We start from the raw sequence: 46,931 nt of genomic DNA on the forward strand, positions 1-46,931 counted from the left end.
AAGACACAGTAGAGCCATTAATTATTTTCTTTTGCCTATGAAAAAATATCGCGCTGTAGTGACAATACAAACTATTTTGTTACTACGGCACACTGTATGAAAATCACTAGGTGGTATAGATATGAAGGACTTTACAACAGAAGTTAAAGAAACTTCAAATTGGCTGTCTCAACACGGTGCTGTAGAAAATAATGGCATGACACGCCTACTTTATACCCAAGAATGGGTTAATGCGCAAAAAGCGTTAAAAAGTGCATTTGAGCGTTCAGGGCTATATGCCTATTATGATGATATTGGTAATCTATTTGGTCAACTCAAAGGGAGTAAATTTCCAGAGCAAGTGATTTTATCAGGCTCACATATAGATACCGTTGTAAATGGCGGAAATCTAGATGGACAATTTGGAATTGAAGCGGCTTATATCGCATTAGACTATCTGCATAAAACTTATGGTCAGCCGCTAAGAACATTAGAAGTTGTTTCCTTGGCAGAGGAAGAAGGTAGCCGCTTCCCTTACGTGTATTGGGGCAGTAAGAACATTGTTGGTATCGCTAAACAAGAAGATGTCGAACAGATTTCAGATGCTAATGGGATCAATTTTGTCGACGCGATGTCGCAAGCCGGCTTTAAATTCCGTCCCTCAACCCAAAAGCCTCGCAGTGATATTAAAACCTTTGTTGAATTACATATTGAACAAGGTAACGTGCTTGAACGTGAGCATATTACCATTGGCGTTGTGAACAGCATCGTCGGTCAACGTCGCTACAGTATCACCTTAAAAGGTGAAGCCAATCATGCAGGCACAACACCAATGGGGTATCGCAAAGATACCCTATGTGCATTTAGTCGAATTTGTTATGAATCCACAGAAAAAGCCAAACAGTATGGTGACCCATTAGTGCTCACATTTGGTCGAGTAGTTCCCCACCCAAATACAGTGAATGTGGTTCCAGGTCAAACGGACTTTACCATTGATTGTCGCCATACCGATAAAGCTACACTTGTCGAATTTACCACAATGATAGAGAGCGACATTCAACGAATTTGTGTTGAAATGGGTATTGAAGTAAAAATCGATCTCTGGATGGATGAGAAACCCATTCCAATGGATGGGCAGCTTGTTACTCTCGTAAAAGAGATTTGTGAAAAAAATCAATATAGTTATAAAGTAATGCATAGTGGTGCTGGCCACGACTCACAAATATTTGCCCCTATTGTTCCAACCGTCATGATGTTCGTTCCCAGTATTAAAGGGATCAGCCATAATCCTGCAGAAGCCACTAAATTAAGCGACCTTGCTGAAGGTGTGAAACTACTGACGGAAGTTTTATATAAATTGGCCTATATGGAATAGATTTCCTGCAATATATGACCAAAACAACAAATAATGAAATTACTTAGGAGAGTATTAAATGGGTTATTTAGATAATCAAATTGGCTACCCAAATGATATTTTGGCATCACGTGCAATTATCAAAAAGGATAATTATGCCATCATCCCACCTAACGGGGTTGTTTGTAATATCATTCCTGGTTTTACTGACTGTAATATGACAATTTTATCCACACCAAAATTAGGTGCGAGCTTTGTTGATTACGTAGGGACCTTATTCAATGAAGGTGGAAATTTAGCTGGCTTTGGTGGTGGTAAAATTGAATGTATCATTTATGTCATTGAAGGTGAGCTCATCACTTTTGCTGATAAAGATGAACATAAATTAACTCAAGGTGGTTACTTATATTGCCCTGCTGGTGTCACAATGCGCTTTAAAAATAACAATAAGGGGAATCCTTCAAAAATATTCTTGTACAAACGTGTTTATGAACCAACAGAAGGCCATAAAGCACACGTCGTTTGTGGTAACGTGAATAAACTTCCTAAAATTGATTATGAAGGAATGCACAACGTTCATTTACAAGACTTATTACCTAAAGATCTAGGTTTTGATATGAATATCCATATCCTCACTTTCCAACCTGGCGCGAGCCACGGTTATATTGAAACCCATTATCAAGAACATGGCGCATTAATATTATCAGGTAAAGGTATGTACAACCTCGATAACGATTGGGTTCCAGTCAAAAAAGGCGACTATATTTTTATGGCATCATATGCACTACAAGCAGGTTATGCTGTTGGTGACGAAGAATTTAGCTATATTTATTCTAAAGATTGTAATCGTGATATTGAGCTATAATCTAAAATAATTATTTTACAATTCACTATCTATATTCTAAGTAACATGAATTGTAATCACGTTAAATCCCTCTGCAAAAAAGGCATTACTTATTAATGCCTTTTCTTTCATCAAAATTCATTTAGCCATGATATAAAGGAATAAACATGAGGTTAATTAAATATACGCTAATTTTTTTATCTTTATTATTTTCTGTAAACTATGCAACGGCAAACCCAATTTATAATATTGATGAAATAAATAAAATGAGTGCTGAAAATTACGAAAAAGCATTCTCAAATATTTTTGAAGATACAACATGGCCCATTGTCGAGAGCGCTGCTAAACGCCCTTTTTCTGGGTTTGTTAATATGTATATGAATATTATTGATGTCGTTGAAAAATCAAGTGAAGAAAAACAATTAGAGCTAATTAAGTCCCATCCCCAATTGGCGTGCAAAAATTTACGCAATGATAACGCTGCAGCATTATCACAAGGAGAACAATCAGGTGCGGGACTTAATGAATGTACAGATAAAGAGGCCAAAGAACTGGCAAAGTTAAATAAAGAATACAATGAAAAATTTGGTTTTCCTTTTTTATTAGCAGTAAAAAAAGCAACTAAACAACAGATTTTCTCGGCACTTAAAACTAGAATCAATAATACTAGAGATCAAGAGTTTAAAATTGCCTTACAGCAAGAATATAAAATTGTTCTATTTCGCTTATTAGATACCGTTCAATAATCACTGCTATATACAATAACCACTGCTATATAGTTAATAAGGATAGCTGAAAATGAATAATAGCCGTAGAAATTTTATACTAGGTGCATCGGCCTTAGCCACCGCTGCGGTCACTCAAAAAGCCATAGCATCTAGCGACACACCGACCAATAATACAATGAAAAAAATCCGCTTACTTGTGCTTAATCCAAATACTTCTGACAAATTTACTCAACTCATCGTCTCTGAAACGCGCAAAGCCGCAGGAGATAATGTCGAGGTTGTAGGGCTAACATCCCATTTTGGGCCTGACTATATTGGTAGTGAAGTTGCTATTGGTATTGCCATGCACTCACTCATTGATATGATGGCGAAACAACTTAAAAAAGATGCCCAATTTGATGCTGCTATTATTGCCGGCTTCGGCTGTGGCGAAGCCGCTATCTTACAAGAAATGACGCCTTTCCCCGTCATCGGATTACTCGAAGCCTCTCTTTCTACTGCCTTATTATTTGGGCGTAAATTCTCCATTCTATCGGGTGGCGAAAAATGGAAACCTATCTTAGAAAAACAAGTTGAAAATTTTGGTTTAGCAAACCGGTTAGCTTCCGTCAGAACAGTGTCAATGACAGGAGCAGAAATTGTTGAAAACCCAGATAAAGCTTATGACATGATAGTGAAGCTCAGCGAAACTTGCGCGCAAAAAGACGGAGCATCCTGTGTCATTTTGGGCGGCGCTGCGCTCGCAGGCTTCCCTGCAATCATTCATGACCGTGTAAGTATCCCACTGATTGATAATCTAGCAGTAACCATTTCGACGGCGCTCACTCTCGCAAAATATGTTCCCCAACCAAACCGCCAGCAGCAAACTCCATCACCTAAGATGGGTAGCCAAAATTTATCACCTGAGTTAGCTGACTTTTTAATGAATAAATAATTAGGTGAAAATTAAATGAATCGCCAATCACATACACTTGTATGTGATTGGTGCGAATACACGCAGCCACCAACGCTGCGACTTGATGAATAACGAGTATATGTTTTACCAAAACAGTGCATACAATACACACAAGATAATCATGATAGCGTAAGAGGCAATATTAAAGCCCTTCGATGTTTTGAACGTCTCTGAAGTTAAGATAATCGCCCCATCGCTGTCATCTTCTTTCGCTGTTGTTAAGCTAATCAAACCAATCACTACTGCCGTAAAAAAGAAGGTGTACATCATTTGGTCTAAAAATGGCATTCCTAACGGCATTAGTTTTAAGAACAAGGCGAATGGGATAGAAAGCAGCACACCAATAATTGCGCCTTTCGCATTGGTTTTTTTCCAGAATAAGCCTAATAAGAACACCGCCAAGATCCCAGGACTAACTAATCCTGTATATTCTTGAATATATTGGAAAGCTTGCCCAATATTCCCTAATAATGGTGCGATGAAGCAGGCAATGATAAGTGCGACGACAGCACTGATACGTCCTACATTGACTAATTTCTGATCCGCTGTTGTTGGCGCAATGTATTCTTTATAAATATCCATCGTGAAAATAGTTGCCACAGAGTTCAACATGGATGCTAAAGAAGAGACAATCGCCGCAGTCAAAGCAGCAAATACAACACCTTTTGCACCAACAGGTAAGAACTGTGTCAGCCACGGATATGCTTTATCTGCTTGTGCAAGCGTTGGCATATGCTCTTGAGCCATTGAACCAAGCCCTGATAACAAAGCAGGATCAGACACAATGACGAACGCAGCAATACCAGGCACTACGACTAAAATTGGCACAATCAGTTTTAAGAAAGCCGCAAAAACCAGCCCTTTTTGTGCTTCGTTAATTGATTTAGCGGCTAATGCACGCTGAATAATATATTGGTTAAAACCCCAATAATATAAGTTGGCAACCCATAAGCCACCAATCAGTACTGCAATACCCGGTAAATTACTAAATTGCGGATTATCTTGGCTTAAAATCATTTCAAAATGCGCAGGAGCCTCACTGGCCATACGGCTCATACCTGCAAATAGCCCGGCATCACCGCCAATATAACTCACCGCCATAATCGTCGTTAAGAAGCCACCTAAGATCAGGAAAAATACTTGTACCACATCCGTCCATGCAACCGCAGATAAACCGCCATACAGGGAATAAATCACAGCAAATAAGGCCAAGCCGAAAATGGCATAATACATTGGAATACCTAGGATTGTTTGTAATGCTAACGCCCCTAAATAAAGTACTGAGGTTAAATTAACAAAAATAAATAATGCTAACCAGAATACTGCTAAAATCGTTTTTAACGTTTTATTAAAACGTTTTTCGACAAATTCAGGAATAGTGAAAATGCCTTTATCAATAAAAACTGGCATAAAATATTTAGCAACGATAATCAGCGTTAATGCTGCCATCCATTCGTAGGATGCTATTGCCAAACCAATAGAAAAACCAGAGCCGGACATTCCAATGAATTGTTCCGCGGAGATATTTGCTGCGATTAATGAAGAACCAATCGCCCACCAAGGTAATGTTTTACCGGCTAAAAAGTAATCTTCTGTCCCTTTTTTCTGTCCATTTTTATTACGAGATACCCAAAGCCCGACACTAATAATGATCAGCACATATAGAATAAATATTCCGTAGTCTAATGTGCTTAACCCGACCCCTTCAGTTTGCATAATGAAATTCCTTCGCCAAATGGTAACGATGGCAGTGTAAACGTTACCACAAAAAATCACCGTTAATTAACTCACATATTTTCATAATGGTCTTAGAAGCATTATAAGAATAATCTAACTGACGGATAATAAAGAAAAAACATGCATGCTAAAAATATAAAAAGTCAGATAACAAGAAAGCCAAGGCCATAAAAGGGCACTAAAATGTGATGTGCCCAACAATAAATGATAACGTTTACATTTCAACTATCGACAATAAATTGAGAAAGGATAGAAAACTCAGGATGACAATGGTCGTACCGAATTGCGTTGAACTAATGTTGGCGAATAAATTAAGTTATCTCCCACTATTTTCTCGCCTCGAGCTAAAGATAGCGCTAATTGTGTCGCTTTTTCCGCCATCATTTGAATAGGGTAACGAACTGTGGTTAGACGTGGATGAATATATCGTGCAATCAATACGTCATCAAAACCAATAACAGAAACTTGTTCAGGAGAGCGGATTTCGTTTTCATCCAATACCGCAATGGCGCCTGCTGCCATAAAATCGTTATAACCAACAACAGCTGTAATATCCAATGACTTAGTTAACAAATTGGTCATGGCTTGCTCCCCCCCCTCTCCATATGGCACCCCATATTCAATATAGCTATCAGAGAGTGCAATTCCGTTATTTTTTAAGGCATCTTGATAACCGAGTAACCGTTGCACAGCATCTTCAATTTGATGATTTGAGGATATGTATGCGATTTTAGTATGACCGTGCCGGATAAGATGTTCCGTCGCTAAATAAGCCCCTTTGTAGTTGTTCAAGGAAATACAGCGATTAGCTATTTCACTAATATGTCGATTTATCAATACCATACTAGGTACTTCCTTCGCATATTTAATCAACTCGTCATCCTCAAGAGCTTTAGAATGGATAACCAGCGCATCACAGCGGTTATTAATTAACAATTCGATGGATTGGCGTTCTTCTTTTGCATTATGATAACCATTACAAATCAAAATATGTTTACCATTTTTATGAGCGATGCCATCCACGGCTTTAACCATAACGCCAAAGAATGGATCAGAGACATCGTTAACTAATACACCTATTGTATTGGAACTTTGGTTAACAAGTGCGCGAGCGGCAGCATTTGGGCGATATCCTAGCTTATTCATTGCATTTTTTACTGACGCGATAGAAGCTTGGCTCGCTTTTGGTGACTGATTGATCACCCGTGAAACTGTCGCAACGGAAACTCCAGCTTCTTTTGCCACATCTTTGATTGTCGCCATTGTGCACCTCTATAATTAAGATAGCTTATTAAACAATGAGCTAGGATTAAAAACAATGCTATAGCGCATATTAAAATCATTTAAGTTCAACCAATGGATTCACTCCGTGTTAAAAAAGAAAAAACACCGCGATAAAGCGATGTTCATAGTCAAAACTTATTCTCTATGGCAATTAATTCAGAAACAAAATTGATAGCAAGTCTCGCTACTGTAGACTTGATTTGCTTGTGAAATAGGACTGTACTGTTCCCCCCACTCAGGCCGGTTGACCGCATCAGGTGGAAATTGAGTTTCAAAAGCAACACCTGAATATGAGAGATAGTCTTGCGATTTTCCCGCCACAGATAACAAGTAATTTCCTGTATATAATTGCATAGTAGGCATAGTCGTGAAGATATTCATCCGCACATCCCCCTGCGGCGCAATCAGTGACGCTACAGCCTGTCGAGTATTAATCCTTTGATTATCAAGAATAAAGGTATGGTCATATCCTTTTGCCAATCGCTGTTCTTCATCTTGCAAGAAGTCACGCCCAATTCGTTTGCTTTGGCGAAAATCAAAAAAACTGTTAGTGACATCCCGCCATTCGCCTAGCGGGATACCTTCTTTGTCCGTAGGTAAATAATGATCAGCATAAATTTCAAGATAATGCTCTAATACGGTGCTATCACTATCTTCCCCAGCCAAATTAAAATAGGTGTGATTCGTTAAACTAACTGGGCACGTTTTTGTCGTTTGATGCTTATAGCGAATAATGACTTGGTTTTCATCAGTTAAGAGGTAACTCACATCAACTGACAATTGACCTGGAAAGCCTTGATCCCCATCAGGTGAGAGCAATGAAAAAACAGCTTGTTGTTCATCTAATTGCGAAACATGCCAAATTCGATAACTAAAGTTATCTTTCCCGCCGTGTAAGCAATGAATGCCTTGATTGTTTGATACAATATAATGTTCACTACCGATGGAAAATTGAGCCTTCGCAATACGGTTGGCAACACGACCGACTGTCGCCCCCAAATAAACGTTTTGTTCCCTCTGTTTCGCCATGTTTGGTGAGCCTAAAACGACATCTCGTTGGCCGCTAGCCAAGGGCAAGATACAACTTAACCAGCTAGCGCCTAAGCTAGTTAAAACCACTTTCATGCCATTTTTATTCGATAACTCAATGAGCTGCAGTTCTTGTAGCTGTTGAGCATTTCCTTGAGTAAATTGCATTTTTGCCTCAGTTTCCAATATATTTTATTGACTCAAGCTATTGTGCTTGCACCCGCACTCGGTTGGCATACATAAATATCAGCCTGTAACCCTGTCGCTTTTGAGTATTGTTCATCTACTGCTGCCATAACAGGCTGGACAAATTTCTGCTGCATCAACGCGACGACACACCCGCCAAAACCCCCCCCTGTCATCCGTACTCCACCTTGGCTACCTAATACAGATTTAACAATATCAACTAAAACATCAATTTCTTTTACTGTTATTTCAAAATCATCACGCATAGAAATATGTGATTGTTCCATTAATTGGCTAAGCATAAATAAATTATTTTCTGTCAGTGCTTTTGCCGCTGCTAAAGTACGCTCGTTTTCGCTAATCACGTGCTTCGCCCGCTTAGCAACCAATGGCGCTAATAAATGCTGTTTTTGCAAGAATTCATCATAGCTCACATCGCGTAAAGCCTTTACACCAAAGCGCAGTGCTGCTGCTTCACATTGCTGACGTCGTGTATTGTATTCGCTTCCCACTAATCCACGTTGTTTATTCGAATTTATTATCATCACGACTAAATCATCAGGGATAGAAATAGGAAATAAATCTAAACTACGGCAATCGATGAGTAGCGCATGCCCTTCATCTCCACAGGCAGAAATGAGCTGATCCATAATACCGCAGTTACAACCCACAAATTGGTTTTCGGCTTGTTGACCATTTAACGCTATCTCTTGCTGACTAATGTCTAATTGATACAACGCTTTAACTGTCTGAGCTATAACAACTTCTAATGATGCAGAGGAGCTCAACCCCGCACCTTGAGGAACATTACCACTCACCGCAATATCACAGCCACTAAATGAAAAACCACGTTGTAATAAGAATTTGATAACACCTCGAATATAATTCGCCCACATTTTTTCAGGTAAAAAGGTGATGTCTTGGTCTAAACTAAATTCATCGCAATCATGGTTATAATCAGCAGCTACCACTCTGATAATACGGTCTTTACGCTTCGCCGCCGCTGTCATGGTTTGATAATTAATCGCACAAGGCAGAACAAAGCCATCGTTGTAGTCGGTATGCTCACCAATCAAATTAACTCGACCTGGCGCTTGAACATAAATATCTGGTTGATAACCAAATGTTTTTATAAATGACTGACTCACTATTTGTTTCAACATTTCCATTTATGCCTTCCTTAATGGTCACAGTTAACTTACTTGGATAATAAAAACCAAACAGGTAATAATTTTAAAAATGATCCAACGGGCTAAATTAAAATTAGTGCTGCTTATAATGAATATCGCTAACATCTCTTAACCTCTGAGCTGCCTGCTCCGGCGTCAAATCACGTTGAGTTTCTGCTAACATTTCATAGCCCACCATAAATTTTTTTACCGTTGCAGAACGCAATAGCGGTGGATAAAACAGCGCATGTAATTGCCAATGAGCAATATCTTTAGGCTGTTTAAAATAAGGTGCAAAGTGCCATCCCATTGAATAAGGGAAAGAACATTGAAATAAATTGTCATAACGGCAAGTCAATTTTTTCATCGCAACACAGAGATCTGCCCGAACCGCCGCACTCATCTCATCAATTCGTTTAATGTGTTGTTTAGGTAATAGCATCGTTTCAAATGGCCAAGCCGCCCAATATGGCACTACGGCTATCCAATATTCCGTTTCGACTACCGTACGCGAACCATCTTTTTGCTCCGCTTGCCCATAATCAACTAACAAATTAGTGCCATGTCGTTGATAATATTGCGCTAAAAAATGATCTTTACGGGCAATCTCATTAGGAAGAAAATCACTCGCCCAAATTTGCCCATGAGGATGGGGTTGAGAGCACCCCATGATTTCGCCTTTATTTTCAAAGAGTTGAATCCAAGCAAAACGCTCGCCTAACTCGGTAGCTTGTTGCTGCCATGTTTTCACCACATTCTCTATTTCAGAGATTGAAAGTTCAGGTAATGTTTTACTGTGATCAGGCGAAAAACAAATCACTCGGCTAATCCCACTTACTGACTGTGATTGAAATAATTCAGATTGATTTTCAGGCTGTTCACAAGCGTCTTCTAGCAATGCACCATGGTCATTTTGAAACACATAAGTACCTTGATAATTAGGATTCACTTCCCCCGAAACTCGCGTGTTTGTTGGGCAAAGAAAACAATTCTTATCATATTTAGGCAACTGCGCTATCGATGGCTTTTCATCTTGTCCACTCCACGGGCGTTTAGAACGATGAGGCGAAACTAATACCCATTGCCCCGTTAAAGGGTTATAACGACGATGTGGACAATCAGTAGGGTTAAATTGCATTGTATTCATTAAATTTTTCTCCTAGCCATCATATCCATTAGGGTTATTCAATTGCCAACGCCAACTATCTTCGGCCATATCATCAATTGAACGAACTGCTTGCCATCCTAACTCACGATGGGCCTTTGCCGGTGTCGACCAATATTCAGCAATATCACCCGCACGACGCGGCTCGATAACATAAGGAATGGGTTTTCCGATAACATTTTCAAATGCATGTAGCACTTGTAACACGCTGATCCCATTGCCCGTTCCTAAGTTGTAGATATGTAACCCTGATTTTTTCCCCACCGTCTGTAATGTAGCAACATGCCCATCCGCCAGATCCATCACATGGATATAATCACGAACGCCAGTGCCATCTAGTGTAGGGTAATCGTTTCCATAAATGGCGAGTTTTTCCCTTTTTCCTACCGCTACTTGAGTAATATAAGGAGTCAAATTATTAGGAATACCTTGAGGATCTTCCCCTATTAAGCCTGATGAATGTGCCCCTACGGGGTTAAAATAACGCAAAAGAGAAATCGACCATCGGTTGTCGGCTTGATAGAGGTCTGCTAGACAGCGCTCAACCATATATTTACTCGTGCCATACGGGCTTTGGGTGTTACCCGTCGGGAAATCCTCTGTAATAGGCAATGTACTTGGCTCACCGTACACCGTGGCTGAGGAGCTAAAAATTAAACTTTTTACGTTGGCGGTATTCATGCAACGCGCTAAAATCAATGACCCATTGACATTAACATCATAATATTCAAGCGGTTTAATTACAGACTCACCAACGGCTTTGAGCCCTGCAAAATGAATAACAGATTGAAATTGATGCGAGGTAAAGATACTGTTGAGTTGTATTTCGTCTCGCACATCACATTGATAAAATACAGGGCGTACACTTGTTAACTTTTCAATGCGATTGAGAACCTCAAGTTTGGCATTACATAAGTTATCAATGATCACTGGTACAAAGCCTGCATCTATCAATTGAATACATGTGTGACTGCCAATATAGCCCAATCCACCAGTAACCAATACCTCTCCCCGCGGCATACTCCCCCCTTACACCACTCAAATGTTATTTCAGCTTTCAACTGATTATTACAACAGAGTATAGCAACCCGCTGAGGTAGGATTCTGTGATCAATCTCGATTAAGTGTAAACGCTTACATTATTTTAAAAATAAAAATAGATTAAATAGTTGAATTAAAATTGAACAGTCAAACAGCAAATAACCATTTGGCTTGATAAAAAAAGGTTTTTATATGTTATTTTCAGTCTACTTTATTTTTGCAGACCTGATAAAACGAGAAAAATAGCTAAGAAGGATGACTATCAAATAAATAAATGGCTCTGGGGTCAAGGTTTTTAATGACAAAATATAATGAAGTATCACCAATAATATAAGGGGGTAGAACAAAGCATGGACTCTTTTCCACCAAACCACTAAATTAACTCGAATCCACTCAAATGAACTCAGAGCCATTAAAAATAAAATAAACCAACAGGCAAGGCCAATCACCAAATAGACCCGTGAAAAAATTTCACTGAAAAAGAAAGCAAAATTTCCCCAACCAATTTCAAGCAGTAAATAACTACTCAAGTGTAGCGTTGCCCAACAAAAACACCACAAACCTAAAAGTTTTCGAACTTGAAATAAAGTTATCCATCCAGAAAACTGAGCAACCATCGGTATCAGAGCAACTGCCACTAATAAACGCAACGTGGTAATACCTGTAAAATGCTGAATATCTTTCGCAGGATCTGCACTTAATTGATTAAATTTAATCGCATACATTAACCCTATTAAAGGTAATATAGCGACAAGATGAAATAGCAACTTTGTCAATACGACTTGCAATTTCACTAGAAATTTCTCCGTAAATCTAGCCCATTATATAAATGCGCAACTTCTGCACCATAACCATTAAATAATTGCGTAGGTTGTCGGATAACCTGCCCTAACCCTCCTGAACCAATAAAACGTTCACTCGCTTGCGACCAACGCGGATGGGCAACCTTTGGGTTAACATTGGCATAAAAGCCGTATTCATTAGGAGCAGAAAGATTCCATGTTGTTGGCGGAATAGACTCCGTTAAGCGAATAGTCACTATCGATTTTATGCCTTTAAAACCATATTTCCAGGGCACAACTAAGCGAATTGGGGCCCCATTTTGATTCGGTAATTCTTTACCATAAACCCCTGTTGCCATAAATGTTAACGGATTCATGGCCTCATCTAATCGTAGGCCTTCCACATAGGGATATGCTAGCCCGCCGCCAACAAACCGGCTGTCTTGTCCCGGCATTTCTTGAGGCGCATAGCGAGTTTCAAAAGCCACATATTTTGCTCGGCTATTAGGCTCAACCAATGCTAATAAACTGCAAAGTGGGAAACCAACCCAAGGAATAACCATTGACCACGCCTCAACACAACGCATACGATAAATACGCTCTTCTAGAGCGAATTTATGGCGAATATCATCTAAATTCAACGTGATGGGACGGTTAACCTCTCCTTCGATCCTAAGCTGCCATTCCTCTGTTTTCATCGTATGTGAATATTGAGCAGGATCGGATTTACTGAGTCCAAATTCATAAAAATTATTATAACCAATGACTTTATCTTCCGGCGTTAATGTTAAAGCAGGCTGATATTCCTCAGGTTGAATAAACTCAAGTTTTTTACGTGGTAATGTAGGCGTAAGCTTTTCATCATTTCCTGTAAACCAAGACAACAAGTCTGCCTTTGCGACAGATGCGATAGCTACCCCTGTTGCTCCAACGCCTAGCAATTTGAGCAAGTTTCTACGTTTCATCATAAAAACGGACTCAGGAGTAATATCTGATTGATTGTTATTTTTAAATTTTTTCATACTTTTCATCCTTAAATAGCCACTCGTCAAGACACTCGCCCAACAATATCGCGGTTAATCATGCACGCTCACTTCAATACCGTTGTTATACCGAATAACGCAGTTTTAAGGCTGACAGAATGATGACAATTTTGTCATGTTGGCATTGTCTCAATAGGAAAATAAAGGCTACATACATTCTGATTATCTATACGCTCAAATGTAACAGAGCCTCCGTGTAGTATCATAATGGCCTGAACAATGGATAGTCCTAAACCACTTCCCTCAGATGTTCGTGCATTATCACCACGCCAAAAACGGTCAAAAACCTGATCACTCTTGGCGATTAAATCACCTTGATTGCTAACCCTTACGATAACATGATTATTTTCAATCTGGGTTGTTGTTACGATTTGACTTGCCGGATATGAATACTTAATTGCGTTAGAAATCAGATTCATAACTATCCGTATTAACAAGACTGCATCAGCATGAACCCTTATCGTTGATGGATGATAAATAAGCTTAACTTGATTCTCTTCTGCATAAAAAGCAAAAAAACCATATACATCATCAATGATTTTATCGACTAAAATATACTCTTTATTTAAGGCAATATTTTTATTTTCTGCTCGAGCGATAAATAAAGTATTTTCAATCAACTTAGACAAGGTATCTAGCTCTTCAATGTTACTTACAATAATTGATTGATACTCATCCAATGTTCTAGTTCTTTGTAAGGTGATTTCATTTTGCACTTTGATGGCATTAATTGGCGTCCTAAGCTCATGAGCTAAATCATCCGCTAACTGAGTCAATTTAATAAAATCACTTTTCAGGCGGCTTCTCATTATATTCATGGAATTACCTAAACTTTTTAATTCTTCAGGAAGCTGCTCAATATTAATTTGCTGACTAAGTGTATGAATATCGGTTTGTTCTGTGACTCGACTTAAATGATAAATATCGCGTAGCCCTCTTTTAACAAGTACAGCGCTTAGAAATGCCATACATAAGATAGTAAAAACTGAAATAGCAATACTCTTATTAAGGTACTCAGAAAGAACGCTATTACGCTCGATTGATGCTTTAGCAATAACGACATTTAAACTTTCTGATGGCGAGTTAATCATAAAATTAATCGCAGAAACTGGCATACCTTCAGCTGTTTCCCAATGGGTAATAGCAGCAAGATCAATATCATTAACATTTACAGTTTTAAGATGACTAGCAAATAAAATATCTTGGTTAGTATCAACAAGCACTTTATTATTTATATCTGTGATATAAATAATGTCTTGCTTCATATCCATCATACGCTGAAAGTAAATAGGCAGTGTTTTTATATCAATCCCACTCATTATCAGTTTAGCTAATTGATCGGCTCGATTAACTAATAACGTATTATCCCTTGATACCATTTCATTCTTAAGTGTCTGATAAAGAAATAACGTGATAACCCCTACATTAGCAACCATGAGCAAAGTAAAAAGAAAAATTAATTTAAACTTTAATGACTTTTTTTTCATTTCTTACCCTCATTAAACCGATAGCCCATCCCTCGAATAGTTTCTATCAGCTTAATGTCAAATCCATCATCAATTTTTTTCCTAAGCCTTCGAATCGCAACATCAACAATATTCGTATCACTATCAAAATTAGTTCCCCAAACCTCACTTGCAATCAAGGTTCTCGGCAAAATTTCATTAGTATGTAAGGCAAAAAAAAGTAAAAGTGAGTACTCCTGTCGAGTCATTGGAATACTCAGTCCTCCGCGCTCAACTTCATGACGTGGTAAATTAATCGTTAAATCGGCTATTTCGATCGTATTGGAAGTTAGTTGTCGATTGTGTAATTGATTGCGTACTCTCGCCAACAATTCAGAAAATGAAAAAGGTTTCACTAAATAGTCATTCGCCCCTAATTCTAATCCTTTAACGCGATCCTCGACCGCATCTCGCGCAGTTAAACAAATTACAGGCACCGACTTTGAGGTACGCAAAACTTTTAGAATATTCCACCCATTCATCCCAGGCAGCATAATATCCAATATAATCAGCTGATAATCATGTTCTAATGCCAAATACAGGCCATCACGCCCATCAGAAATGATATCAACAATAAACCCGGCTTCCTCTAAACCTTTTTTAACCCAATTACCTGTTTTTTCATGATCTTCTATGAGTAATATCTTCACTATTAATGCCCTTAAATCCGTTTGGCAAGCACCTAAGCTCTATGCTGGTTAAAGCTATATCGCTCAAATCATAATTCTGATTAAATATTTGTAACACTAAAAACCTAATTTGCTAGTAATAAATTCAAGGTCATCCTTATTTAATGACTAGCGAGTAAAAAATTAATGTTGTTTTTTTTATTTTTACTCGTCCACTCACTTGAGCTTTTGTATTTATTTAATTAACAGTTTTGCCCGTTTAATGTTATCTATTACTGTACCTCAAGCTTATATATTCTAAAGAAAATAAGAACAATAGAAAAATATCCTACTGCCAAAATAATGAGTAGTTGAATAACAAAATCAAAACAGGATATGTTCACAGAAACAGCGTCAGGTGAATTTCAGTAATACCGTTCAGCGGCCACCTTATGTTTTGGTGACCTGACACTCGCTTATCATGAAAACGACATCGAGCCTCGCTCAACTATTTATTATTCACTGTAAATTGATTAGCTCTAAGTTGCTTTGATGACACTATATTCACTCCACGAATAGGATTAACCGCAGCATCGAATAGCGCTTTCGCAATATTACTTGCAGGACTTACCTGACAACTTGCAGGCAGTAAGCGAGATAACATTGAAATAATGCGTATCACCACGACTTCACCTAGGCGTTCTTGCTGGCGATGGCCACTAATTACGTTTGGACGAACTAGCGTTAAAGAATCAAACCCGAATGCCATTAAGCGGTTTTCAAGCTGACCTTTTACTCGGCTGTAGAAAAATGGAGAATTGGCACTCGCCCCTAATGCAGATGTTAAAACAAACGTTGGGCAATGCCATTTTCGAGCAAGTTCAGCACATGCTAGAGGATAATCATAATCAACTTGACGAAAGGCGGCTTTGGAGCCTGCGGACTTCATTGTTGCACCCAAAGTACAAACTACCGCATCAACATCCCACATTGCCGCCTCATCAGGTAAATGATTAAAATCGACTCTTGGTGCCCATAATTTAACATGTTCAGGTAAATCATGGCGCGTAGGCGCAATAACCTGCGTCACTCGGGGATCGGCTAAAGCCAATGATAAAACATGGCTGCCAACCAACCCCGTCGCCCCAACAATGAGTATTTTCATGCTATTCCCCCATGAATAAGTACCAGACCCTAACTATAGATTAACATTCCATATGGATAATGGCTTTTAATACGTATTTTTACCAGTAAATGTGCTATTTCTGTACAGATGCAGGTGTTTGTGTCTCTTTTGTTGTTTCATTGTGAAAATTGCTTGATATTGGCAATGATTCTAAAGATAATCATTCTCAATATCATTTCGATTATCAACACACTGAGTATGGTAAAACACTATGACAGCGCCAGTTGCAGAAAATAACGTCGAAACAGCAAAACAATCCGTTAAAAATGACGTAATAGAAAGCCAACAGCTATTGGGCCCTGCCGGTAAGGTCTCAATTCAGCACAATGGTGAACTTTATCAATTAAGACAAACACGTACAGGTAAGTTGATTTTAACTAAGTAGTTTGTGCCCAAAACTTAATTTGCAAGCCACCTAGGTTAATAATCCAGGCAGCCAGCTTAATCTAAACATAGGAAAAGGTTTCTTATGGAGTTTGAACTGACGTCTGTATTTTTCATTTTTGGCATTTCACATCGAAGATATATGGATATTAATTCGATGCAAGAAGCTCGGGTTATCGCACAAGCGATAACTGGCTATCCCTTCAGTTTCCAAACACCATGGCCGTTTAATTCTGTTCGCATATCGCTTGCGCTCAGCTTTTCCTATGTTATTCCAAACTCAGGTCCTCCTGACCAAACTTCACTTGCTTATTTATATTAATCAACTGTAAGTCACTAATTAATAATTAATTTATTCATTCGGCCTGTTGATATGAATAAAAATGAAAAACTTTATGGAGTAGCCCAATATGTCCCATGTTTTACGAGTGTCAGTGATAACCAGTGCGATCTTAGGGGTTATAGCAAGCGCACAGGCGCAATCTACTGATATTTCTGCGAAAAAAGATGTCAATGATGTCATGACAGTTTACGCCACAGGGAGTGAACGTGACAGTTTTGAAGCCCCAATGATGGTAACTGTGATAAAAAACGACTCACCTGAAACCAAAACAGCAAACAACGTCAATGATATTTTACGCAAAGTACCGGGGATTGGTGTCACGGGCACGAGTCGAACGAATGGGCAAGATATCTATATGCGTGGTTTTGACCGTAAAGGGATTTTGACCCTTGTGGACGGCGTACGCCAAGGCACCGATACCGGCCATGTTAACGGGACATTCATTGACCCTGCACTAATCAAACAAGTTGAGATCATCCGTGGCCCTTCTGCCCTACTGTATGGCAGTGGTGCAATGGGTGGCGTGATCGCATGGGAAACGGTTGATGCTAAGGATTTATTACGCGATGGCCAAAACCAAGGTTTCCGGGTCTTTACCCAAGGTGCAACAGGCGATCACAGCTTTGGTTTCGGAGGCACTACTTTTGGGCGTAGTGACAACCTAGACGGCTTATTCAGTTTTGTGACCAAAGAAACCGGTAATGTCCGCATGAGTAATGGCGATGACATGAAAAATAAAGAAACTATCGGTAATTTGCTCGCAAAAGGAACATGGCAAATCGATGATGCCCAAAAGTTATCAGGCCAAATGCGTTACTATAACAACGATGCCCATGAGCCGAAAAACCCTCAACAAATCACCAGTGACAGTAAGAATTTAAAAGTTAACCGCACCACTCGCCAACGCGATGTACAAGCCACGTACCAAGTAAAACCCGCTTCGCAAGATTGGCTTAACCTAACAGTCACACCATATTATTCTGAGGTCAACATTACCGCTAAGGGTCAAGGCACTCCTTACGAAGGCCGAACACAAAAAACCTACGGGATGAAACTGGATAACAAAACCCATTTTTACGACCTGCCTGTCGCTGCTCACAATTTAACTTATGGAAGCGAAGCCTATCGTCAGAAGCAAACCCCCTATGCTAATACAACCCAGTTTCCTGATGCAGATATCACCTTTGCTTCTGGTTTTTTACAAGATGAAATCACCCTAAAAGATTTGCCTGTTTCATTTATTGTCGGCACACGTTATGACCATTATAAATCGAAAGCCAAAGGCAATGACGAAACCAAAGAAGGTAAATGGTCATCTAAAGGGGCGGTGAGTATTACACCAACAGATTGGTCAATGCTATTTGCATCCTACTCTGAAGCCTTCCGCGCACCAACCATGATGGAGATGTATAACGATAGCGTTCATTTTCCAATAGGGCAAATCTATAATAAATGGCGTCCTAATCCAAATTTAAAACCAGAAAGTACTCGTACCGCAGAATATGGGTTTGGCTTACGTTTTAATGACTTATTAATGGAAAGAGACAATCTCCAATTTAAAGCCAGTTATTTTGACACCAAAGCCAAAGACTATATCAATACCTATGTAACCCCTAAGCCAGACTTTATAAACCCTGAAAATAACTACACCACCTCAATCAATACCAAACGCGCAAAAATTTGGGGGGTTGATGCATCATTAGACTATACAACCGATTATTTCAGATGGAACTTAGCCTATAACCGAACCACAGGTAAGAACGAATATAACGGTGAATCAATCACATCAATCAAGCCTGAATCATTTACCAGTAATCTCTCTATCCCTGTTGCAAATAGTGGCTTTTCCGTAGGTTGGTTAGGTGAATTTACTCGCCATACTGACTTTAACGAAGCCACTAAAGCGGCACCACAAGCTGGCTATGCCGTACATGACTTCTACGTCAGCTACCAAGGTGACGGGCAGCTCAAAGGGTTAGGAACCAGTGTCGTATTAGGCAATGCCTTCGACAAAGAATATTACTCATCACAAGGCATTCCTCAAGATGGACGTAATGCCAAGCTGCTTGTCAGCTTCCAATGGTAATTCACACAATATTAAGGAGATACACGTGAATTCAACACTTTTCGAGCGTTACCAACAAGCCAAAGCAGATAACAAAGCCAAATACGCTCGTGATCTTGCCGCATACCTAAATGTATCTGAAGCACAACTGCTTCATTGCCGCGTCGGTCATGATAACGCCGTTCGCTTAGACGTGGATGCCCCAACATTACTGACAGAGCTTGCAACCGTTGGTCAAGCCAAAGCGATTACCCGTAACGAGTATGTGGTGCATGAGCAAGTTGGGCGCTATGAAAACGCGACATTTAGCCCTCACGGCGGGTTAATTTTAAACCCGCGAGCGCTTGATTTAAGGATGTTTTTTAGCCATTGGGATAGTATTTTCGCATTAACCGAAGATACCAAACATGGCCCGCGTCACAGCATTCAGTTCTTTGATAAACAAGGTGATGCGCTACACAAAGTCTACACCACTGACGAAACGGACATGACTGCATGGCAAGCTCTGATTAAAAAATACACGACTCAAGACAATGCTGAACTAAACCTCCAACCTGCGGTTCCCTTTACTAACCAACCGGTTAGTGACGAACTAAAACAACAATTAGAACAACAATGGCGTGATATGACCGATGTACACCAATTTTTTGTTCTACTTAAGAAAAACAACCTCAGCCGCCAGCAAGTTTTTGCTGCTGTCAGCGATGATTTGGCTTGGAAAGTTCCTAATGACTCCTTCAATCAGCTGATTAATACCGCCTTTAAAGATCAGAACGAAATCATGATTTTTGTGGGCAACCGTGGATGTGTGCAAATTTTCACTGGTGAAATCAAAAAAATCATGCCATACCAAAGCGAAGGTTCAGACTTAAAGTGGCTAAACATTTTCAACCCTGATTTTACCTTACACATGATTGAAAATGGCATCGCCGAATGCTGGGTAACTCGCAAGCCAACTGATGATGGTTTTGTCACTAGCCTTGAAGTCTTTGATAACCAAGGAAATCAAATCGCACAAATGTATGGGCAGCGTACGGAAGGGACTCCAGAGCAAGAGCAATGGCGCCAACAAGTCACCGCATTACCACGCATTTAAATTCAGGTAACTTATTATGAAACAATGGCTTCTAACAATTGCAACGCTGGTTATGTCTGTAAGTACTTACGCAGCAGAACGTATCGTCACTTTAGGTGGTGACGTAACTGAAATTGTGTATGCACTTGGTGCAGAGCAACAACTTGTGGCTCGTGATAGTACCAGTCTTCACCCAGAACAAGCGACAAAACTCCCTGATGTGGGCTATATGCGTATGCTAAATGCGGAGGGTGTTTTATCTATGCGCCCAACGTTAGTACTAGCAAGTGAGCTTGCGAAACCTTCGATGGCCTTAACACAGATAGAAAAAAGTGGTGTTAAAATTATCAAGGTGCTGGGAAAACCTAGCGTAGAAGCCATTCCTGAAAAAATCGCCACCATCGCTAATGCCGTAAATAAACAGGAACAAGGTAAGCAATTAGTAGAGAAATTTAACCAAGCGCTAAGCCAAGTCGATACAACTCCTATCGATAAAAAAGTCCTGTTTATTATGAGTCATGGTGGCGTTATGCCTCTTGCTGCGGGTCGAAATACTGCTGCAGACAGTATGATAAAAGCAATAGGAGCCCGAAATGCTATGGACAGTTTTGATAGCTACCGCCCATTATCTCAAGAGGGACTGTTATCAAGCCAACCTGACTTAATCGTTTTTACACAAGAAGGTGTTAAGTCATTAGGTGGGGTAGACAAAGTATGGAAATTACAAGGAATGTCAATGACACCTGCTGGAAAAAATAAAGCCCTACTTGTCGTTGATGATGTCGGTATGCTCACTTTTAGTTTGGGTACACCACAAGTCATGCAACAACTACGTGAGGCATTAGAAAAGTCCCAATGAGTCGTTTCAAAAATCCACTTTTAGTGATTATCGTTTTATTTATCGCACTTTGCGGTTTGACGCTTATTGCCTCTAACGCAGGTGCGATAAATTTCTCATTAAAAGCACTGTGGCAGGCATCTGCCACAGATCCTGATTGGCAAATATGGTTAAATATCCGGCTTCCTCGCATTTTAATTGCGATTTTAGTGGGTCTTGCTCTTGCTGTATCAGGAGCTATCATGCAAGGGCTATTTCGTAATCCCCTTGCCGACCCAAGCCTATTAGGGATCAGCAGTGGAGCCGCATTATCTGTTGCTGCTTTTATTGTTTTCTCTATTTCATTACCTAGCGTTATACAAGGTTATGGTCATGTAGCCGCTGCATTCATTGGTAGCCTCGCCGTTTCTTTTGTTATTTTTAGTTTAAACCGTTCATCTAATGGTAACCTTGCTCGCCTACTCTTGGCAGGTATTGCCATTAATGCCCTGTGCATGTCCTTTATTGGCGTTCTTAGCTATATCAGCAATGACCAGCAGCTCAGAACCTTTAGCCTATGGATGATGGGGACATTAGGTAATGTAGATTGGACGTCACTCTCTATCGCGGCTTCGGTCATTTTACCAATTAGCGCGGCCTGTTTAGTGCAAGGTAGCAAACTCAATATTTTACAATTGGGCGATGAAGACGCTCATTACCTCGGATTAAACGTTGAGCGAACTAAATTTGTGCTCTTATTTCTCAGTGCCATGTTGGTAGGTTGTGCGGTTGCAATGAGCGGTGTCATTGGTTTTGTGGGTCTTGTTGTTCCCCATCTCATTCGCATGACACTTGGTCCTGATCACCGCTGGCTTATTCCAGGTTCTGCTATCGTCGGCGCGGGGCTATTACTGGTCGCAGACTCGATTGCTCGAACCGCTGTTGCACCTGCTGAGATCCCAGTTGGTTTACTCACAGGCTTGATTGGTGGCCCCTACTTTTTATGGCTAATTTTACGGCAGCCTTCAGGGAGAATTTAAGCTAATGCCCAATCACACTACCTTATTAGAAGCTCAAAATTTATCTTATAAGATTGATGACAAGACCCTAATCTATGATGTCAGTTTATCAATAGAAAGAGGGGAGATGGTCGTTATTATAGGGCCGAACGGCGCGGGAAAATCGAGTTTATTAAAGTTGCTGACGGGCTATAATACACCAACCCAAGGCGTTTGCTTACTAGAAGGGCGGTCAATTATCGACTGGGAGCATAATGCATTAGCCCGAAAGCGTGCGGTGATGAAACAGCATAGTCATCTGCAATTTGCATTTACTGTAGAAGATGTTGTGGCAATGGGCAGAGCACCTTACGGCTCAGAGCATAAGCAAACGGCTATTGATGAAGCACTATCGCAAACGGGTTGCCAATCCTTACGCTTGCGGGACTATCGTCAGCTTTCAGGTGGGGAGCAGCAACGCGTACAGCTGGCTCGTGTGCTTGCTCAACTATGGCAACCTATAGCGCAAGGGGCTTGCTTATTTCTTGATGAACCCACGTCAGCCCTTGATTTATACCATCAGCAACACAGTTTACGGTTATTACATCAACTGACTCGAGAACGGCCTTTAGGGGTTTGTTGTGTCTTACATGACTTAAACCTCACCGCATTATATGCAGACAAAGTTTTGCTGATTCACGAGGGGAAATTAGTGGCCAAAGGCACTCCTACAGAGGTTTTAACGACCGAAAACTTAACGCGTTGGTACCAAGCTGACCTTGGGGTTACCCTACATCCAGAAAATAAAACACCACACGTCTATTTACGACACTGATTCTGTTTCAACAGCACTTTAGCCAGCCAAGCCTTATCTAAAGTGCTGATTTATTGACCATGTTTTTATATTCGAAATGAATCATTAAAGCCCTCTCTGCTCTACCTGTTATTTTTACGTATTTTATTCGCTAAGCAGCCTGTTTTTTTATCTTCATTTAGATACACAACCAATAATAAAGTTTTTGAACAAAAAATGTGTAAAATAGATATAATATTTCGATTAAAATTCTAAATTTGAAAAAAAATATCAAGTAATTTCACTTAGAATACATGTGTAAAAAAATTTAGCACCAAGGAAACATCATGGAAAAAAATATTATAACAACATTAATTGAGCTAACTTATCGTGGAAATGACGATGTCAAAATAGCCGCAATTTCTGCATTGGGAGACTACCATTCAACCGTTGAGCAACAAAATGCAATTAATCGACTGTTAGAGTTGTGTAAAGATCCAAACCGAGATATCGCCGTGTCAGCAATAAAATCATTGAGTAAATTATCTGGCCATTTTTAGTCCATCAAGCAAATCATTATTCTAGGAAAATCTTTAAATCCGCATTGATTTTATTCCCCCTCCCTTAGCCCCTTGTAAACTACATCGGACATATTGACAGCAATAAACAATATTGCCCATTTTTACCCTTGATTCTTTAATATTCAAAAAGTAACAAACGCTTATGATTAAGCGTTTTTATACATTACACTTTTATTTTATACTGAAAATTACAGTATATTGGAATAAAAAACCAGACTACATTCAGCTAGCGCTCTAATCCACGCAGACCACTTAAGAAAAGACTATGTTATATAGAAAATAGATTATGAGGTCATAAAAACATAACTAGATTGAACAGCAAGAAAAATGATGATGTCAAATGACAGTAATTTCAGCCTTGCGAGATGTAAAGACGCTATCAATTGGGTGGTGACTTGAATTGTGTAAAGGCACAAGTAGGGATATCGCTATCCGTGCGAGCAACGCTATTAGTCAACGTTCAAATTGCACTCTAAATAATCTGTGGAAGTCTTTATGTCATTAATAGAATTGTAATAGAAAGGTGCAGGCCATTATCGCCTACACTTTTCTATCTCTATATTTTACTTCAAATTTTGTGCATGAAATGCAATATGCTCACCGACAAAACTACTAATAAAATAGTAGCTATGATCATAACCATCATGTAACCGTAGAGTATATTTATGCTGCTTTTTATCGCAGATATCCGCCAATAAGCTCGGTTTCAATTGGTCATGTAAAAATGGGTCCGCAGTCCCCACATCAACTAAAATAGGTGGGATAGATGCAGCCTCGTCGAGTAAATGAATTGTATCATATTGTGCCCAAGTCGCTTTATCATCGCCCAAATAAGCCATAAATGCCTTTCGTCCCCATGGAACTTGGGAGGGAGCAACAATAGGTGAAAATGCAGATAAACTACAATAACGGCTCGCATTGCGTAAGCCAATCATTAATGCACCATGCCCCCCCATTGAATGGCCAAAAATAGAACGCTTTTCTGTGGCGGGCAAATGTGCTTCAACTAAAGTCGGCAACTCAGAAACAATATAGTCATACATTCGATAATGACTATTCCACGGCTCCTGCAATGCATTGACATAAAAACCAGCTCCTTGCCCAAGGTCATAAGCATCGTCATCGGCAACCTTATCACCTCTTGGACTGGTATCCGGCGCAATTAAAATGACACCATGAGCCGCCGCATATTGTTGTGCTCCCGCCTTGGTAATAAAATTCTGCTCATTACAAGTCAGCCCCGACAACCAGTAAATAACGGGACAAGCCTGTACTTGCGCTTGTGGCGGTAAATAAGCAGCAAACCGCATTTCACAGCCTAAAACCGCAGATTGATGTTGATAAACATCCTGCCAACCACCAAAACAGGCATGGCGCTCAATTCTCTCCATCAAATGCTCCTTATTCGTAATGAATCACTGTGCGAATCGACTTACCTTCATGCATTAAATCAAAGGCTTCATTAATGCTATCCAGAGGTAATGTATGAGTCACAAACGGTGATAGCTCAATATCCCCTTTCATCGCATCTTCAACCATTTTAGGTAACTGACTGCGCCCTTTTACACCACCGAATGCTGTACCGCGCCATGAACGCCCCGTGACCAGTTGAAATGGACGTGTTGATATTTCCTGACCTGCACCAGCCACGCCAATAATAATCGATTGCCCCCACCCTCGGTGGGCGCTTTCTAATGCTGCACGCATAACATTGACATTACCAATACATTCAAAGGTATGATCAACCCCCCATTCCGTCATTTCAACTAATACTTGCTGAATAGGTTTATCAAAATCATTTGGATTCAAGCACTCAGTGGCGCCAAATTGGCGTGCTAAGTCAAATTTAGATGGATTCGTATCAATTGCGATAATACTCCCCGCTTTTGCTTGTCTTGCGCCTTGGATCACCGCCAAACCAATGCCACCTAATCCAAATACCGCAACAGAATCACCTTCTTGTACTTTTGCTGTATTATGAACAGCACCAATCCCTGTTGTAACGCCGCATCCTAGCAAACAAACTTCTTCATGGTTTGCCTCTGGATTAATTTTGGCTAAAGACACCTCTGCCACTACGGTGTATTCACTGAATGTTGAACACCCCATATAGTGATAAACTGGTTGACCGTTATATGAAAAGCGCGTTGTCCCATCAGGCATCACACCTTTACCTTGTGTTGCGCGAACAGAGACGCAGAGATTAGTCTTACCTGACTCACAAAAAACACATTTTCCGCATTCTGCAGTATAAAGTGGGATGACATGATCCCCAACACTAACACTCGTTACACCTTCCCCCACTTCGACCACCACACCGGCTCCCTCATGACCGAGCACGACAGGGAATAACCCCTCAGGATCATCCCCTGATAACGTAAAAGCGTCAGTATGGCACACGCCTGTGTGACTGATCTTAACCAGAACTTCGCCAGCCTTAGGTGGCATAACATCAATTTCAACAATTTTTAGTGGCTCACCGGGACCAAATGCGACTGCGGCACGTGATTTCATCGTTATTCCCTCTTTAGTTATCGCAAATATGTTCGAATTAATGAGATAGCATCATCAACAGACTCTTTCTGTAACGGTGTTGTTGCAGACTCCTGAAGCCCTTCTCGTAAATGACTCTCTAACACCCCGGCCATTAGTCCATTTACTGCACCACGGATCGCCGCAATTTGCTGCAAAATAGCAGCGCACGCAACTTCATCTTCAAGTGCGGACTCCAGTGCTAATAACTGGCCCTTTATTTTTCTGACACGGGTCAGAACAGCTTTCTTTTCTTTTGGCGAATGCGGCATACTCTAGCCCCTTCAATATACATAGGGGGAGTATAGTATTGATAGGGTTATCTGTACAGAATTAACATTTTTTTCACTAAAGAAATTAAAAATAGAATGATTAATCGGGGATATGGTGGCAGCACATATCCTTGCCCTGCCACAAAATAAAGCCAAAAATTTATAATAAATTAAAGTACTTATCGGGTTGATTGATCGGGGGAAGTGGTCGAATATCTAACATATCAAGGGCATTTCGCTCAATACTGTTACAAATCGCATTCAAAGAAAGGTCATTAGCTGATGTTCCAAAGGGATCTTCTAATTCTTCTGCTAAAGAGTCCCAAGCTAAAAATGTATAGGAAATGAATACTGAAACAAAGGGGGTCATATAATGCAAGTCAACCACCAGTGCAAATGGCAATAAGGTACAAAACAAATACACCGTACGTTGCAAAATTAACGTGTAAGCAAATGGTATTGGCGTATTTGATATTCTCTCACAACCCCCTAGTACCTCAGACAACGCATTGATGTCTTTATTAATCGATTGAAATAAAACGTCACTGATAATTTTATTATCACGTAACTCCCCTACTTTTAGACCAATTTGCAGTAGTATGCGGCTAGTAGGAAATGGGCTACGTATGACTTCATCAAAAATATGGCGGGGCAACAACCGATATAAGTCGACAATGGGGCTAGTCTTTCGTAATTCGTGCTTTAAACTCCAACCAAAAGCAATCAATAAATTGGCAAATTCCTTTTGCGCAGCCTTATCATTAGGTAATAATCCTTTAATATTTCTTAGGATATTTCTTTGATTAATTAACAATGAAGCCCACAATGTCCTCGCCTCAATCAAGCGGCTATAGCAGGCGTTGTTGCGAAAACCTAAAAATATTGCAATAGCAATCCCTAATAAACTAAAAGGTGCGATGGTCAGATGAATACCTAATTGCTCGTACCATTGAAAACTCAATACAGCAACTAATGACATCATGATATTTAAAGAAAGGCGAAATGTGATTTTAGACAGCACAGAACCATGCCAGTCGAATAAACGAAAGAACCAGTGTTGATGCGGGCGAATGTCCATAATGTGATAAATATATTGTTAATGAAACGACATTAACTCATTATTTCATTTATCAAACTGATAATCTACAGATAAAGGCCTGTTAACATTGTCAACAAAGTAACGGATAAAAAGAAATACTTCCTATAAAAACAAGCGGATAAAATCTATCCATTATTAATAAACTCGCTAAAGAGCATTCAAATGACACTCTTTAGCGACATTCCAATCGATGATTTATATGTTAATTTAATTAGATAAGCGGTAAAAACACACATAAATCATCTTAACATCAATGCATTATCATAAATTTTAATGACTAACTTTTTAGCGCTTTTAAACGCTCAACTTCATCTCGTAATGCATCAATTTCTTTCTCTAGCTGATGAGTTTCATTGAAATCATAATATTGATTAAGCTTTGTAGGCCCTGTAGCCCCTGAATAGTGATCAACACAATTATTTTTCACATTAGAAATCGCACGTTCTAAACCTGCTACTCGATAGCGGTTTCCATACGCCTTAGCATATTTCAATTGTTTTTCTAATTGGTATAATTTGTTGTCACAACCATAATATTTATAGCCCGCTTGGGAAGATAATGGAATGAATAGTATCGATAAGGTTATTAACAATACCTTTTTCATTTTAATTCTCCTAGTCAGAAAATAATTTAACCGCTACTATTTCATCACCTTTAAATATTATTAATATAGGTAACCTCCTAATTTGGCTTAAGTCAATAAAATATAACGATAGAAATCTTTGTTAATGAACAAAATGGTAACTATCATTTATAATTAATAACTAAAATAAAATGTAAACACTTTTACAGATAATTTATTACAGACAGACACATTTTTCACTGTTATCTTATGTGCTAAGGACTATTCTACAAGGATGTAGCACTAAAGTCGGTTTTATCCGCAGTTTTATACCTAGCTTTCATACCTAGCTACGTAGTGTAGCCATCATAATTTTATTATTTACTTCTTCCTTTCTCAAACATACATCAGCCTAGCAAACCGTTCTTAGGTTAAAAAGAATTTCTATTTTTCACAATCTACCATCGATTAAATAGCCAAATAAAAAGTTATTACTATTATATTTAAGAATACTCTAGAATAGCTAAGACCATACCATGAATGAGTTTTTTATTTTGCGGCGATTTAGAGAATAACGATATACTGTTTTTCCAGTAAAATATTCTACCTAATGAGATTCGCAATGCAGCATGCTGAATTAGAACTAACATTTGCTGATGGTAACGAGCAACGATTTCACGATGCATTAAAGCGGGAAAGTCAAGCATATCTACAAGCAAAACAAGATCATGTGTACGCCAGTAAAATTGACCTCACAGTAATTGCCTTATTATTTGTGATTGCGATACTAAGCTATCTCCCTACTCTTTTTACTGAATCAACATTGGTTTACACATCATCCTACTTTGTATTCGTATTACTCATCATGCTGCTAAATGTGATAGGCCAACATGATGCTTGCCATAATACATTATTCAAATCACCGTGGAAAAACCGTGTTTTTGGTCGCCTTGTCACCCTACCTTTAGGTTTAGAACCTGAATTTTGGCGCACACGCCATGTTCATTATCATCATCATTATGCCAATATTGAACATTATGATTTAGATACTGAAGAAAATGGCATATTTCGCCAAACTCCTTTTCAACGGTGGCGGCCTTTTATGAAATATCAGCATATTTATTGGCCTTTCGTTGCCTCTTTATCCCTAACATGGATAGCGTTAGTATTTGACTGGTCAGATAGAACAGGTAAGACCCCATTAAAAACCAAAAAAGTACTGGAAGGTAAGCTAGGTTGGGGGTTATTTCTAGGCAGTAAAATTAGCCACCTGATATTAATGCTCGGCATTCCGCTTATCATCGCGTACAACCATGATATCAGTTTAACTACAATATTGATTACCTATCTATTGAGTCAGATGATCGCCTCTATTTTTGTGATTTATTTATTACTTGGCACCCATTGGGCTGAAACTGCGTTTTTTACAGCCCCTGAAGATAAACAAGTCAAACATGGTTGGTATTACCATAATTTTGTGACGGCATGTGATTGGCTCCCTACCCCACACTGCTTATGGCGCTTAACGGGAGGGTTAAATTACCACCTAACTCACCACCTTTTTCCAAACTGGCACCATCGCCATTACCCTGCGTTAGCTAATATTTTGGCAACACTATCACAACAGCACAACATGCCCTATCGCTGTATTAATTACAAACAGTTAGTTGCCGCACAAATCCGTTTTCTCAAAAAAATGGGAAAAGCTCCCTCATCGCTTGACTAACAAAACGCGTAACTGCTGAATACACATAGCGAGCCCTATTTACTACATATTCTAAATAATATTTAGAATATGTAGTACTTAAATACTTTCTTGAGATTTAATTCCATCTACTTTGCCACTTTATTTAACCTAAATTCCCTTACTATCCGTGATCAATAATTAAAACGTTTGATTTAATTATTGATATAAAAACATACCAATAATTATGTATTTTTATACAAAATAGCGATCATTTATCATTTGTTTACTATTCATTTATTAATAAAACATTAAATAGGTCGTTACTTTTATTGATGTTCTATTTAAGTTATTAAAAATATAATCAAAGAAAAATTATATTCCAAATTACACACTACAATTTTAGAATGGTTGACGCTCTCATGAAAAAAGCAGAGTATTTTATTAAAAAACTACGCACACTCATAATTAGTGATAAGTCATATCTCACTAAAAAATTCACAAAAAAACTCAATTATCGTCCTGATTTTAAAGCACCTAAAAGTTTTAATGAAAAAGTAAACTTTAGAATGCTACGTGATAAAAACCCGCTACATGCGCAATTTGCCGACAAAATAGCAGTTAGAGATTATATATCCCGTACAATTGGAGAGGAATATTTAGTTCCTATAATCGCTTATTATAAAAATGTCGATGAAATCAATATAGATAAACTACCTGAACGTTTTGTTTTAAAATGCAGTCACGATAGTGGCAGCAGTGTTATTTGTCGTAATAAAGCACAATTTGACTGGCTAAAAGCTAAAAACAAACTGGCGCTTCATTTAATCAAAAACCTCTACTATATTACTCGAGAACGTCATTATAAAAATATTCCAGCACAAATTATTTGTGAGGAATATATTGATTTATTCGCCAATAAAAATCGGAAATTAATCCCCGAAACATGCAGGGTTCACTGCTTCTCTGGTAAACCTGTGTACGTAGAAGTTGACTACACAGATAAATTTGGCACTGAATATATTAATATTTATGATATCAATTGGCAGTTACAGCCAGTGACTTTTGGCTATCCAAATATGTTAGAACCCGTACCTGAGCCACCATTGTTCAAAGAAATGCTACGGTTAGCAGAAATATTAGTTACGCCATTTGATTACTGCCGAGCTGATTTTCTGATATCTGATGAAAATACGCTCTATTTTAGTGAGCTCACATTTGCCCCTAATGCGGGTAGAACAGTCATTTCACCACTGTCATGGGACTTTAAATTAGGGGAGTTATGGGAGCAACGTATCACGCATTCAGCCCGCTATTCTTCTATAGAATCTAAGCTGGCTACGTCCGGCGTCCTTAAAAAGAAATAATGATAAAAAAAGCTCCGTTTATCAGGAGCTTTTTTTATTGATCCACTAAATTTAGTTAGCTAACACACTGGCTTTACGCCGTAAGCTTGAAATTAGCATATAAATTGCAGTCACTAACAATACAATAAAAAAGAAATCAACCAAGCCATTACGCTGGTTTAAAAACGCCCCAGCGGCAATTGGCCCCATCGCTGAACCAATACTGTAACTAAATAACATCACCTGAGTCGCAGCAACAATATAAGAAGAGTCTAAGCTATCACAAGCGAGTGTAATCGCCACAGGGTATAGAGCAAAAGTAGACATCCCTAATAATGCTAAAGCTACAATCATGACTAAATAATCGCTAGAGATGTAAATGACTCCCATAGCGAAAACGCCAAGTAAAGATACCATTGCTAATAACAAAGTTTTGCTCATCAAAACTGAAAGTTTGCTAACAACAGGCTGAATTAACATTCCACCCAAAATAATTGAAGCCATCAATACCCCTACTTGGTCAGTGGTGAATTGATCTTTTTTCAGTGCTAATGGCATTAACCCATAGATTGTTCCCATGGTAATACCGGAGACCATACAACCAATAATCGCAGGTTTACTTAAGCGAGCAATTTTCTTCAGTGATAACTTTTGGTGTGAACCACTGTCAGGTTGCCCCTGACGCACTAATAAAGGAGGCATAACAGCTAATAGCAATAATCCTAAAACAACCATAAAAGGATATGTGCCATGCGTACCAATCACCCCAATAGCCAACTGTCCAAGAGTCGTTCCGCCATACAATGACGTCATATAAAAACTTAGACGTTTTGCACGTTCTTTCGGGCTATCACCAATTAATAACCAAGACTCAACGACCACAAAAATCCCTGCAACGGCTATCCCTGCAATCAAACGGTTAGGCAACCAAGCCCCAATGTTTGGGGCCCATGGCAATACAACCACCGTAGCCGCTAACATCAATAAGAAGCCAATAAAGGCAAGGCGATGGCCAATTTTTGCAATAATTGGTTCAATCAACATTGACCCAATTAATAAACCAATATAGTAAGCACTCGCAAGCCAGCCGGCATATTGTATGTCGATACCAAAGCTACCCATAGATAATGGGATTAGGCTCATTAAATAACCCGATGCAATAGCAAAAATCGTTAACCCTGCAACAGGAACGAATGCATTGTCGCGTTTGCGCATGATAGTAGTGGACTGATTCACGCCCAACTCTCCAACTAACAAAATAAATAATATGCGCTGCAACTACATCGTAGAATACGACAACATTGTGCTCCTAAAGAAGAACACATTTCGGCGATTAGTGCAGTAGTGAAAAACTAGTGATAAGACTAAGTTGTGCGCAATATAGATCGTTCAATCGCGAAGTTAAAATGAGAAAATCTAATGGTCACTAACAAAATAATTTATGTGAGAAAAATCACGTTTTTCAGTGAGTCAATTTCAGCTAAAAAATCGCCATAAAAACAAAGTAAATATATAAAAATCAAAATATTACAGCAGAACAGACAACAAACCGAGTTGTTACAAATAGACACAACTTAAGTGAAATGGAAAATATTCCAGAAGCACTTAATTACAAAAAAAATTCATTTATCGCTGTGTCCTACCCAATTATATTATCTATACGAAGTAATAGTCGCCTTCTGTTATCGAAACCAAATTATTTGCCATATTTAACACTGAACTCAATTTTATTTCTATTTACTCATAATTTAATATGTTTAAATAAAAACGCAGACAATCATTTTTTAATCGATGATAGATAACACCATTAGGGCTTTAAAGATGCCGAAGAAAGCCGCCGCCAAAGCGTAGTTCGGCTAATCCCTAAATATCGAGCAACCTTTTTACGATCACCATTAAATCGCGCCATAATTTCTGCCAACGTTTCCTCACTTTCATCGCTTATTGCTATTTTAGGCTCTTCATCAGCCTGCCTCTCAGGTGATAAGCTCTCCAACATCTTTTTAGTTATCGCTTTTTCAGGGTAGGCGCTACAATATAATGCAACACGCTCCATTAAGTTCCTGAGCTCTCTAACATTACCCGGCCATTCATAATCTAAGAAAAAATCACGGCTTTTTAAAAGCTGCTGAACACGAAAGGAAGGTAATGGCAACATCAGCCCCGCAAAAGCTAACTTTAATAAGCGCTCTGCTAATACGAAAATATCATCCTCACGTTCATTGAGCGCAGGAATTCGCATTCTAAGTACACCAAGCCGATAAAATAAATCTGCACGAAAACGCCCTTCTTTCACCCAACTATCTAAGTCGCAATGGGTCGCACAAATGACTCTGACATTCACCTCTAGCGGTTTATACCCCCCGATACGTACCACCGAGCGCTCTTCGAGTACACGTAAAAGCCGAGTTTGTAGTGCTAAGGGCATTTCACCAATTTCATCTAAAAATAATGTCCCCCCATTTGCCACTTCAAATAGACCCGCTCGGCCACCACGACGAGAGCCTGTGAATGCACCTTCTTCATAACCAAATAATTCTGCTTCTAATAATGTCTCTGGGATTGCGCCGCAATTCACTGCAACAAAAGGCATCTGCTGTTTGCTACGTTTATGTTGATTAAATAGCATAAACTCATGATGAATGGCCTGCGCCACCATCTCCTTACCGGTTCCACTTGCCCCTTGAATTAAGACTGTTGCATCAGAGCGTGCATACAACATAATGGTTTGCCTAACAAACTCCATTGATAGCGATGAGCCTATTAAGTCATTGATCGTATAGCGAACTTTGGCTGGACTAGCTGGCAAATATTTATCTGGTAATCGCTGATGTCGCAAAGACATCCGGCTCAATTCAATCGCATCAGAAAATGCTTGGCGTATCGTTTGGGTGGAGTAAACAAAAATACCGGTCATTGCCAGCTCATCTGCAAGATCCATAATTAGACCTGCTCCGACAACCACCGTGATCCCCATAGCTTTCAATGCAGCCAGCTGAGCCCTTGCATCTTCAGCCGTCACATAGCTACGTTGTTCAATACACAAACCAAAACGTTGTTGGAACTCATCTAACGAAGGAATAATGCTTTTATAATGAATAATGCCAACTTTATCACTCAACTCCCTAGCCTTAGCCAGTGCTTGCATCACATCAAAACCACTGACCTTAACCATAATCACAGGAACTGAAACATGGCTTTTTAAGTAAGCCCCATTCGAACCAGCACTAATAATCGCATCACAATGTCCTGTTTTTAATCTCTGACGAACAGTTTCTGCAGCCTGCTCGAAACCAATATTCAATGGCGTAATGTCAGCTTGTTCACTAAATTCAGGGCTAATATCACGAAATAGGGTAAATAAGCGAGAAACAGAGATAGTCCAAATAATCGGTTTTTCCACAAAAATAGCCCCTTCTATGATGTTTCATCTACGTTTCAATTAACAATAAATTGTTTCAACGAAACACTCCAATCGATTATTTAAAACCTGCGCTAGTTGTCACAAAATAAACAAAATATTAACCATTTGATTTTTATGACTAATTTTAAAGTGTTTTTTTTAGCTCAACTTGGCACATCAATTGCTTTATAACTATAATCACAATATCCAGTTACATATATTTAACATTTTATGAGGCAAATATGTCAGCAGGAAAAAAGTTTCGTGAAGCTATCAACCAAGAATCCCCACTGCAGTTAGTGGGGACTATCAATGCCAATCATGCACTCCTTGCAAAGCAAGCCGGCTACAAAGCTATTTACTTATCTGGTGGTGGTGTGGCAGCAGGCTCATTAGGGATGCCAGATCTCGGTATTTCCACACTAGAGGATGTGCTAATCGATATCCGGCGTATCACTGACGTTTGCGACTTACCTCTCATGGTCGATGCCGACATTGGCTTTGGCCCTTCTGCATTTAACGTAGCGCGCACGGTAAAGTCTTTTTGTAAAGCGGGCGCAGCAGGATTGCACCTTGAAGACCAAGTTGGTGCCAAACGCTGTGGTCACCGGCCCAATAAAGAGATAGTGCCTACACAGGAGATGGTCGATCGCATCAAAGCCGCTGTTGATGCTCGAGTTGATGATAGTTTTGTTATTATGGCACGTACAGATGCACTCGCGGTTGAAGGTATCGATGCCGCTCTTGAGCGCTCGCAAGCTTACATAGAAGCTGGTGCAGATATGCTATTTCCTGAAGCCATCACTGAACTTCCTATGTATCAACGCTTTACTCACATTACTGACGCCCCCGTTCTTGCAAATTTAACCGAGTTTGGCCAAACCCCATTATTTACCCTAGACGAACTACGCAGTGTGGGGATTGCTATTGCTCTTTATCCACTTTCTGCCTTTCGAGCCATGAACAAAGCCGCAGAGCAAGTGTATTCGACGCTACGTCAAGAAGGCACTCAAAAGAACCTTCTGCCATTAATGCAAACCAGAGAAGAATTATACCAAAGCATTAATTATTACGATTATGAACAAAAATTAGATGCCCTGTTTTCACAAAAAAATAATCGCATTCAACGACTCATTTAGACACAAAGTTGCGCCTCCTCTATCCCCTACAAGGAAACTATGATGAACGAACAACTTAGCAGCAGTGAAGTTTCATCCTTTAAAGCCAAAAAATCGGTTGCGCTCTCCGGTATTAATGCGGGAAACACCGCTCTGTGTACTGTCGGGCGTAATGGTAATGACTTACATTATCGAGGCTTTGATATTCATGACCTTGCGACTCAGTGTGAATTTGAGGAAGTGGCTTATTTGCTAATCCACAATAAGCTTCCTACCCACTCCGAACTCACTACTTATAAAGAAAAATTACAGTCTTTGCGTGGTTTACCTGCAAGTGTCAAACAAACCTTAGAATCCATTCCTGCCAACGCACACCCTATGGATGTTATGCGAACCGGTGTATCAATGATGGGCTGTGTCCTACCAGAGAAAGAAGCCCACACCTTTTCGGGAGCCCGAGAGATTGCGGATCGTCTTTTAGCCTCATTAGGATCTATATTGCTGTATTGGTACCACTTTAGCCATCATGGACGCCGTATTGAAACTCAAACCGATGATGACTCAATTGGCGCACATTTTTTGCACCTACTACATGGCAAAAAACCACCTGTTCAATGGGAAAAGTTTATGCATATTGCCTCAATTTTATATGCAGAACATGAATTTAACGCATCAACCTTTGCAGCAAGAGTCATTGCAGGGACAGGAACCGATTTTTACTCAGCAATGACGGGGGCGATTGCAGCCTTGAGAGGCCCCAAACATGGCGGTGCCAATGAGGTTTCATTAGAAATTCAACAACGTTATACCTCGATGGACGAAGCCGAACAAGATATAACAACCAGAGTTAAAAATAACGAAGTGATCATCGGCTTTGGTCACCCTGTCTACACGCTCGCTGATCCTCGCCACCCTATAATCAAATCCGTGGCCTTGCAATTATCAGAGCAAAGCTTAAACCGCCACCTTTATTCTGTGGCAGATCGCATTGAATCTGTGATGAAACGTGAAAAAAACTTATTCCCAAATCTGGACTGGTTTTCTGCCGTCGCTTATCACTTGATGGGAGTTCCAACCGCCATGTTCACGCCACTGTTTGTCATGGCTCGTACTGCGGGTTGGTCAGCCCATATTCTTGAACAGCGACAAGATAATAAAATTATTCGCCCTTCTGCCAATTATATTGGCTCCGAAAATCAATTATTCATTCCAATAGAACAGCGTCAATAAAGGTAAAATAATGACCACACAAACCGTTAGTTCACAGAAAATTGAATTTGATAAAGTGATCAGCGATATCGTTGATTATGTAATGGATTATCCGATTGTGTCTGACTTAGCTTACGATACAGCTTATCATTGCTTACTAGATACACTTGGCTGCGGAATGGAATCTCTTGAGTACCCCGCTTGCAAAAAACTGTTAGGCCCTATCGTCCCTGGCACCATTGTCCCCAATGGCTCGAAAATTCCGGGCACCCAGTTCCAATTAGATCCAGTTCAAGGAGCATTTAATATTGGCACAATGTGCCGCTGGTTAGATTTTAACGACACTTGGCTTGCCGCTGAATGGGGGCATCCATCTGATAACCTAGGGGGTATTTTAGCTACGGCAGATTGGTTATCCCGTGAAAACATAGCCAAAGGCAAACCCCCACTAATCATCAAAGACGTTTTAACCGCGTTAATTAAGGCTCATGAAATCCAAGGTTGCATCGCATTGGAAAACGCCTTTAACAAGGTGGGTCTTGACCACGTCATTTTAGTAAAAGTCGCGTCTACTGCTGTGGTTTCACATCTATTAGGGCTAGATCGTGAGCAAATCCTCAATGCCGTTTCACAAGCGTGGATAGATGGCCACAGCCTGCGTACTTATCGCCATGCGCCTAATACAGGATCTCGCAAATCTTGGGCTGCCGGTGATGCAACCTCCCGAGCCGTTAGATTGGCCTTAATGGCACAAAAAGGTGAGATGGGTTATCCCAGCGCGCTAACCGCTAAAACATGGGGGTTTTATGATGTCTTATTTGCAGGACAACCACTGCGTTTTCAACGCCCTTATGGCTCATACGTAATGGAAAATGTGCTATTTAAAATTTCTTTCCCAGCTGAATTCCATGCACAAACGGCGGTGGAGGCCGCTCTAAAGCTGCACGATATATTAACAAAAATGGGGAAAACGACAGAAGACATTGCATCCATTGCTATTCGTACCCACGAAGCATGTATTCGCATCATTGATAAAAAAGGGCCATTACATAACCCAGCCGATCGTGACCACTGTATTCAATATATGGTCGCCATTCCATTACTTTTTGGTCGCTTAACCGCCTCTGATTATGAGGACAATATCGCCAGCAATACTCGCATTGATGCACTGCGGGAAAAAATACATTGTTATGAAGACGTTCAATTCACACGGGATTATCATGATCCAGAGAAACGTTCTATCAGCAATGGGCTAACAATTACCTTAAATGATGGGCAAATATTAGAAGAGGTCGTTATTGAATACCCTATCGGTCACAAACGTCGAAGAAAAGAAGGTATGCCGCTGTTGTTGAAAAAGTTCAGGATCAACTTAGCAAGGCAATTCCCTGAAGCTCAACAAATTCGAATCTTAAAAGCATCGCTAGATAAACCGCTATTAGAAAAAATGCCAGTTAATGAATATATGGATTTATTCGTAATTTAATATTTAAATATTCGATGCCGCAATCGTGCGGCATCAATCCTGAGACAGGATTTCAACTAAAAAACAAATTGGTAGCGAGTTTGGCTTGTATAGTTTTGATTAGGCTTAGCCACTAAATTGTTCGTTTCTCCCCATTCAGGGTGATTAATTGCATCAGGTGGAAACTGTGTACTTAATACAACACCTGAATACGATGTATAAACTTGGCTTTTTCCTGATATCGCAACCAAATGATTGCCACTATACATCTGTAATGCGGGCATCGTGGTAGCCATATTTAATTGCACATCACCATTTGGTGCACCAAGGGTTGCTACAGTTTTCTCGCCGTCAGTCAACGTGCGATTTAACATCCAAGTGTGTTCATATCCCCCGACAGCGCGCTGTTCTTCATCCTGTAAAAAATGACGGCCTATACGCATGCTTTGTCGAAAATCAAAGTGCGTTTTTGCAACATCTCGCCATATTCCAGTTAGAGCGCCATCACTATCTATCGGTAAATAGCTATCAGCATGGATTCGCAAATCATGTTCAAGCGCTGTCCTGACAGAATCTTCCCCTGCAAGATTGAAATAAGTATGGTTACTCAAGCTAACAGGGCAGTGAGCAGAAGATTGGTACTTATAATCAATTATGACCTGATTATCTTCAGTTAACTCATAACTAACTTCAACATATAAATCCCCAGGGAAACCTTGATCTCCCGCTGGTGATGTAAGTGAAAAAAGCGCTTTTTGTGGACTAACTTGGAATATGCCCCAAATACGATGGCTAAAGTTGTTTTTACCACCATGTAAACAATCATTCCCTTGATTATTAGAAACACGATAATGTTGACCCTCAATGGAAAACTGAGAACCACTAATACGGTTAGCGACTCGACCAATAGTAGCACCGAGATACACCCCTTGCTCCATTTGCTTTGCCATATTCGGGGAACCTAAAATAACATCTCGCTTTCCTGTGGTTAAAGGAAGTATACAGCTCACCCAACTCGCACCAAGGCTAGTTAAAATAATTTTCATGCCATTTTGATTCGTGAGTGCGATAACCTTAGGACTTCGCAATGCCTGATGTTTTTCTTGAGTAAAACGCATTTATTCCTCAATCATTCACTAATAACCAATTTCACCGAAAGAAACCGTCATTCACATTTATGTGTTGTGTGCTCTTGTTACAACGAATTAATTGTCCACAGCTTTACCATAGAGAGCAATAATTTATTAAGTTAATAAATAAAAAACCGAGCCATTAGTCCGCTCGGTCTCAATAAATAAATCGAATAATAAACAATCAATGTTGAGTGTTTTTATCATAAGGGTCAAGGTGGGTCATCACATCTAAAATGAGTGGATTTTCCATTAGCGTTTTGCGTACATTCACTGCGATATCATGACCCACTAAGATACTCATATTACCATTGAGCTCTAAGTGTACATCAACGAGTAAAAAATCACCTGACTTGCGCGTTTTTAAATCATGGTATCCCGCAAGTTCATTACGGCTATCCAAAACAGCACGAATTTCTTGCAATGTTTCTTCATCCGCACCTTTATCCATTAAGTCCTGCATGGATTGATTAGTAAATTTAAACCCCATTCTAAATACGAATATCCCCACAACTAATGCAGCAATGGGGTCCAAAATTCGCAACCCACATAAGCTCCCCACAATACCAATAGCAACAACTAATGAAGACGCGGCATCGGAGCGTGCATGCCATGCATTAGCAACTAGCATACTTGAGTTCACTTTATTCGCGACATGTAACATATAGCGAAATAACCCTTCTTTTGCCACTAAGGCAATTAAAACTGCCACTAAGGCGATCATATGAACTTCAGGGATCAACTCAGGATTTAGTAATTTTTCAATAGCTGACCATACCATCCCTACACCAACAATTAATAAAATTATCCCTAAAATCAATGAAGCCCCATTTTCATAACGAAAATGACCATAAGGGTGATCTTCATCTGGCTTTTTATGACTTTTTTTATTCGCAATAAGAACCACAAAATCGGCAATAAGATCCGATAATGTATGAATACCATCGGCAACTAACCCCGATGAATGAGAAAAAATGCCTATAATTATCTGCCAAATTGATAAAAACATATTTACAACAACACTAATTAGTGTGCTTTTCTTAGCAGCTTGGTACCTAGCTTGTTGTATTTCAAACTCATTATTTTTCTTGATTAATGCATCGCTCTTATTCATAAGATATATTCTTTAACGAAAAACAAAATAATTATCATTCAAATAAACTTTTTAAATCAATAAGTTAAATAAACACCTAGTAAATATTCGCACATTTTGTGTTAAAAGTCCCACTATAAATTATAAAAAAAAAGTTTAACTGATAATAATTATCCTTTATTTTTACATAGTTAATAGTGTTAGCTTTGTAAAAGGGCATAATGCGCACTCAATAGCATTTCTTACTTTTCATTTAACTTATAGTATATTAATGATAAGTCACTATAATTAATTTCGAATAACATATAAAAGAGGTAGCTATGTATAAAAAAATCCTAGTTCCTATTGACTTATTAGAAGATGAATTAAACCAAGAGATCCTGAAACACATTGAAGCATTAGCACAACTAGGCTCCCCCGAAATTCATTTTTTTTCAGTCATACCCAGTGTAGAATTATTTTTTGGAATTGAGTTTGCGGCGCTACCTGAAAATCATAAAGAGTCAGCAGAGCGTTCAATCCTAGCTATGCGGGCACTTGAAGATATAATTAAAAATGTTAAAGTGCCAGATAAGCAAATCACCTGTAAAGTGAGTATCGGCTCAGCCAAAGATGAAATTTTAGATTATGCTCAAGAAATCAATGCAGATTTAATTATTGTTGGCTCTCATCACCCAAGTACATCGACTTACCTATTAGGGTCTACCGCATCTGCGATTGTACGTCACGCTAAAACCTCAGTATTTGTAATTCGTTAAATTCCTTTATAGAAAATGCCGCAACTGCGGCATTTTCTTGAGAATTATTTTTTGCTGGAATCTAATAGTTTGTCATCCGTTGACCAAATGCGATATTTCACTTGCATATCTGATGGTGCATAAACCACGATAGGTAGCTTACTGTTATAACGGATAAAAGCATCGTCACCTAACTGTGTTGTAATAAAACGGTCTTTAGGCGGTTCTGAACATCCCATCATTGTTGACGCAGAGCCTTTAACCTCATCTAATTGATAGTAGCTGTAACCCCAACCTTCCAGTGTTTTTTCATCAAGTTCCCCCATAAACCACTGATGGTTGCAATCCGCTTTCATGACTTTTCCAATCACTAGTTCAACCATAAAATCACTTTCATTTTTCTGATCGGCTAATTGAATCACATGGCGAGTCATACCAGATTCTGCTTTTGGATATGGCGCGATCTTTTCCAAATCTTCCGTTGCTACCGCACAAGATGAAATCAGTGCTGCTGCCATTACAGATAAAATCGCTTTTTTCATTATTTATTCCTATTCCAGAAGATTAAATCAATTTAAAAAACTAAGCTCAACTACATACTAAGTCATTTTCACTAAAATTATCACTATAGATGATTCTTAATTACAAAAAATAAAGATATTTCATTTACTTTTAGTGTAATTCTATTTAATTTTAGTTGAAAGATCATAAAATTGATAAAAATTATGTAAATTACTGACCTTTTTAGTGCATGAAATATAGCCAGTGATTATACTGAAATTGAGGCTTAATACATTCTGAGGAGGTAGTATGTTATCAGCAGATCAAGATTTAGTTTCAAAGTTAGTGTCTACACATCCCCGTTTTCAAACTCTTTACGAAAAACATCATCGACTCGATAAAGAAATTAGTAAGCTCGAAGGCCCATCAGGGGCAGGTTATAATGAACATGTTGCCAAACTAAAAAAAGAAAAATTACACATTAAAGACGAGATGCAAAAAATAATGCAATCCAGTCAATAACGTGCCATAGCAATAACGTTAGTATCACCTTTCATTGTTATCTTATTAAAGAAGAAGATAACAAAACACTGCTAGTCAACTAAAAATGGCCTCAATAGCTTATCGCTTTAGGTACTTTGCAAAGAGTTTATGATGTTCTAGCTCAAGAGGGTAACTTTCATTACCCTCTTGTTCCGTTACTGTATCTGCCCTTATATTTATTGAAATACATCAATAAAAGGTGCAATAAATCACAGCCTCCTATCCATTAAATCAATAAAGTTGTATATTAAATACATATTATGGACTCATAGAGGTCAGTATGACAGGAAAACGTATTCATCGTGAAATTAAAACGATTGAAAAAATGATAAAAATCTATGAGAAGGCACATCCTGCGCCAACCGACTCTCCTGATGACTACCAAAAACTCTTTTCTTACGCTATAAATAGGCTAGAAAAGTGCCGTTATGGGGAAGAAAAACCCGCCTGTAAGCAATGTCCTATCCATTGCTATCAACCCAAAATGCGCGAAAAAATGAAGTTAGTCATGCGCTGGGCTGGGCCGAAAATGCTTATTTATCATCCCATATTAGCAATACGCCATCTCATTGATGACCGTAAGCCAGTTCCTGAATTACCCCCCAAAACAAATAAAAGAACCAATCGTAGCGAGGAAAAACACAAATAATAAAATCGTATCCACCTAGTGGCATCCAACAGGTAGTATAAACACCATCATAGGTATGACTAAAAATCGATCAAATATTATTACGGCTTAATCTATCTAAGCCCAATAAGATATTTATTAATACCATTATGTATTTGTTAATATTTTTTATTTCCCCACTTTTTACATAAAAAAACAAAGGCATCATAGCTTCATAAATTGGATAAAATTTGACATTTTCATTCATGGATCATGTTGCTCTAAAAAATAATAACTAAAGTAAACTAATTACCAAAACATATATTTATATTACCTATCAAAACCATCATCAATATCTATCAATCAAAAATTGAGATATATATCTCATTTTTTGTATGTTTTAGGCATTTTTGTCTTATTTTTTTTATCGATAAGATAAAAAAAATAATTTAATTTCGTCAGTAATCTATATAAACATAAAAAATATTAATCAATACTAGTTTTAACGAATTTTTCAGTCATTAATTACATAGCTATACTAGCTAATACCACACAAAAAATGATGACTTAGTATGAAAGTAGAAAAAAAATCCATGCCAAGCGTAATAAATGAAATAAAATTAACAACTACACCCCTCAACAATACAGATTAATTATCTGATAAATAATTAATAATAAGAATATTATAAAATAAAACTCTAAAACACCTCGGAAATAACATCAAAAAGGCCACAAAAAACTCGGTAAAAGTATATTTTGAAATATTTATTAACATTTAAATTTACAGTGTGACACAAAAATAATCGATTTATATAATTTCAATCATACAAATAGCCTCCATTTTTTATATCAATAGAAATAAACTCTCGATATTTAATTTTGGAAATTCTATTTTGATAGTTTAAATACGATTAAAAGGTGTTAATACATGCACGTTAAAAGCAATACAAACCAACAAGTTATAAAGCGAATGAGCATTAACAGTACCATGTCTCATAATATTATTGATTTAGCAACAAAAGGGATAATTATCGTTGAACAAGGCTCATTAGTATTAGAAACCCCTGCTAGTACACAACGCTTAAATGAAGGAGATATGCTTTACCATAAACAAGGTTCTTACTCATTCCAGTTCACTAAAAGTTCAACAAATTGCCAATTACTTTGGGTCGCTTTAGATGATAATTTTTTACGCAATTTTATCGCTATCCATGGTTCTTCATTAAGTGAGATAGAAAGGAATGATAGCTCATCAAGTGATATCATCAAATTTACCTCATATTCATTAATCAATGATATCAAGATAAGCTTAAATTCATTCATTGACCATGAATACCCAGAACCCATCGTATCACTTCGGATCAGCGAGTTATTGTTGCTTCTTAGTTACAGTGAGCAAGGAGCCTTATTACTATCTAACTTCAGGCAACTCAGTAATCGACAAGCTGAGCGCTTACAATTATTTATGGAAAATAATTACCTTAAGGAATGGAAATTAAACGAATTTGCACGAACCTTCGGAATGGGGCTAACAACCTTTAAAGAATTATTCAATACCGTCTATGCAACATCACCACGCTCTTGGATCAGTGAAAAACGCATCATGTATGCACACCAATTATTAGTAAATACAACTATGAGTATTGTTGAGGTTTCTATGGAGGCAGGTTTTTCTAGCCAATCTTACTTTACTCAAGCTTATCGTAAACGATTTGGATATACACCAAGTCGGTCACGAATAGCCGCTTAACCCCTCAAACACACTGAGCATAGACACATGCCCTGTCAGTTATAGAAATTTCTGTTTTAACTATAAACTGGCAGAACGGCAACTCTCCCTTTAGTTCCCACCTAATTATCATGATCACAACCGCACTTAACCACCATAAAAAAAGGTAATTTGCCTTTTGCTGACAAACTACCTTTCTATACACACTTAAATGATGTTGATACTATTTAGCTTTGAGGATTTTCAAATCAATAATTGACATTGAATTTGGTGGTATTTCACCAGGAATTCCCTCAACGCCATAACCACCCTCAGGTTTAATGTATACTTTCACCATACCACCCTCACCAGCCCTTTCAATAAATGAGTTTAATGGTGTTGGCAGCTCATTATAAGGTAATGTCACTGGGTTGTTATCGGTATACATAACCGTCACTGTACCATCAGTTAATTGCTCTCTCATAATGAAAGTAACATCTTTTTTCTTAACGTCTTTAATTGGTGTTCCCGCTTGAATGATTTTATAGTACGTATTGCTATCAAGCTTGCTATATTTTTGTGCTGTAATTTGCTCAATAATTTTCTGATTTTTCTTCGCATTTTGAGCCGCAATCGCTTTTGTATCTTTACTTGATGGAACTCGACCTGCTAAACCAGAACTTGAACCCGCTTTTCCTTTCGCTTTTAGTGCGTCATTTTCATTTTGCAACTGAGTGATGCGACGATTTAAATCTATTATTTGTGATTTCAGCGCATCGTCATTTGAAACCGATTTAGACGAATCTAATTCAGTTTGTAATTTTTTCAGTTTTTCTTGTGCTAATGTCAATTCTTTCTGAGAATCGAGTTTTAACGCACTAATCAATTTATTTGCATCAGCAAGCTGCTGCTCTACTTCAGTCTGTTTCTTCGTCCGTGCTGCAATATCCCCTTCAAGCTTATTAATTTTCTCTTCTTGGGATTTAGTCTGTTTTGCAAACTGAGCATTTTGTTGCTCAAGCTTTTTCCTTTCATTTTCTTGCTTTATCAGCGCTTCTTGGATTGCTGTCTTATCTGAGTTCAACTTCGCTAACGCTGTTTCTTTTTGCTTAAGTAACTCGATTTGCTTATTCAAATCCGCCGTCAGAACTTTAACTTGCTTGTCACTCGCTTGCGCCATCAAGACTGACTGATTTTCAAGATCTTTTTGTAATTTCTGTAAATCGGTATTGGCCTGCGCTAACTGCTTTTGTGCCGCTGAGAAATTTTGTTCATTTTGTGCTAAAGCAGTTTGTAATTGCTTAAGCTGCTTCTGACTATCAGCATATTGCTTTGATATTGTATTTTGCGCTGCTTGATGCTCTTGCAATTGTTGTTTTGCAATCGCTAATTCTGACTCAAGCGTAATTTTTTGTGCAAGTTTCGCTGTTTGCTCGACCAAAGACGCTTGGATTTTATCCGCTTGCTGCGATTTCTCTTGCAATTGCGCTGCTAACTGTTGATTTTTCTGCTCTAGCGCTTTCGCGGCGGCCTGTTGTTTCGCTAATTCATCACGCGTCGTCTGGCTTTGCGTTTCAGCCTGCTTCAAGCCCGCTTCTTTTTGCTTGAGTAACGCGATTTGCTTATTCAAATCCGCCGTCAGGGCTTTCACTTGCTCATCGCTGGCTTGACTCATCAAGGCCGTTTGTTTTTCCATGTTGGCTTGCAGTTTTTGCAAGTCCGCATTGGCTTGTTTCAACTGCGCTTGCGCCGTCGCATACTCTTGCTCGTTTTGTTTCAAACGTGCTTGCAACTGTGTTTGCTGTTTTTCACTGGCGGCAAACTGTTTGGATAACGCATTTTTCGCCGCCTCATGCTCTGCCAGTTGTTTTTTCGCCTCAGCCAATTGCGTTTCTAACGCCACTTTGCCTGCGGCTTTCGCTGTTTGCTCAACTAATGAGGCCTGAATTTTATCCGCTTGCTGCGATTTCTCTTGCAATTGCGCTGCTAACTGTTGATTTTTCTGCTCTAACGCTTTCGCGGCGGCCTGTTGTTTCGCTAATTCATCACGTGTGGATTCGCTTTGTGCTTGTGCTTTTGCTAACCCATCCTCTTTTTGTTTGAGTAACGCGATTTGCTTATTCAAATCCGCCGTCAGGGCTTTGACTTGCTCATCGCTGGCTTGACTCATCAAGGCCGTTTGTTTTTCCATGTTGGCTTGCAGTTTTTGCAAGTCCGCATTGGCTTGTTTCAACTGCGCTTGCGCCGTCGCATACTCTTGCTCGTTTTGTT

At 39.0% G+C, this 46,931-nt stretch carries 41 protein-coding genes and 1 pseudogene; 20 read left to right on the forward strand and 22 right to left on the reverse strand.

The genetic code is table 11. From position 1 onward, the window contains the following. Positions 1-121 precede the first annotated feature (121 nt). The 4 genes from allC (at position 122) to ACLPIE_RS16540 (ending at position 3,839) form a co-directional block, all read left to right on the forward strand. Complete coding sequence (gene allC, locus ACLPIE_RS16525; RefSeq protein WP_430262811.1) at positions 122-1,354, forward strand: allantoate deiminase; 1,233 nt, start codon at positions 122-124, stop codon at positions 1,352-1,354. 58 nt (positions 1,355-1,412) lie between these two features. Then, complete coding sequence (gene allE, locus ACLPIE_RS16530; RefSeq protein WP_430262812.1) at positions 1,413-2,198, forward strand: (S)-ureidoglycine aminohydrolase; 786 nt, start codon at positions 1,413-1,415, stop codon at positions 2,196-2,198. 146 nt (positions 2,199-2,344) lie between these two features. After that, a complete protein-coding gene (uraD, locus tag ACLPIE_RS16535; protein ID WP_430262813.1) occupies positions 2,345-2,923 on the forward strand; it encodes a 2-oxo-4-hydroxy-4-carboxy-5-ureidoimidazoline decarboxylase in 579 nt (192 codons plus the stop codon). Positions 2,924-2,975: 52 nt separating this feature from the next. Further along, positions 2,976-3,839, forward strand: coding sequence for an aspartate/glutamate racemase family protein (locus ACLPIE_RS16540; protein WP_430262814.1), 864 nt, complete (start codon positions 2,976-2,978; stop codon positions 3,837-3,839). 105 nt (positions 3,840-3,944) lie between these two features. Here ACLPIE_RS16540 and ACLPIE_RS16545 read toward each other — a convergent pair whose 3' ends face one another. The 11 genes from ACLPIE_RS16545 to ACLPIE_RS16595 form a co-directional block, all read right to left on the reverse strand. Beyond that, the gene (locus ACLPIE_RS16545; protein WP_430262815.1) at positions 3,945-5,576 is read right to left on the reverse strand and encodes a sodium/sugar symporter; all 1,632 of its coding nucleotides are present in this window, start codon (positions 5,574-5,576) and stop codon (positions 3,945-3,947) included. A 279-nt stretch (positions 5,577-5,855) separates the two neighbouring features. Beyond that, positions 5,856-6,860: a substrate-binding domain-containing protein gene (locus ACLPIE_RS16550; RefSeq protein ID WP_430262816.1), complete on the reverse strand. Its 1,005-nt coding sequence runs from the start codon at positions 6,858-6,860 to the stop codon at positions 5,856-5,858. Between the two features lie 177 nt (positions 6,861-7,037). Beyond that, positions 7,038-8,078 (reverse strand): galactose-1-epimerase, encoded by a 1,041-nt coding sequence (gene galM, locus ACLPIE_RS16555; RefSeq protein ID WP_430262817.1) that lies wholly within the window; start codon positions 8,076-8,078, stop codon positions 7,038-7,040. Between the two features lie 32 nt (positions 8,079-8,110). Further along, on the reverse strand, positions 8,111-9,265 hold the full coding sequence (gene galK / locus ACLPIE_RS16560) for a galactokinase (protein WP_430262818.1): 1,155 nt from the start codon (positions 9,263-9,265) through the stop codon (positions 8,111-8,113). Between the two features lie 94 nt (positions 9,266-9,359). Continuing rightward, on the reverse strand, positions 9,360-10,412 hold the full coding sequence (locus ACLPIE_RS16565) for a UDP-glucose--hexose-1-phosphate uridylyltransferase (RefSeq protein ID WP_430262819.1): 1,053 nt from the start codon (positions 10,410-10,412) through the stop codon (positions 9,360-9,362). 12 nt (positions 10,413-10,424) lie between these two features. Further along, complete coding sequence (galE, locus tag ACLPIE_RS16570; RefSeq protein WP_430262820.1) at positions 10,425-11,450, reverse strand: UDP-glucose 4-epimerase GalE; 1,026 nt, start codon at positions 11,448-11,450, stop codon at positions 10,425-10,427. A gap of 227 nt (positions 11,451-11,677) precedes the next feature. Further along, positions 11,678-12,265, reverse strand: a complete 588-nt coding sequence (locus tag ACLPIE_RS16575; protein ID WP_430262821.1) for a protein-methionine-sulfoxide reductase heme-binding subunit MsrQ — start codon at positions 12,263-12,265, stop codon at positions 11,678-11,680. Beyond that, positions 12,265-13,275, reverse strand: a complete 1,011-nt coding sequence (gene msrP, locus ACLPIE_RS16580; RefSeq protein ID WP_430262822.1) for a protein-methionine-sulfoxide reductase catalytic subunit MsrP — start codon at positions 13,273-13,275, stop codon at positions 12,265-12,267. The genes ACLPIE_RS16575 and msrP overlap by 1 nt, the downstream gene beginning before the upstream one ends. A 134-nt stretch (positions 13,276-13,409) precedes the next feature. Next, entirely contained in the window at positions 13,410-14,783 is a 1,374-nt protein-coding gene (locus ACLPIE_RS16585) for an ATP-binding protein (RefSeq protein ID WP_430262823.1), read from the reverse strand. Further along, positions 14,780-15,451: a heavy metal response regulator transcription factor gene (locus ACLPIE_RS16590; RefSeq protein WP_430262824.1), complete on the reverse strand. Its 672-nt coding sequence runs from the start codon at positions 15,449-15,451 to the stop codon at positions 14,780-14,782. Before ACLPIE_RS16590 ends, ACLPIE_RS16585 begins: the two co-directional genes overlap by 4 nt. A gap of 466 nt (positions 15,452-15,917) precedes the next feature. After that, positions 15,918-16,574: an NAD(P)H-binding protein gene (locus tag ACLPIE_RS16595; RefSeq protein WP_430262825.1), complete on the reverse strand. Its 657-nt coding sequence runs from the start codon at positions 16,572-16,574 to the stop codon at positions 15,918-15,920. 232 nt (positions 16,575-16,806) lie between these two features. Between ACLPIE_RS16595 and hemP the strand changes: the two genes are divergently transcribed. The 7 genes from hemP (at position 16,807) to ACLPIE_RS16630 (ending at position 23,630) form a co-directional block, all read left to right on the forward strand. After that, positions 16,807-16,980, forward strand: a complete 174-nt coding sequence (gene hemP, locus ACLPIE_RS16600) for a hemin uptake protein HemP (protein ID WP_430262826.1) — start codon at positions 16,807-16,809, stop codon at positions 16,978-16,980. A 409-nt stretch (positions 16,981-17,389) separates the two neighbouring features. Then, entirely contained in the window at positions 17,390-19,408 is a 2,019-nt protein-coding gene (locus ACLPIE_RS16605; protein WP_430262827.1) for a TonB-dependent hemoglobin/transferrin/lactoferrin family receptor, read from the forward strand. A gap of 25 nt (positions 19,409-19,433) precedes the next feature. After that, positions 19,434-20,483, forward strand: a complete 1,050-nt coding sequence (locus ACLPIE_RS16610; protein WP_430262828.1) for a hemin-degrading factor — start codon at positions 19,434-19,436, stop codon at positions 20,481-20,483. Between the two features lie 16 nt (positions 20,484-20,499). Beyond that, on the forward strand, positions 20,500-21,321 hold the full coding sequence (locus tag ACLPIE_RS16615; protein ID WP_430262829.1) for a heme/hemin ABC transporter substrate-binding protein: 822 nt from the start codon (positions 20,500-20,502) through the stop codon (positions 21,319-21,321). Further along, complete coding sequence (locus ACLPIE_RS16620; RefSeq protein WP_430262830.1) at positions 21,318-22,319, forward strand: FecCD family ABC transporter permease; 1,002 nt, start codon at positions 21,318-21,320, stop codon at positions 22,317-22,319. Before ACLPIE_RS16615 ends, ACLPIE_RS16620 begins: the two co-directional genes overlap by 4 nt. A gap of 4 nt (positions 22,320-22,323) precedes the next feature. Then, entirely contained in the window at positions 22,324-23,112 is a 789-nt protein-coding gene (locus ACLPIE_RS16625) for a heme ABC transporter ATP-binding protein (RefSeq protein WP_430262831.1), read from the forward strand. Positions 23,113-23,417: 305 nt separating this feature from the next. Further along, positions 23,418-23,630, forward strand: coding sequence for a HEAT repeat domain-containing protein (locus tag ACLPIE_RS16630; RefSeq protein ID WP_430262832.1), 213 nt, complete (start codon positions 23,418-23,420; stop codon positions 23,628-23,630). A gap of 584 nt (positions 23,631-24,214) precedes the next feature. Here the strand turns inward: ACLPIE_RS16630 and fghA are convergent. The 5 genes from fghA to ACLPIE_RS16655 form a co-directional block, all read right to left on the reverse strand. Next, the gene (fghA, locus tag ACLPIE_RS16635) at positions 24,215-25,042 is read right to left on the reverse strand and encodes an S-formylglutathione hydrolase (RefSeq protein WP_430262833.1); all 828 of its coding nucleotides are present in this window, start codon (positions 25,040-25,042) and stop codon (positions 24,215-24,217) included. Between the two features lie 10 nt (positions 25,043-25,052). Further along, the gene (locus tag ACLPIE_RS16640; protein WP_430262834.1) at positions 25,053-26,165 is read right to left on the reverse strand and encodes an S-(hydroxymethyl)glutathione dehydrogenase/class III alcohol dehydrogenase; all 1,113 of its coding nucleotides are present in this window, start codon (positions 26,163-26,165) and stop codon (positions 25,053-25,055) included. Positions 26,166-26,182: 17 nt separating this feature from the next. After that, positions 26,183-26,455: a formaldehyde-responsive transcriptional repressor FrmR gene (gene frmR, locus ACLPIE_RS16645; protein ID WP_430262835.1), complete on the reverse strand. Its 273-nt coding sequence runs from the start codon at positions 26,453-26,455 to the stop codon at positions 26,183-26,185. A gap of 160 nt (positions 26,456-26,615) precedes the next feature. Continuing rightward, entirely contained in the window at positions 26,616-27,533 is a 918-nt protein-coding gene (locus ACLPIE_RS16650) for a bestrophin family protein (protein ID WP_430262836.1), read from the reverse strand. A gap of 298 nt (positions 27,534-27,831) precedes the next feature. After that, positions 27,832-28,158, reverse strand: coding sequence for a DUF1090 family protein (locus tag ACLPIE_RS16655; RefSeq protein ID WP_430262837.1), 327 nt, complete (start codon positions 28,156-28,158; stop codon positions 27,832-27,834). A 580-nt stretch (positions 28,159-28,738) separates the two neighbouring features. Here ACLPIE_RS16655 and ACLPIE_RS16660 point away from each other — a divergent pair. Beyond that, positions 28,739-29,842 carry a fatty acid desaturase family protein gene (locus tag ACLPIE_RS16660; RefSeq protein ID WP_430262838.1) on the forward strand — a complete coding sequence of 368 codons (1,104 nt, stop codon included), beginning with the start codon at positions 28,739-28,741 and terminating at the stop codon, positions 29,840-29,842. Positions 29,843-30,222: 380 nt separating this feature from the next. Then, positions 30,223-31,167, forward strand: a complete 945-nt coding sequence (locus tag ACLPIE_RS16665) for an ATP-grasp fold amidoligase family protein (RefSeq protein ID WP_430262839.1) — start codon at positions 30,223-30,225, stop codon at positions 31,165-31,167. 51 nt (positions 31,168-31,218) lie between these two features. On the opposite strand, the gene ACLPIE_RS16670 is transcribed toward ACLPIE_RS16665, so the two are convergent. Continuing rightward, on the reverse strand, positions 31,219-32,361 hold the full coding sequence (locus ACLPIE_RS16670) for an MFS transporter (RefSeq protein ID WP_430262852.1): 1,143 nt from the start codon (positions 32,359-32,361) through the stop codon (positions 31,219-31,221). A 592-nt stretch (positions 32,362-32,953) separates the two neighbouring features. After that, entirely contained in the window at positions 32,954-34,549 is a 1,596-nt protein-coding gene (gene prpR / locus ACLPIE_RS16675) for a propionate catabolism operon regulatory protein PrpR (protein ID WP_430262840.1), read from the reverse strand. Between the two features lie 242 nt (positions 34,550-34,791). On the opposite strand from prpR, the gene prpB reads away from it, so the two are divergent. The 3 genes from prpB to ACLPIE_RS16690 are packed head-to-tail and all read left to right on the forward strand — an operon-like array spanning position 34,792 to position 38,362. Further along, complete coding sequence (prpB, locus tag ACLPIE_RS16680) at positions 34,792-35,688, forward strand: methylisocitrate lyase (RefSeq protein WP_430262841.1); 897 nt, start codon at positions 34,792-34,794, stop codon at positions 35,686-35,688. A 42-nt stretch (positions 35,689-35,730) separates the two neighbouring features. Continuing rightward, a complete protein-coding gene (gene prpC / locus ACLPIE_RS16685) occupies positions 35,731-36,897 on the forward strand; it encodes a bifunctional 2-methylcitrate synthase/citrate synthase (RefSeq protein WP_430262842.1) in 1,167 nt (388 codons plus the stop codon). A 10-nt stretch (positions 36,898-36,907) separates the two neighbouring features. Beyond that, positions 36,908-38,362, forward strand: coding sequence for a bifunctional 2-methylcitrate dehydratase/aconitate hydratase (locus ACLPIE_RS16690; RefSeq protein ID WP_430262843.1), 1,455 nt, complete (start codon positions 36,908-36,910; stop codon positions 38,360-38,362). 56 nt (positions 38,363-38,418) lie between these two features. Here ACLPIE_RS16690 and ACLPIE_RS16695 read toward each other — a convergent pair whose 3' ends face one another. Next, positions 38,419-39,459 (reverse strand): galactose-1-epimerase, encoded by a 1,041-nt coding sequence (locus ACLPIE_RS16695; protein WP_430262844.1) that lies wholly within the window; start codon positions 39,457-39,459, stop codon positions 38,419-38,421. Between the two features lie 196 nt (positions 39,460-39,655). Then, positions 39,656-40,585 (reverse strand): cation diffusion facilitator family transporter, encoded by a 930-nt coding sequence (locus ACLPIE_RS16700; protein ID WP_430262845.1) that lies wholly within the window; start codon positions 40,583-40,585, stop codon positions 39,656-39,658. Between the two features lie 299 nt (positions 40,586-40,884). Here ACLPIE_RS16700 and ACLPIE_RS16705 point away from each other — a divergent pair, with 299 nt between their 5' ends. Then, on the forward strand, positions 40,885-41,322 hold the full coding sequence (locus tag ACLPIE_RS16705) for a universal stress protein (protein ID WP_430262846.1): 438 nt from the start codon (positions 40,885-40,887) through the stop codon (positions 41,320-41,322). A 44-nt stretch (positions 41,323-41,366) separates the two neighbouring features. On the opposite strand, the gene eco is transcribed toward ACLPIE_RS16705, so the two are convergent. Next, complete coding sequence (eco, locus tag ACLPIE_RS16710; RefSeq protein ID WP_430262847.1) at positions 41,367-41,843, reverse strand: serine protease inhibitor ecotin; 477 nt, start codon at positions 41,841-41,843, stop codon at positions 41,367-41,369. Between the two features lie 268 nt (positions 41,844-42,111). On the opposite strand from eco, the gene ACLPIE_RS16715 reads away from it, so the two are divergent. The 3 genes from ACLPIE_RS16715 (at position 42,112) to ACLPIE_RS16725 (ending at position 44,702) form a co-directional block, all read left to right on the forward strand. Continuing rightward, positions 42,112-42,324: a DUF465 domain-containing protein gene (locus tag ACLPIE_RS16715; RefSeq protein WP_430262848.1), complete on the forward strand. Its 213-nt coding sequence runs from the start codon at positions 42,112-42,114 to the stop codon at positions 42,322-42,324. 301 nt (positions 42,325-42,625) lie between these two features. Next, positions 42,626-42,994 (forward strand): nitrous oxide-stimulated promoter family protein, encoded by a 369-nt coding sequence (locus ACLPIE_RS16720; protein WP_430262849.1) that lies wholly within the window; start codon positions 42,626-42,628, stop codon positions 42,992-42,994. A gap of 886 nt (positions 42,995-43,880) precedes the next feature. Continuing rightward, positions 43,881-44,702, forward strand: coding sequence for an AraC family transcriptional regulator (locus tag ACLPIE_RS16725; protein WP_430262850.1), 822 nt, complete (start codon positions 43,881-43,883; stop codon positions 44,700-44,702). Between the two features lie 202 nt (positions 44,703-44,904). Here ACLPIE_RS16725 and ACLPIE_RS16730 read toward each other — a convergent pair. Continuing rightward, a pseudogene (locus tag ACLPIE_RS16730) lies at positions 44,905-46,931 on the reverse strand (hypothetical protein); the annotation flags it as partial.

Source organism: Providencia sp. Me31A (assembly GCF_050487165.1).
Taxonomy (GTDB): domain Bacteria; phylum Pseudomonadota; class Gammaproteobacteria; order Enterobacterales; family Enterobacteriaceae; genus Providencia.

Excerpts from the sequence above, each read along its gene's own strand:
- ACLPIE_RS16660 (WP_430262838.1), top strand. The coding sequence starts at position 28,739 with ATGCAGCATGCTGAATTAGAACTAACATTTGCTGATGGTAACGAGCAA.
- prpB (WP_430262841.1), top strand. The coding sequence starts at position 34,792 with ATGTCAGCAGGAAAAAAGTTTCGTGAAGCTATCAACCAAGAATCCCCA.
- ACLPIE_RS16625 (WP_430262831.1), top strand. The coding sequence starts at position 22,324 with ATGCCCAATCACACTACCTTATTAGAAGCTCAAAATTTATCTTATAAG.
- ACLPIE_RS16695 (WP_430262844.1), bottom strand. The coding sequence starts at position 39,459 with ATGCGTTTTACTCAAGAAAAACATCAGGCATTGCGAAGTCCTAAGGTT.
- ACLPIE_RS16640 (WP_430262834.1), bottom strand. The coding sequence starts at position 26,165 with ATGAAATCACGTGCCGCAGTCGCATTTGGTCCCGGTGAGCCACTAAAA.
- ACLPIE_RS16650 (WP_430262836.1), bottom strand. The coding sequence starts at position 27,533 with ATGGACATTCGCCCGCATCAACACTGGTTCTTTCGTTTATTCGACTGG.
- hemP (WP_430262826.1), top strand. The coding sequence starts at position 16,807 with ATGACAGCGCCAGTTGCAGAAAATAACGTCGAAACAGCAAAACAATCC.
- allC (WP_430262811.1), top strand. The coding sequence starts at position 122 with ATGAAGGACTTTACAACAGAAGTTAAAGAAACTTCAAATTGGCTGTCT.
- ACLPIE_RS16720 (WP_430262849.1), top strand. The coding sequence starts at position 42,626 with ATGACAGGAAAACGTATTCATCGTGAAATTAAAACGATTGAAAAAATG.
- galE (WP_430262820.1), bottom strand. The coding sequence starts at position 11,450 with ATGCCGCGGGGAGAGGTATTGGTTACTGGTGGATTGGGCTATATTGGC.
- ACLPIE_RS16565 (WP_430262819.1), bottom strand. The coding sequence starts at position 10,412 with ATGAATACAATGCAATTTAACCCTACTGATTGTCCACATCGTCGTTAT.
- frmR (WP_430262835.1), bottom strand. The coding sequence starts at position 26,455 with ATGCCGCATTCGCCAAAAGAAAAGAAAGCTGTTCTGACCCGTGTCAGA.
- ACLPIE_RS16615 (WP_430262829.1), top strand. The coding sequence starts at position 20,500 with ATGAAACAATGGCTTCTAACAATTGCAACGCTGGTTATGTCTGTAAGT.
- ACLPIE_RS16655 (WP_430262837.1), bottom strand. The coding sequence starts at position 28,158 with ATGAAAAAGGTATTGTTAATAACCTTATCGATACTATTCATTCCATTA.
- ACLPIE_RS16700 (WP_430262845.1), bottom strand. The coding sequence starts at position 40,585 with ATGAATAAGAGCGATGCATTAATCAAGAAAAATAATGAGTTTGAAATA.
- eco (WP_430262847.1), bottom strand. The coding sequence starts at position 41,843 with ATGAAAAAAGCGATTTTATCTGTAATGGCAGCAGCACTGATTTCATCT.
- ACLPIE_RS16595 (WP_430262825.1), bottom strand. The coding sequence starts at position 16,574 with ATGAAAATACTCATTGTTGGGGCGACGGGGTTGGTTGGCAGCCATGTT.
- msrP (WP_430262822.1), bottom strand. The coding sequence starts at position 13,275 with ATGAAAAAATTTAAAAATAACAATCAATCAGATATTACTCCTGAGTCC.
- ACLPIE_RS16725 (WP_430262850.1), top strand. The coding sequence starts at position 43,881 with ATGCACGTTAAAAGCAATACAAACCAACAAGTTATAAAGCGAATGAGC.
- galM (WP_430262817.1), bottom strand. The coding sequence starts at position 8,078 with ATGCAATTTACTCAAGGAAATGCTCAACAGCTACAAGAACTGCAGCTC.
- uraD (WP_430262813.1), top strand. The coding sequence starts at position 2,345 with ATGAGGTTAATTAAATATACGCTAATTTTTTTATCTTTATTATTTTCT.
- ACLPIE_RS16715 (WP_430262848.1), top strand. The coding sequence starts at position 42,112 with ATGTTATCAGCAGATCAAGATTTAGTTTCAAAGTTAGTGTCTACACAT.
- ACLPIE_RS16540 (WP_430262814.1), top strand. The coding sequence starts at position 2,976 with ATGAATAATAGCCGTAGAAATTTTATACTAGGTGCATCGGCCTTAGCC.
- prpC (WP_430262842.1), top strand. The coding sequence starts at position 35,731 with ATGAACGAACAACTTAGCAGCAGTGAAGTTTCATCCTTTAAAGCCAAA.
- fghA (WP_430262833.1), bottom strand. The coding sequence starts at position 25,042 with ATGGAGAGAATTGAGCGCCATGCCTGTTTTGGTGGTTGGCAGGATGTT.
- galK (WP_430262818.1), bottom strand. The coding sequence starts at position 9,265 with ATGGAAATGTTGAAACAAATAGTGAGTCAGTCATTTATAAAAACATTT.
- ACLPIE_RS16670 (WP_430262852.1), bottom strand. The coding sequence starts at position 32,361 with ATGCGCAAACGCGACAATGCATTCGTTCCTGTTGCAGGGTTAACGATT.
- ACLPIE_RS16620 (WP_430262830.1), top strand. The coding sequence starts at position 21,318 with ATGAGTCGTTTCAAAAATCCACTTTTAGTGATTATCGTTTTATTTATC.
- ACLPIE_RS16550 (WP_430262816.1), bottom strand. The coding sequence starts at position 6,860 with ATGGCGACAATCAAAGATGTGGCAAAAGAAGCTGGAGTTTCCGTTGCG.
- ACLPIE_RS16630 (WP_430262832.1), top strand. The coding sequence starts at position 23,418 with ATGGAAAAAAATATTATAACAACATTAATTGAGCTAACTTATCGTGGA.
- ACLPIE_RS16705 (WP_430262846.1), top strand. The coding sequence starts at position 40,885 with ATGTATAAAAAAATCCTAGTTCCTATTGACTTATTAGAAGATGAATTA.
- ACLPIE_RS16605 (WP_430262827.1), top strand. The coding sequence starts at position 17,390 with ATGTCCCATGTTTTACGAGTGTCAGTGATAACCAGTGCGATCTTAGGG.
- ACLPIE_RS16545 (WP_430262815.1), bottom strand. The coding sequence starts at position 5,576 with ATGCAAACTGAAGGGGTCGGGTTAAGCACATTAGACTACGGAATATTT.
- ACLPIE_RS16585 (WP_430262823.1), bottom strand. The coding sequence starts at position 14,783 with ATGAAAAAAAAGTCATTAAAGTTTAAATTAATTTTTCTTTTTACTTTG.
- ACLPIE_RS16665 (WP_430262839.1), top strand. The coding sequence starts at position 30,223 with ATGAAAAAAGCAGAGTATTTTATTAAAAAACTACGCACACTCATAATT.
- allE (WP_430262812.1), top strand. The coding sequence starts at position 1,413 with ATGGGTTATTTAGATAATCAAATTGGCTACCCAAATGATATTTTGGCA.
- ACLPIE_RS16690 (WP_430262843.1), top strand. The coding sequence starts at position 36,908 with ATGACCACACAAACCGTTAGTTCACAGAAAATTGAATTTGATAAAGTG.